Genomic DNA, 56,443 nt, shown 5'->3' with positions numbered 1-56,443 from the left:
ATGCAGCGCGCTCATTGTAGGGAGACCGGCCAGAATTTCTTGTCCCCACCAGTCCAGCTCCGGCTCGGCGGGGAGTGTGTCAACTGCAGCGGGATGCCCCAGCAACAACCAGCGATCTGGCGCCAGCTGAATGGCATACGGCGCACCATCGACGGCGGCTGCATGCAGCCCTTGTGCCTGTATCCAGGCATCGGCGCCCTGACCTGCCACGCCAAACAGCGGAAGTTCATCACTGGCGTCTTCAATCCCAACCTTGGAAAACACTGCGTACTTTTTCAGCTCCGGTAATGCCTTGGCAAACAGCTCGCGCGGCGAAAGCATCAGCAGCGATGTTGGTTCGACCACCAGACGGAACAGATTCCATAGTTTGCCCTTCGGATCACAATGTCCTGCCAGGGTGTGTTGACCGGCCTGTAACGCTTGCACATCACAGGTGACCTGGCTGTGCAGGTACTTGACGCGATCCTCTCCGGTCAGGCGAATGACGCCCATCCGGTTCAGGAGATATCGAGACGGGGCAGTGGGCAGACTCAATGGTATGGCGTTCATGTTTTTCTTCATATCGACCAACAATGTGAGCTGAATGTTAATGATCAACGTGTCGTTTGTCAGCCGCCATCTCCTGCTGATAGCATCGGTGTTAACGATGGGATTCGGTTGGAGAAAGCAATGCGTGAACAGGAGTGGCTGCGTTGGCAGTGCCGGCGGGGCATGCTGGAGCTGGATGTCATCCTGATGCCGTTTTTGGAACAGCAATGGTCGCGATTGCTCCCCGGCCAGCAGGAGGCGTTTGTCCGTCTGCTCGAGCAGTCGGATTTGCAGCTGTTCCGTTGGCTGATGCGCGGCGAGGTACCGGAGCAACCGGAGTTTAGGGCCTTGATTGAGGTGATTCGTGACAGCCATCAGACGCGTACTGCAAGTTAGTCCATCACTGCGGCATCAACAGATTCTGCTGGGGGGCCATCTGTTGTTGTTGCTGTTGCTGTCGCTCTGGTTGCATGGTGGCGTCTGGTATGCATTTTGTGCCGCCTGGGGCCTTAGCCTGTGTTGGGCTGTATGGCAGGCGAGGCAGCGTTATTTCGCGCTGGAGTGGTCGGGAGAGACCCTCTACTGGCAACAACAGCGTTTTTCCCTGGGGAGTGGTTCCCGGATTGCGGCAGGATTCCTCTGGCTGGATTTACAGGGCGAATCGCGTCATACCCTGTGGATTTTTGCCGATAGCCTCAGCGATGAGGCCTATCGTTTTCTCGCGCGTCAGATCCGGTTTCGGGCTGGCAAATAATGGAGTTTTCAGCGCTGCTTCGGGTGTGATGCATTTCATATCCAGGCGTTGTGGCGGCAATGGATTCTCAAGACTTTGTTAAGCTTCCATAGAGTGTTGTTACAAGGAGTGTGAGGACATGTTTCTGGATTACTTTGCTCTGGGCGTCCTGTTGGTCGTCCTGCTAGTCTGTTTTTATGGTGTCATCATCATACATGACATCCCCTACGATATAGCGGTCAAACGCAACCATCCGCATCAGGATGCCATCCATATTGCCGGTTGGATCAGTCTGTTTACGCTCCATGTCATCTGGCCGTTCCTCTGGATTTGGGCCACCCTGTACCGTGAAGATCGTGGTTGGGGAATGGCTAATCAGATCCGCCAGGATCATGGGCGACTCGAGGAGATGGAAAAACGCCTGCTGGAACTGGAGTCGCGTTTGACATCCTTGCCTGCCGAAACCCAGGTTGAGCCCACATCAGGCAAGGGAGAGTAAGCAGATGGATTTGCTGATTATCATGACCTATGCAGCCTTTGCTTATGGCTGTTTTAAGATTTTCAAGATTCCAGTCAACAAGTGGACTGTGCCTACGGCCGTCCTGGGCGGGGTTTTTATTGTCGCCGGCCTGGTGCTGACCATGAATTACAACCACCCCTATACCTATGTGGCCCAGAAGGCCGTCATCGGTGTTCCGATCATCGCGCAGGTATCGGGTGTCGTCAGTGAAGTACCGGTAACGCCAAACCAACCGCTGAAGGCTGGTGAGGTACTGTTTCGCATTGATCCAACCATTTATCAGGCGCGCGTAGATCGACTCCAGGCCGATCTGATCACCGCGACTCAAGCGGTGGCGGCACAACGGGATCAGCTCGATGCCAGTAAGGCGCAGGTGGCCCAGGCCCGAGCCGAGCGTGACCGGGCAATGAAAGATTTAGCGCGTTATCAAAAGGCGTCCAACAAGACGGTGAATCCGTTCACCGAGCAAGAAGCAACGAATGCCAAGCAAGCCTATCTGGCCCAGGAGGCCCGTCTGAGTGCCGCATTGGCGCAGCAACAGCAAATCGAGAGTCAGCTGAATGCCATCGTCAATGGGGAAAATGCCTCGGTCGTCAGCCTCAAAGCGCAGTTGCGCGAGGCACAGTACAACTTGCAGCAAACTGAGGTCAAAGCATTGACCGATGGCTATGTGACCCAGGTTCTGCTGAGCAAGGGCAGTTTTGTCAACAGCATGCCGTTCCGTCCGGCGATGTTTTTCATTCCCAAGCAGGGGCGGAGTGTGATGGCGTCGTTTCGGCAGAATTCGTTACTGCGGGTGAAAGCGGGTGATGAGGCGGAAGTGGTATTTACCGGTATTCCGGGAACCGTGTTCCACGGTAAGGTGAAGCAGGTTTTGCCCGCTATTCCTGAAGGGGTCTATCAGGCGCAAACACAACTGCAAACCATCAGCTTTGATCGGCGTAATGGCATTCTGGCCGAGATAGAGCTGGATCCCGCTATCGATGAGTATGACCTGCCGGATGGGGTCGCAGCACAGGTCGCCATCTATACCGACCATTTCGCTCATGTTGCCGTGATGCGCAAGGTGCTGTTACGCATGACGGGCTGGATGCACTACCTGTATCTCGATCATTGAGTCGACCTGGATTTCAGCGTCAGAAAAAGCCCCGTTCAGGGGCTTTTTCATATCGCAAACCGGTTGGCGGGTCAGAAACGGAATGTCAGGCCAAGGTTGGCCTGCGCCTGCGTCACCATGTCGCCCTGCAGGTAGAGATTACAGAGCTTGGGATCGCAGATGAAGCTGCTGTTGTCACTGATAAAGGTGCCATAGCCCCTGATTTCGGCGCGCAGCGCCAGATGTTCGCCAAGGCGTGGCTGCAGACCGAGAGCCAGCGCCAGTGATGGGCGTGTCGTGCTGTCGTAGGCACTGAAATGGCTCAGGCCTATGCCTGCTCCGACATAGGGGCGCAGGCTGTTTTCGAAAATCAATGCGCCGGCAAAGTGCAGATAACTGATGTTCAGGTCTGTTCCCTGGCTGGGAGACAGCGTGCTCTTCTGGTGACTGAAGAGCACCTCGATCAGGCCCGGATCGGCCGTCTCCTTGCCGATACTCAGCCCAAACAGACTGCCGGCGTCGGCGGAGGCGTTGCCAGAATCGTCCTGACCGTCGAACTGAATTTCGCTGCCATAACCCAGATACGGGGTAATTTGCCAGCGTAGTGGTTGGCGTCCTTCGTTCTCAGCCGCCAGCAGCAGTGACGGATACAAGGCCGCCAGCAATGCCCAGCTCAGGAGCTGCTTCATCGTGTTATTCCCTCCATAGACTTCACACCAAGGTGGCATATGAAACTCTATTTTGTCATCTCAGTATTGAATTGAGTGTGCGGTCGGTTACAAGGCGGCAGTTAAAAAGACACCTCCGAGAGGGAGGTGTCGTCAGGTGAATCATGTTCAGACTTTAGTCGAGACATAGTTGCCCGAGACGGAGCCGAGCCCCGTCATCTCATCCATCTTCTGCTGCAAAGGGCTATTGGCGTTTTTTTGCATATTCTGCACGAGATCGGCGCGCTGTTGCTGCTGATACAGCTCCATCATGCGGCCGGATGAAGGACTCGCCAATTCGACGTTGTTGCCATCAGAGCCATTGCTGCTATTGACGTAAGCCTCGATAGCGTCATTCCGGTTTTCTGTTTCCACAACACCCACAACGGCGGTACGGACGGCAGTCTGTTGAGCGGCCTGCTCGCCTTGTCTGCTCGTCTGGGCATTCTGAGCCGCATCTTGCAGTTGGTTTTGCTGCTCAGGCGTCGGGGCAGGCTTGGCCGGCAGCGTCGTGATGCCAAAGCTGGCGCTGGTCAGCGAAGACGGGCCTCCAATTACCATAATGACCTCCTCCCATCGGATTGGCTGTTTTTTGTGCTGATGAGGTAAGGATAAGCCTTCGTACGGCAGAGTGCCAACTGGCGTGGCGGGGACCGGGCATCGGTTTAGAGCCTGTTCAGGGAAGCGCCGGCGTGACGGGTGAACTCAGCGGATGAATGTAGCTGTCGGCCACCTGCTGCAACCATCCTTCCGCCAGCATGTCGCGCAAGGCCTGATTCAAGCGTGATACCGTACTGGCAGACAGCGTCTGACGCGAATAGCCGACATACAGCGAAACGGGGATGCCGGGATCATAGCGGGTCGGCTGGATCCGCTGTTGCAGCCCCAACTTGGCCAACAGGTAGTCCATCTGGCAATCCTGGGCGATGATGAGCTGATTATATTGTCGTAACAGCTTGCCCGGCAGTTGATGCAGATGGTTGACGGCACTCTTGCGCAAGCTCCTGTCCTGATCGAAGGTGTGAAAATAGTCTGCGCCACGCACATGGCCAATAATCTTGCCGCTCAGGTCTTGGTAACGGTGAATCTTCGGTGCCAGCGCTGCCGTCGCATAGAAGCGAACATGGCATTGATAGTAGGGTTGCTCAAGGTGTCCCAATTGGTACTGGTTGGCCATTTGCAACGTCAGGCCGGTGATGATATCCATCTTTCCGGAGCCAACATCCTTCAGAGCCCGGCCTAGCGGATAGCGTAGCGGGTAGATATCGATGCCGCTGCGCGACGCCAACTCTTGCAATAGCTCCCAGTCGATCCCCTCGGCGTCGGATTCGGAAGTAACAGTGCTGCGCGCCATGATGAAGGGGGGAGCGTCATACATGGCGGCGAACAGCGCCTGTCGGGCCTGCACATCGGATGCACAGAGGAGCCACAGGCCAAGCAGCCATAGATGCCCATTGATGCTTCGCCTGAGCCGGCTCCACATGGTCTCCTCCGCTGCTGCAAGGCCTTTTCTTCAGGGTAGTTCAATCTTGTGCGCAGGTCGTTGACGAAGATCCGGTGACGTCAGCCAATTCTGCAGCGGTCATGGTACGCAGCACCCGGCACGGATTGCCTGCGGCCACCACGCCCGCCGGAATGTCGCGAGTCACCACGCTGCCGGCACCAATGACACTGTGATCGCCAATCGTCACTCCCGGACAGAGGATAGCGCTACCGCCTATCCAGACGTTGTTGCCGATGCGTACCGGTTTGCCAAACTCCTGCCCGGCAATCCGCGGTGCAACGGCAATCGGATGTCCGGCCGTGTAGATCTGGACGTTGGGGCCTAGCAGGACGTTATCGCCAATACGAATTTCACAGACATCAATCAGCGTACAACCGACGTTGGCGTAAAAATTCTCGCCAACATGGATATGGCAACCATAGTCGCAAAAGAACGGGGGATGAATACTGCACTGCTGGCCACGGCTGCCCAGCAACTCGGACAACAAGGCGTCAGCCTCACCATAGCCACTGTTCAGCGTCTGATAGAGCTGGCGACAACGTCGTCGTGCTGCACTCAGGGCGGGATCGGCGGCGTCATACTCTTCTCCGGCCAGCATACGTTGCCATTCACTGCGCTTGGCTGTCATCGGGTCCTCCTGTCTTGATCGTGTCTGGGCTGTCGTTCGTTGTCTCTTGCACAGCGGATTTCAGCCAAGTGGTGAAGGCGCTGAGGCGTGGCCGCTGTTGTTGCTCGCGAGGATAGATCAGGCTGTAGTCACGGCCGGCAGGAATCGCCGGACCATACGGGCAAACCAGCTCTCCGCGCGCGATCATCGCTTCGGCCAGCCGCTGGCGCCCCATTATCACTCCCATGCCATTACAGGCGGCTTGCAGTGCCATCAGGTAGTGATTGAAGCCGTAGTAGCGACCTTCAACAGGCAGCGCATGGCCGGTTTGCTCGCACCACTGGCGCCACTCGGAAAACAGGTGCTGCACATCGGATGACTCCGACGCATGGATAAAACAGGCATCGGCAAGCCGCTCCGGATGATCCGCCAGTTGCAAACGTGCCGCGTATTCCGGGCTGCACAGCGGGAGTAACTGTTCATCCATCAGATGTTCACGGTGCAGATCCGGGGTAGGGGGGGCGCCGTAATAGATCGCCAGATCCACCCGCTCTTCATTGAAATCCACGGTGCCGGCGCGTACCCGCAACATCAGGTTCAGACTGGGCCAACGTTGCTGGAAACGCGGCAAGCGGGGTAATAACCACTGCAGTCCCAGCGTCGGTGCTATGCCCAGCGTCAGGGTGCCACGCAGATCGCCATCGCGAATATCCTCAATCTCGTTGTCGATGTGCCGCAAAGAGCGCGTCAGCGTAATCAGAAGCCGCTCACCCTCTGCGGTGAGCGCCAAGCGACGAGTCAGACGCAGGAACAGACGAAAGCCCAGTTGATTCTCCAACTGGCGAATGCGCTGACTCACGGCGCCCTGGGTCAGGTGCAGCTCCGCGGCCGCCAGGGTGAAGCTCAACAGGCGTGCTGCAACCTCGAAGGTGTGAAGTAGTGTCAGACGGTTATGAGACATGTGTGGCCATGGATTAGTCAGATTAATGCATGCAGTGGTTTTTTTCGTTTGTTGAGCAACGCTGTGCGCTCTTTAATTAGATGAAACCATTACATCATCGAGGTAAACCATGACCGGGCTCAAGATTGCAATCATTGGTGCGGGATCCAGCTACACGCCGGAACTGATCGAGGGGCTGATACAACGTCGTCACGAGTTGCCGTTGCGTGAACTGTGGCTGGTGGATATCGAGGACGGGCGAGAGAAAATGGCGATCATCGCCGACCTGACCCGGCGCATGCTGGCCCGAGCTGGCTTAACGCTGCCGGTATTGGAGACGCTCAATCGTCGCGAAGCGCTGCTCGGTGCCGACTTTGTCTGTTCGCAATTTCGTGCCGGGTGTCTCGAGGCGCGTATTCGTGACGAGCGCATCTCGCTGCGTCACGGTCTGATCGGTCAGGAGACCAACGGCCTCGGCGGTTTTGCCAACGCCTGTCGTACCATCCCCATCGCATTGGCGATCGCTGCCGAAATGGAGGAGCTCTGTCCCGATGCCTGGTTGCTGAATTTCACCAACCCGTCCGGCATGGTGACCGAGGCGGTGTTGCGTCATAGCCGCGTCAAGGCGGTCGGGCTGTGCAACGTGCCGGTGATCATGCAAAAGGGGGTCGCCCAATTGCTGGGTTGCCAACGGGAGTCGGATTTTGTCATGCAGGTGGCAGGGCTGAACCACTTCATCTTTGTACGCCAGATCCTGCAGCAGGGAGAGGATCGTCTGCCGCAGGTGATTGCGCAGATTACTCAGGGGCCGGATCCCTTGGTACCGCGCAATATTCCGCCGTTTCGCTGGCCGCAGCACCTGCTCACGGGGCTGGGCATGATCCCCTGCGCCTACCTGCGTTACTACTATATGAGCGACGATATCCTGCAGCAGGAGCTTGGAGAAGCCAATGGCGAGGGGACCCGCGGTGAAGTGGTCAAGGCGCTGGAGCAGAAGCTGTTCGAGATCTATCGCGACCCGGATCTGGCGGTGAAACCAAAAGCGCTGGAAGGGCGGGGCGGTCAGTACTATTCCGAAGCGGCCTGCGAGCTGATGAGTGCGATTTACAATGACAAGCGCATCATCATGCACGTCAACACCCGCAACCAGGGGACGATCGCCGGTCTGCCAGATGACTGTGCCGTCGAGGTCAGCGCACTGATTACCCGTTCCGGTCCGCTGCCGCTGAACGTGGCACCGTTCCCGGAAGATGTGCTGCGTCTGCTGCAACTGATGAAGAGCTTTGAACAACTGACGATTTCTGCGGCTATCAGTGGCGATCGCCATACCGCCTGGCGGGCTCTGGTGCTCAATCCGCTGGTGCGCAGCGGCACAGTGCTGGAGCGCGCGCTTGACGATGTGATTGAAGAGAACCGGGATTTGCTGCCCGCCTTTCATCGTCAGCACTGAGATGCGCAGCCGGAATATTCACTGCACATTGCGGATCAGAAAGCACTAGACGACCGGTCTAATTTTGGTTTACAGTGCACATCATGAATACAGAACGCATCGATACGCGCCAGCATATCCTCGACTGCGGCCACCGTCTGGTGGCACGCAAGGGCTTTGTTGGCGTCGGGTTGGCCGAATTGCTAACCACCGCCGGCGTGCCCAAGGGCTCGTTTTATCACTATTTCGCTTCGAAAGAGGGGTTTGGCATCGCGCTGCTGGAGGCTTACTTTAGCCACTATCTGCAACGGCTTGACGGGCTGTTTGAGCGTTCCGATCTCAGTGGTGGCGCCTGTTTGCAGACCTACTTTCAGCGCTGGATCGAAACCCAGCAGGGGGAGGATGCAGCCGACTACTGCCTGATCGTCAAGCTGGCGGCTGAGGTGGCGGATCTCTCCGAGGCGATGCGAGCCATCATGCTTTCCGGAACCGAGCAGATCCTCGGTCGCCTGGCCGATGTGGTCGCGCGAGGTCAAGCGGATGGTTCGATTGCCAACCCGGCGCCGGCTGGCGAGTTGGCGCAATGGTTATACGAGGCCTGGCTTGGTGCATCCCTGCTGGCCAAGTTGCGCCGAGATGACAGCGCCTTCCGTGCTGTGTTGCAGCGCAGCCGCGAGTGGTTACAGCTGAACTGAGTTAGCTATCCCGGCGGTCAGTGAACATGGCCGCCCTTTTTTTACACTACAATTAGACGACCGGTCTAATATCCGGTTCGGGAGAAGACAGATGAATGGGATCAATCGTCGTTGGGTATTGGCTTCGCGTCCGGTCGGTGAACCGGTTGCCGAGAATTTTCGTCTCGATAGCCAACCGGTACCAGAACCTCAGGCCGGACAAGTGTTGCTGCAGACGCTCTACCTCTCTATCGACCCCTACATGCGCGGTCGGATGAGCGACGCCAAATCCTATGCGCCGCCAGTGGCGCTGGGTGAGGTGATGGTCGGCGGTGCTGTGAGCCGGGTTATCGCCTCGCAGCATCCTGACTATGCGGTTGGCGAACTGGTGATGGCCTACACCGGCTGGCAGGAGTATGCGCTGAGTGATGGCAACGGTCTGTTCCGCTTGGGCGATCTGGTACAACCGTCGTTGGCGCTGGGCGTATTGGGCATGCCAGGTTTCACCGCATATATGGGGTTACTGGACATCGGTCAGCCGCAAGCCGGGGAGACGGTGGTCGTTGCGGCCGCCAGTGGCGCAGTCGGCGCCGTGGTTGGTCAGATCGCCAAGTTGCAGGGCTGTCGGGTGATCGGCATTGCCGGGGGCGCCGAGAAGTGCCGCTATGTGGTCGACGAGCTAGGCTTTGATGCCTGTATCGATCACAAGGCGCCGGATCTGGCGACCCGCCTGGCGGAGGCCTGTCCGCAGGGTATCGATGTCTATTTCGAAAATGTCGGCGGCAAGGTGTTTGATGCCGTGCTGCCGCTGCTGAACACCAAGGCGCGGGTTCCGGTGTGCGGTCTGATCGCCCACTACAACGCGACGTCGCTTCCGGACGGCCCGGATCGCTTGCCTCTCCTGGCTGCGACGCTGCTCAAACAGCGCATTCGTATGCAGGGTTTTATTATTTTTGATGACTATGGCCACCGCTTTCCGGAGTTCCTGCAGCAGATGGGACCCTGGGTGGCCGCAGGCAAGATCCGCTTCCGTGAACATAGGATCAGCGGCTTTGAGTCGGCACCACAGGCGTTGATTGGCGTACTGCGGGGCGAAAACTTTGGCAAGTGCATCGTGCACCTGGCCGATTAACCACGGAGCGGTAACCCTACCGGTTGCTGCGCTATCTCTGAACGATCTCGCTGTAATGACAAGGAATATCTTATGTCCCGTATCCTGATGGTACTCACCTCCCATGACCAGTTGGGTAACACTGGCCTGAAAACCGGTTTCTGGCTCGAAGAGTTCGCGGCCCCCTATTATGTGTTCCGCGATGCCGGTTGCGACATCACGCTGGCTTCGCCTGCCGGCGGTCAGCCGCCGCTCGATCCCAAGAGCGACGAGCCTGACTTCCAGACCGCGGCGACCCACCGTTTCCGTAGCGATGAGGAGGCCACGGCACTGCTGGCAGCCACTCACAAACTGGCCGACATCCGCATCGATGAGTTCGATGCCGTTTTCTATCCCGGTGGTCATGGTCCACTGTGGGATCTGGCCGAGGATCGTTACTCCATCGCCCTGATTGAACAGGCTATCGCGGCGGGTAAACCGGTGGCGACCGTCTGCCATGCGCCCGGCGTGTTGCGCCATACCCGCGCTGCCGATGGTACTCCGCTGGTACGAGGGCATCAGGTGACCGGCTTCTCCAACAGTGAAGAAGCAGCGGTTCAGCTCACCGATGTGGTGCCGTTCCTGGTCGAGGAGATGCTGCAAGCCAATGGCGGTGATTATCGCAAGGGGCCGGATTGGCAGCCGTTTGTACTGCGTGATGGCCTGCTGATCACCGGGCAGAATCCAGCCTCTTCGGAGCAGACCGCTGAAACCCTGCTGGCCGCACTGGCCGGGTGATGCGCAACACCGTTCATTTGGGGAAACATGCTGGCAGCTTGTCTTCCACCAGCACGCTGTAACCTATTCAGGGGGCACGATGGCGGCATGCCTGCCGTCATCGGTTGGTTCCATGGTCACGGCTCGTGTCTTATTTGACCGGCCGTGTGCGCGGGTTTCCCCAGCCGCGTTGGATCCTGCGGCTTCAAACCGCGGGCAGGGGCGTCGCTCAGTGCTGCTGTTTACGTTCGCGTTTGACGAGGTACATCGACTGATCTGCTTTCTCCAGCAGGATCTCTGGCTCGATGCCATCCAGAGGTGCCATCGCAAAACCGACACTGCCGGCAATGGCAAACGCCAGCTCAGGATAAGGGTGGTTCATTTGCGTCTGTAGCCGCTCGATATGGCGAACCAGCGTCGCTGTATCGACAATCGGTTGCATCAGTACGGCAAACTCATCGCCACCAAGCCGGGCGACAGTATCGGTTCCGCGCAGCATGCTCCTGAGTCGTCCAGCAAAAGCCTGTATCGCCTGATCGCCTGCGTGGTGGCCATAGTGGTCGTTGATCGCCTTGAGGCCATCCATATCGATCATTAATACGCCCAGGGGCGTACCATGGCGCCGGGTATGGGCGACGGCATGATGCAGGCGTTCGAGGAACAGTGCCCGGTTGGCGAGTCCGGTCATCTCGTCATGGGTGGCTCGGTAGAACAGGTCATGGGTGGCGTACTTGGCGGCAAAGAAAATTTCGGCACCGAGCACTTCAGTCAGTAGTTGCAACACGCTGGCGTGATGCTGGTTAAATGCATTCGGCTGCCGCGACATGATCTTCAGTACACCGACGCACAGGCTTACATGCAGCAGGGGTAATATCAGCATGGAACGGACACCCACTCGCTGACAGGAGTCAAGATCGACACGCGCATCACACTCAGTGTCATGACAGATCATCATCTGCCCGGAGCGCACGCTTTGTCCGGACAAGCTGGCCTCCATCGGCAGTCGCAACCCCAATTGCCTGGCTGCAATTCCGGCTGCAGCGCGATAGACCATGTAATTGTTTTCGGCGAGTTCAATCACGGCGCCATCGGCTGCGGTCAATGTCAAGGTGCGGTCGACGACCAGCGCCATGACGCCGCCCAAATCCAGCCCCAGCTGGGCAATATTGGTTTGCAGCCGGATAATTTCCAGCAGCTGTTCGCGGGTGGGCAGTAATTCGGATTCGCTTGTGGACATGATTGTCAACGCCATCGCTCAAGGGGCGAATTAAGGCTCTCAAGAGCCTGCTTCATCCTGCTAACTCCTCTGTTAACCATATATACAAACTGAGCGGCTTGCCTATGGAGTATAAAAAACAGTCAATACAGCAGCGCAGCGTATTAGCCGTGCTGTGGTGTGAGTCTTTATTTCCTGTGACGCGCAGGCAAGAGACATAATAAAGGCGCCATGCGGCGCCATTATTGATACAGCCTCGGCAAAGCGAATGCGTTATTTCGCCTTGCCCTGATTGGCGACGGCGGCAGCCTTGGCTGCAATTTCATCGGCATTGCCCAAATAATAGTGACGAACCGGTTTCATCTGGTCATCAAACTCATATACCAGTGGTACCCCGGTAGGAATATTCAGCTCCAGAATCGCTTCCTCACTGATGTCATCCAGGTACTTTACCAGTGCGCGCAAGGAGTTGCCGTGGGCGGCGATGATCACCTTTTCTCCGGATTCGACGCGTGGGCGTATGGTTTCCAGCCAATAGGGAATGACGCGCTCTATGGTAATCGCCAGGCTTTCAGTGGCGGGTAATTGTGAGGCTGGGACCGTGGCATAACGGCTGTCGTGACCTGGGAACCGGGGATCCTCCGGCGTCAGGGCCGGTGGGGTGATGGCAAAACCGCGGCGCCACAATTTTACCTGCTCATCGCCGAACTTCTCGGCGGTTTCTGCCTTGTTCAGCCCTTGCAAGGCGCCATAGTGACGTTCGTTCAGGCGCCAGTCCTTTTCCACCGGTATCCACTGCAGGTCGGTCTCTTCCAGCACGGCCCACAGCGTGGAAATGGCGCGTTTGAGGACAGAGGTGTAGGCATAATCAAACTGGAAACCTTCGGCTTTCAGTAGTTGGCCGGCGGCATGGGCCTCTTGCACGCCTTTTGCCGACAGTGGCACGTCGGTCCAACCAGTGAAGCGATTTTCCTGATTCCAGATGCTTTCGCCGTGGCGAATCAATACCAGTTTCTTGACAGACATGATGTTACCCTCCATTTGTTGATAATAGTTATCATCTGTCGGTCGGTTTGGCAAGCGTCCATGACGCGGGTGGCCAGGAGGCGCTGGTCTTCGGCGACGGCCTGCTCCTGGTTCCCGGGCTAAAGTCTGAGCCTTGTTGCGGAGGCGGGGGCGGTATTCGGCAGCAAGAAATAAAAAACGATATAAATCGGCAGGTTAGCGGGAGTAAAAATCAATTTTGCAAATAGTGCTTGTGATCGATAAATAATCCACGTATCTTGGCACCACTTCTGATGAAGTTAGTGTAACAAGTAGTAGCCCCTCCCTATCAATTCAGTCACCCTCTGTGACAAATTGTTTCGAGTTCTCCCACCTGTTATTTCAAAATAATCACCTTGTGTGATGTTAATATTTATTTCGTAGGTTTAAACATGTCCAAAACTACTGGCACCGTTAAATGGTTCAACTCTGAAAAAGGCTTCGGTTTCATTTCTCAAGAAAATGGCGGTGCCGATGTATTTGTTCACTTCCGCGCCATCACTGGCGACGGCTATCGCTCATTGAACGAAGGTGACCGTGTCTCCTTCTCCGTCGAGCAGGGCGCCAAGGGCCCGCAGGCGGCCAACGTATCCGTTCTCTAACGGATTGCCGGGATAGGCGACGCCTGTCCCGGCCCTCAATAATAATGCAAGGAATCTCTATGCTTTTAAATTTGACACAGGAACTCTGTGTATCCAGACATATTTCATCCGATAGCGAGCGCTGGATTTGTTATACCCCATGTCCGAGCGCAAATAATAAAAAACGTGTTACTTGGCAAAAGATCAGCGGATTATTATCCACTGAAGGCATGCAAAATTGGTTAAATAGCCGCTACCCCGATGGTTGTCAGGCTCGCCGTTTCTCCGAGATGATCGCTGGTTAATTTCCCCATTCGCTGCTTTTCCTTTCCGTTATTCGCCTGCGCTGTTTTGACAATCTCCTGCCGTGAATTGAACGCTGCCTGATCGGGCGGATAGTGACCCTGTTGCCGCGTTGTCACTCCGTCATCGTGGTCGATGAGCTTGCCACGAATGGCAAGCGTTAAGGCGGAGCAAACTGGCCCTGCGCGCCATGGGGCACCTCCCGACCATGACGTCCATCGTCTGACACGCTCAATCCGTGGCAACCGGCGTTCATCAATACTGGCGGCTCACACTCCAGCTCGGTTCGGGCTGTTCAACGTGAATCTGCCACTGCGTCCCTGACGTCTTGCTGTGACGGCGGCGAGCATTCTCAGGCATCCTGACCGTTGCTGCCGACGCTATCTGTGTCCGGGTTTGGTTAACCGCTGCTGGAAATGGGGGAGTTGCGCCTTGATGAACTGCAGAAACAGCTTGGATTTTTGTGGCAGATAGGCCCGGTCCGGGTAAATCAGGTAGGCCGTCGGATGATGGCGTTGCCACTCATCCAGCAACGTGACCAGCCTGCCGTCCTGTAACGGTCGATACACCAGAGAATAGGGCAGATAGGCGATGCCGACCCCGTCGAGTGCGTACATCAGTGACACTTGCAAGTCATCGGATAGCAGGTCCGGCTCTGACTGGTGCTGATACACCTCACCTTGCTTGTGCAAATGCCACGGCAGAATAAAACCATCGACATGGTTGCGGATGCTTGGGTAGTGCTGCAGATCCCTTGGATGGGCGGGGCCTTGCGGATCTGCGTGATGAGCCAACAGCTGCGGGCTGGCGACCAGCTCATAGTCAACCTGTGTCAGCGGCAGGGCGATCAGTGAAGAGTCCGCGAGTTCACCGATGCGGAATACAAAGTCGAGGCTGCCTTTGGTCAGATCCTGGAACCGGTTGCTGGCATCCAGTTCAATTCGGATACCGGGGTGTTGTTGTCTGAACTGACTGAGCAAAGGTGCGAGAATATTGACACTGAAGGCCCGTGGCGCGGCGATGTGCAACTTGCCTGTCGGTTGGGTCGAGATATGCTCGGCTTCTTCCTGTAGCTCCTTCACGGTTTGCTGGATTAACAATGCCTTTGGTAACACCCGCTCGCCCAATTCGGTCAGAGAGAGGGAGCGAGTCGTGCGATTGAGTAACTTGCCGCCTAGTTCCGATTCCAGTTGCTGAATCTTCCGGCTCAGGGTGGTCGCCGGTAGTTGTAGTTGACGGGCGGCCTCAGCAAAACTGTTCAGCTCGACGATCTTGGCAAACAGCGGCAATCCACTCAATTCATGCATGTGGCGATTGTCTCATATTTGGGATAATGAAATGCATTAATGGCGATTAATTGCCTCAATGGGATGAACTATAGTCAGCACCAGGTATCCAGACAAGGACACAAACAGAGGTGGGGCTATGACAATTCTTGTTCTCGGGGCAACCGGTAATACCGGCGCGGAAGTGGTAAAGCAACTGCAGGCAAAAGGTGCTTCGTTCCTGGCCATGGTGCGCAATCTGCAGTCGGCGAGCCGGCTGGGTCTGGCGCCTGCACAGATCCGTGTGGGTGATTTTTATGATGTTGCCAGCCTGGTGCAGGCCATGCAGGGCGTTTCGTCGGTCTATCTGGCGATGGCGGCGCATCCGGACAACCGGCAATGGGTCAGCAATGTGCTCGAGGCGATGAAGCGCAGCGGCGCATCGCACTTGGTCAAGTTATCCGGCATGGGGGCGGCCGAGACGGCAGGCTCGGAGATCATTCGCACCCATGCCCAAACCGACAGGCTGGTGCTGTCCTCCGGGCTGACCTATACGCTGCTGCAGCCTAACTCCTTCTATCAAAATCTGTTTGCCAGCGTTGAATCGATCAAGGCCACCGGGCAGTTTTTCCTGCCGTTGCGTGAGGCCAGGCAGAGCGTGGTCGACATCCGCGATGTTGCTGCCGTGGCGGTCGCGGCACTCACCGAGCCCGGCCATGACAACAAGACTTACCAGCTGTCAGGTCCGGAAGCTCTGACGTTTAGCGAACAGGCGGCGATCCTCTCCGAATTGGCGGGGAAAAGCATACGCTATGTGGCTGTCTCCAGGTCGGTCGCGGAGCAGGCGATGCTCGCCGCCGGCATGGATACCTGGTTGGCAGAGCGACTGGCCGAGATCCTCGACTGGTTTGCCGAAGGGCACTACGACGAGGTGACTGACGATGTTGAAACGGTCTTGGGCCGCCCGGCCAGAACATTCCGGGCATTTGCCGAGGAAATGGTATCGCTGGTTAAGTAACGACCCTGTGACCATGCATCGCGTCTGTGTGCCCGACCAGATGCTGCCAGATTTCGACCAGACGCGCATAGCCCAAAGGCCCTGCATTGCTGCAGGGCCTTGTGCTGTAGGGGGCGGGACTCGGCATCTGACGCTGGGCCCGCGAGGGCCTACCGGGAGCGACCGGCTAACAGGCCGCAGCCCACTGGCGGATCTGATCGATCGTGGTGGTGGCGCCGCCACAGATGATGATGGCCAGTTTCGAATAGGCATTCAGCACGGGATGCCCATCGTACACCACCGACAGGGCCGCTCCACAGGCGGGCTCAACCAGCACACGATGATCGGCAAGGAACTGTTCACAAGCCCCCAGAGCCGCCGGATCCGACACCCGCAGGGCGTGGATCGGATGGGAATGAGCCCAGGTCAGCGCCTGATCACAGACCCGTCGTGCGCCCAACGAGGTGGCCACACCGTGCACCGCGGCCAGCTCCACCGGATGACCGGCCTGTAGGGCGGCATGCAGCGAGGCGGTGCCCTCGGTCTCGACGGCGAGCACGGGGATATCTTGCCAGCCGTTACGCTGCAAGCCCTCTACCACCCCACAGAGTAAGCCGCCACCGCCTACCGAGAGCACAATCGCATCGGGTTTATGACCGTGACGCGCCATTTCATCGATCATGGAGGCATGCCCCTGCCATAACAGCGGATCATCAAAGGGATGCAGGAACGCGTCGCCCGCAGCCAGTAGCGATTGGGCATAGGCATTGGCTTCCTGCCAGGAGGCGCCGTGCACGATCACTGCGGCCTGCTCCAAGCGCAATAACTCCCTGGCGCGCGCCGGAGTGGTTTCAGGCACCACCACGATCACCGGGACGTCCAGTTGCCGTCCGGCGTACGCCACGGCAAGCCCTGCATTGCCGCCGGAGGACGAAATAAAGCGCTGGGCACCCCGCGCATAATAGGTCTCGCAGGCATGGCCGATACCGCGCAGCTTGAAGGAGCCGGAGGGTTGTGCGGACTCGAATTTCAGCCAGATGGCGCGTCCGCTGCGCTCACTCAAGGCACGAGATTCAACATATGGGGTTTCAATGTGCAGAGGCATCGGCATGGCTCCGGGGTGATGGGGATGATTGATGGGTACAGGCTTGCAGCTCAATCTCGACGTCCAGTCCAAACGCCAGCTGGCAACTGACCACAGAGCGAGCCGGAAATCCTGCCGGGAAATGGCGTTGATATTCCTGATTGAATGCGGCGAAATGGGCCATATCCGAAAGCCAGACCGTGACTTTCACCACCTGTTCCCAGGCTCCGCCGCAGGCGATCAGCGTTCGTTGCAGATTGTTCAGGATCAGGCGGGTCTGGGTGGGGACATCCCCATGCTGCGGGCTGCCACTGTCATCCATCGCAACCTGGCCCGAGAGAAACAAAAAACCATTGGCCGCGACCGCTTTGGCAAACGGGAAGGGCAATTCAGTCGGGTAGCGGACAATCGCGTGGCTTGTGTTGAGTGGACTCGTTATGGGCTGATTCATGCGGCTGTGGCTCATGCTGGGTTACTGGGGCGGTGATCAAGGTGTTCTCTGCCGAGCGCAGTCATTACCGCTCTGCCGTCTGAGTGGGCGGCATGGACTTGATCTCATCCAGATAGTTGTAAATGGTGTAACGGCTGACGCCGAGGGCGGCGGCGGCCTTTTCAATCCCGCCTTTGACGATGAACATGCCACGTTCGTGCATCTGGCGTACGGCTTCGAGCTTTGCTTGCTTCTTCATGGCGCGATTGCTGGAGGCGGTGGTGTTGAGTGCGGACTGGATTATCTCGGTCATCAGTAACTCCATATCCGGCTGCTCGATGCTCTTGACCTCGGTGACGCTGCTGGTGCCGAGCAGCTGATCGAGACAGGCGCGTGCCGCGTGCAGACCACTGAGATCCGCATTGATGCAAAACCCGGCAAAGGGGGTGCCGCTACTGTCCCGATAGATAGCCGTTGCGCTGTGCAGTACCGCCCCCGAGGCAAGTCGGGTCTGATAATGTTCCAGCACCACGGGCTCCGGGCTGGCGGTTTGCTCCGGGGTCTGGACCACAGCATTGAAGCCCAGATCCTGGCCGGGGCCTGCCAGCACCGGGCTGCCGACCACGCGCCCCGTGATATGACCATTGGCGATCGCAACCACCGAGTGAGCCGGGTTGGTCAGATCGTGTAAGACCACTTCGGTATTCTTGCCGACGATGCTGCCGACGGTCTTTACCACGCTGGTCAAGACAGTGAACACCAGCTGCCGCTCGGCATTCAGGGCAAGACGTTCGGTATCGGGCAGGGGAGGGGTGTTGGGCATGTGACAAGACTCGGCTGATGGGTGGACCTCGCTGGCGGAATAAAGGTAAACTATCAACAATAAGTTGAATTATCAACAAAGTGTTTATTTTGTTGTAATTGATCTGGGAAAGAACGGTGAAGGCGAAGCGAGGTCGAGCGGATTTGGCTGATAAGAACCTGCCAGATTTCGACCCGACGCGCATAGCAAAAAGGGAGGCATCATGCCTCCCTCGTAATTAAATCCTTATACCATGCAGGTTTTGGAATTAACTCCTTGTAACTAAAAGGTTTATGATCTAATCCCTGCGTGTGTCGCGTGGTTTATAGCTTGATCCAGGCATCGCTCCAGGCGCTGCCGGTACCAGGGGCATAGAAAGTGCTGGTTCCACCACACCAGGCCGTATACGGCCAAGGCTTGCACTCATAGTTGGTACCGCCGTTGCTGACACGATCACCCGCCTTGTAGGCGGTGCTTGCCGCGTAGGCGGGATAATTACCACTGCCCGAGTCACTACTACTAGCCGTGAGTGTAACTGCCACACTGTGATCAACCTGTGCCTGCCCAGAGGCCAGCCCGGTGATCACCAGCTCGTAATTGCCAGCGCTTACCCCATTGGCGACCAGTTGCAATGGACTGGTTCCATCAACCAGTGCACTAACGCTGCCAAAAACGGAGCTGCCTTGTTGCAAGCGGGCAGTGATTTGTACGGCGTTCATGGTCGTAACCGTTAAATCGATGCTGACCTGTCCGTTTGCCACGACATAGCTGCTGCCAATATCACCGATGGTAAAGTCACTGCCGCCAGTGACCGGTGGTTGTACCGCACCGCCACAGTCGCTGTCTCCCTGCTGACGCCAGACGCCCCATTGTCCTGAGGTGCCAGGCTCTTCACCCTGGGTCCACCAACCGGCTTGCCAGCGTTTGCCGTTGTAGTTCACCACATCACCGCCAACGTAAACCTGCTTGGCTTGCCACACGTTATCGCAAACAGCACCAGCCTCGCGTACCGTCACTTTGCGAGTTTGGGTCACCTGCTGACCGGCACTGTCAATCACCTGGTAACTCAAGGTGTAACTGCCGACAGTCTGGCTATCAACGCTACCGACAACCTGGATCTGGCTGGTCAAATCACCATCTTCATCATCCTTGGCTGTAATGCCGGCTAACGCATCGAAGGTCGTGCCAACAGTGATGGTTGTGTCAGAAATCCCGCTGAACACCGGTGTCATGCTATAGACCTCAGCACTGCGTAACTGCTCGGTCACATGGCCATCGCTATCCACCACGGCATAGGTCAATGGATAGAGACCGATTTGCTGGTTATTCACACTGCCCGAGACAGAGATACTGGCAGTCAGATCGCCATCTTCGTTGTCATAGGCTGTTACTCCTGACAAAGGGTCAAAGGCAGTTCCTTGCTTGATACGCACGTCGGCAAGACCAGCAAACACCGGTTTGCCATCTGTGGTAGGCGGTGTGATTTGCTGTCCATGAATGAAGGGGCCGTAACTCTTGATGAATGACTCCCCATAACTGGTCCCGGCCGCATCGCGCCCCATGTCCCAGTTGATAGACCATGTCATGACTCCCCGCAGCGGCTGACTCTGTGCCTTCAGTCTGTTGAAAGCAGAGAACAGATCCTGCGGATTTTTTACATAACCGGTCGCTGCGGCATCATTGTTGGTCGGAATACCAAATACCAGTTTGTCTGACGGGATCTTGTAGAAACCTCGGGTGCCGTTCACCAGCGAGTCGGCGATGTAGTAGATAAAGTCGCCTTTGAGCGTGTCGTTGTTCTGTGCTATCCAGCCAATGCCATCGACCCAGATACCATCGCCGCCCTGATTGTAAAATTGCGGGTTTATCCAGTCGTAGTACCCTTCCAGTGCGCGCAAGTACGGTGTGTATAAGCCATTGCTGGTCAGATATGGAAATTCGGGGGCCATGGTGATCAGGAAGTTTTTGCCCTGGGCTCGATAGTGGTCCTTGACGAGACGTAAGGCAGCCGGAATCACAGTCTGGTTGTCTGCCGCTGTAATTGCGGTTTGCTCGAGGTCGATATCCAGACCATCAAAGCCGTACAACTCAACCAGTCGGATGATCTCATCGGCAAAGGCCTGCTCCTGACCTTTATGCAGTTCAATATGAGCCTCGGCACCGCCCAGTGCCAAGAGTACCGAGCGTCCTTGACTGTTCAACGTGGCAATCTGAGCGATGAATTGACTCTCGCTCAGACCAATACCCGGATCCAGCTTGAACGTCGGTAATACCTCATTGCCGTACACCTTCATAAAGGAGACGTTAACGACATTGTACTGAGGATTGATCTGTTCGAGATTGACGCAGGGAGCTGTACCGCCTTTGTAACCACCACCGTTGCACCAGTTATGCCAATAACCGACCACGACGCCTGATTGTGGGTTGATCATGCTCTGGGTGGTCGTTGCGGCGTGCAACAGCGGGCTGGTGATGCCAAGCAGACAACCCAGCAGGGACAGTTTGAAGTTGTGCATTGTTTCTCCGTTTCTGATTTATAGGTGACCATCCGTCATGAATGGTCAGAGGTAGCCCCGCTGCCATAGGTCATTCCGCTAGAAATAACCAACAGGCCGGTAGCTTTGCGTCATGGCCTTTCGCACCATGTTGCCTTTCACTCCTGAGCCAGACGAAACCAGCACAGTGGTGAAGCTGTCGACATATGACACATCCTGTGCATAGAAACAGCTGCCGTGTCATGCGGCGCAGAAGATCCCCTGCGCCACATCAATGTCATTTTTGGGGTATTTACTCTCGGTGATTCTCAGTCTGAAAATAACAAATCTGATGCGTCGCTTATGTAACAGTGGTCTCTAATATTCCGTTACAGTTATTAACTTTCAGTATTTAAAATATTGATTCATATCACAATTGTTTGTTATTTGATCTGGGTTGGCAAATGTGATGGAGCCCCGAACATGTGGAGACTCAGTCCAGCGCTCAAAGTCGACCGGAAGCTGCCAGATTTCGACCAGACGCACATAGCAAAAAGGCCCTGCATTGCTGCAAGGCCTTGTGCTGTATGGTGCCCGGACTCGGAATCGAACCAAGGACACGCGGATTTTCAACTCTGGTCTCGCTGGTTGTTTATTGTGCAGAGCAAGGCCGAGGGGCTGAAATCTATATGTCGTTGTCATGACCATTACTGGCCTTGGGATAAAACGGCTCAATGGCAGCGGTCATATCCTGCCATGGCAGAATTATGCCCCATGAGGGAGAGGAAAATCGCTTTTCGGGTCTCAGGGCGCTTACTGCTGAATTCACTGTCGGCGAAGGTGAGCTGATGACTCATGTTGCCACCTGATTCATGGCTCCAGATGACAAATATGATCTCATATCAGAGACTTGTTCGAACCGTCCCTAAGCCACCTCTACCAGAAAAATTCAGACACTGGCCTAAGCCAGTGTCTGAATTGGCATAATTATATGAATTGTATGGAAATGGTGGTCATTTATTCACTGCGTTCACAGCTTGATCCAGGCATCGCTCCAGGCTGTGCCCTTGCCGGGTTCATAAGCCCAGGCTGCACCGGAGCACCAGCCGGTGTAGGGGTGTGGCTTGCACTCGTAGCTATCGCCAGCATTACTTACCCTATCCCCAGCCTTGTAGGCGTTGCCCGCCTTATAGGCTGGATAGTCACCGGCAGGAGGCGTCGTATCGCCGCTACCCTCGCCCTTGACCAGCAGGATGTGGGTGGTGCTATGGGAGAGGCCCCCCTCGTCGGTCACCTGTAGACCGATCTGCAACTCGGTGTCGTTGGTCGGCTTGGCCAGTACCAGCGCGATGGTCGCCTGATCCAGGGTGGAGGCGGAGACACCAGCCGGCAGCGTCCAGGCATAGTGCAGCGCCTTGCCCTCGGGATCGGTCGAGTTCTGGCCTGAGAGGCTCACACTGGCGCCACCAGCCGCTTGGTTAGGACCCGTTATATGGGCGACTGGCGGCTGGTTGAGCTCGCCACTGTTGGTTCCCTCGTCGTCGGTGACCTCCACCTCAGGGTAGAAGTGCTGGACGCAGCGGCTGTAATCCCCTTCCTTAAAGGCGCTGAAGCGGGTTTGGTAGCCTACCAACTTGCACGCATAGCTCTTGCCACCGTTGGGGTTGCCCGCCACATAGCTCCAGTCCTGCTCCCAGTAGACCGGCAAGGCACCGGCACCCGCTTCGTCGAAGTATTTCATCCCTTTACAGCCGAGTACCTCGTCTGCCGGCACCGGCACCTCAAGGTAGTTGGCGAACTCGCGGTAGTAATTGATGCGGTTCTGAGACTGGGCGTGCTCATTGGTGCCGCCACACTCCACCCCACCGTTGATGATCTGGGTGGTCACGCCAAAGCCTGGTAGCAGACCGTTCTGGCGGTCATGCTCATTTGGCTGCCAAGTGCCGTCGATGACGTGCAGCATGGAGGGCTTGGGTGGTTGCGGATAGACGTAGAAGAAGATTGCGCTGGCGAGATTCAGCCAGGTATCGGCCACCAACTCCGGGTGATCAAGCAGGGGGCGCACTGAGCCATACATGGCTTCGGAGAAGGGGCCATAGTTGTAGTTGTACGACAGTTGCTTGGCGCCGCGGCCAAAGTAGCTCTTGAACTCGCCATTGTCGAAGGTGCCGCATGGCCAGGTCTGGCCCTGCCATACGTTCGGGTTGCACTCACCGTTATAGCCGCCGCGCATGGTCTCACTCCAGCCCATCTCGCGCACGTGAACCAGCGCTTGACGCCACTCTGCTTCTGGCCGCCAGCTCTCGTGGCCGCCAGTCTCCTGGGCGAAGTGGGCGAACATGGTGGCCAGGGTCTTACGGCAGATGGACTCGGTGTCGCGACCGTCGCTGTAACTGCCGCAGAGGGCAGGGAACTTGGCCACCGCTTGTAACAGGCCGCGATAGGTATATTCGGGGGCACGCAGGGGGAATAGGTATTCGAACTGGCTCTCGCTGAGTAGTGATTCGACCAGCCGCACGTTCGGCGGATTGTCCTCCCGGCCCGGTGCCACAAGCTCAACCAGCTCGTTGGGGCGGGTTTCGATGGATGCTTTCACTGCCTTCATCGTGGCATCGCTGGTCAGCGCTCGCTCCTTGTCATCGAGCTCAGCCTGGGTCAGATAGACAGTCTCGGTTTGCTCGGTCGCGGGAGGCTGCTCAACAACCGGCGGTTCGGTAGGGAGGGTCTCATTGCCACCGGCTCCATTGTCATCGCCAATCAGGCGCCACGGTGAATCCCACTCGTTGGCGACCTGTATACCGGGACTCTGGCCGGCATTGGCCCACCATTTGGCCTCGTAGATCTTGCCGTTGAAACTGACTTCGCTACCACCGCCGTAACTTTGATTGATGTCGTAAGGGGTGGCTGCCCACAGTTGACTACTCATGCACAAGCCGGTCAACAAACTGGCAAGGTAAGTTTTTTGCATTTTTTCCCTTCTTGTTGGTGAAAAGGCAGATGACCTAGGTTTCATCCACCACGATTTGCCATGACGGACAGTGAGTTATGTCGAAGCCCCATTTGACGTCGAATCTCCCATATCCTGTTACGGTTTACTTGACGGGCCTAATGGCTTCTAGCAAGCCCTATCTTGGCCGCCAGCGCCGTTTTTCTTGTTATAAGGATGGAACCTTTCCTGGCTCATCCGAGACAGCTAGCGGCCTACATCGGTCCAGACTGAAGCCTTGCCGGGCTCCTTTACTTTGGTGAGCTGCTCGTAAGCGGTGGCGGATTGATTGACCTCGACGATGGCAAACAGGGCGTTACCCGAGCCGATAGAGGGTTTTGCAGGAATAGCTGCGAGGGCAGAGGTGGCGCAGGGGCATCCAACTAACAGTGTTAGCAGGGTGGGTTTTGGACTTGGCATTATGAATATTCTTTTTCGTATTTAATGGCTAACAACGAAAAAGGCAACGCAATCAGGTAGCAATGGTTCCTACATACTTTGTGGTATGTCTAAGAACGATACAACTGTGGCAACCCCGCTATCCTAGGCATTCATAACCCTTAGACCGGAGGCTTTGCGTCCTGAACTTTCGCTCAGTTTGCCTTTTCATGAGTGTAATTAAAAACTTACACATCGTGTTTTATGAAAACCCTAAACCGGAATTGCCAGGCAATGCAATCCATGGTTTGCTGATTCCATTTCTCAGCAAGCGGTGTGAATAACTATCAAGTGGTGCAAATAACTAGCAAACGGGCATTTAGAGAGTAAAAATCGGCGAACTTGTCGTTAAAGTTGACATCTCATTCTGCTTGATTAATTGATGGTTTTTGTGATCTTTGTCAATAGTGAAGGGCGAGGCATTCAGCTTGGAGTTTGCTTCCGAGATGAGACCTGAGGTTGAGGCTTGCAATGATGAATCGCAACCCGTGATCTAGACACCTTGAGGTCATTCCGTGGCTGGTGTGCTGCTCAGACTTTGACATGAAGCAGTCGAGGGGATTTTCAACCCTGGTCTCTAACCAGTTATCTATTGTGCAAGTCAAGGCTGAGGGGGGGAAGTCTATTTGCCGTTGCCGTGATTTTATCTGGGGAACGCGGATTTTCAGTCCGGTGCTCTAGCCCGACCGGAAGGTGCCAGATTTCGACCAGACGCGCATAGCAAAAAGGCCCTGCATTGCTGCAGGGCCTTGTGCTGTATGGTGCCCGGACTCGGAATCGAACCAAGGACACGCGGATTTTCAAGCCTTTGAAACGGTTATAAGTCCATGTGAAAGAGCGGTTCAACGACCGTTTGCCTCTCAATCTGTTCTCTTCTCTCTATAAGTGTTCATTATCCTTTTCCGGTCATTGGCTTTGCCTTTGGCGAGTTCTCCCTTCTCGAACAGCGATCCCTGGCTCTATTCGGCACTATCGTCTTTCAACCGGCAACAGCCTGTTTGTCTGTTTTTTGCTCGTTTCAGAGTTACCAGATATCGACCAGACAAGTTTTCCGTGTTGATTGGTTTGCATCTCTGGTAACGGCATTGGATCCGGAGTGTTTACTGCCAAGGGGGGATGGGTTCCTTAGCTAACAAAAGACTGGTTAGGGACGTTTATGGGCATCGACATGAAATTTTTGGAGCAGGCTCTAACATGTTTTTTATATCTTTTTGATATATAGATTATTTTTGATGTGAAAAAATAGAATCAAAACAGGCTATTTTTTGCACTCTTTTTGTGGCTTCGATTGATGTCGTTAAACCATAAAAAAGTCGCATCAAGATCCAAATTTCTAGCGCCTGCTTAGACCGTAAACCCGTTAAGCAATGTTCATTCCGCACCTGCGGTTGCTCAGGTCCCTTTCTTGTTTTTTTTCCTTGCATATCAATCGATAGTCGTTTCCCCCTGGATTGATATTTATCCTTTAAAGCGCAATATTAGCGCCAGACCAGTCAAATGGCTGGTCAGGTGGTAGGAGGTGGTGTGCGATATGATGCATCAACACCAACTGCCGAACTGGAGCCTGTTCCTTGCCGTGTGAAAACACCCAAGCAACGAGAGGAAACCGATCCGCACTGTCGATGGCTTACATGGGTTACGTATCCATCAGGTACCAAGGTTGGCTACTTCCGTTGTCCCCAAAAGGGAGGACACAAAAGGATTAAAATCGGCAGATTTGGTGATGCCACTGTCTCGGTGATTCGAAAGAGAGCCGAGAAATTGATGGCGGAGTTTATCTTAAATCCCGAGTCGTTTTTGCAAAAGTATATGGCCTCGGAGTCATTGGGGTCGTATATCGATGAGCAGTACTTACCTGCTGTACGGGTCAGTCACCGCTCCCCAAAAACGATTGAATCACGGGTAAAGTTAATTAAATCAGCCTTCGGGCATGTGCCACTTAACCGAATCACTCGGGCGGACATAGAGCGTTTTCTCGCTGAGCTTTCTCAAGAGCTCTCAGTCGCCACGGTGAACCGGTACTTGGCTCAGTTCAAGGCCATTATGACCTTTGCGGTTGAGCATGAAGTGATTTCTTCATCGCCAGCTTCAGGGATCCCGGCTAAACATGAAGCTGTTTTGCCGCCAAAGGGATTGCCAGCAGAGAGTATAAATAAACTTATTCGTCGGTTAATGGATGACATCCATGACGACAAGGCGCGACTCCTTCTATTCCTGCTCGCCACAGGATGTCGACTGGGAGAAGCGCGAACACTACAGCTTCCAAATTGTGACATTACTTCGCGGATAGCGTACTTGCCGACCAGCAAATCTGGTCGTGAGAGGCTAATCCCGTTGAATGATCTCTCATCTGAGTTGGTCGAGTACCAACGTCAAAAATACGGAACAACTGGCTTGCTCTTTAGGGGCAAGGACGAGTTGTCAACTATCTCAGAGCCCCGTCGTTACTGGTACCGCATCTGCGAAGACTGCGGGCTTGTTGGGGTCAGAATTCATGATTTACGTCACACAGTAGCCACGTCGCTGCTGAATGCAGGCTGCTCTCTAGACGTCCTGCAGAAGGTGTTGGGTCATAGCTCGCCGAAAATGACAGAGCGCTATGCCCGGTTCCACGACGCCACCCTGCTCAAGGCAGTAAACAAATTGACGACCGTGTGGGAGATACCGTCCCTCACATGTTAACTTTTTAAGGAGGTGGGGGAGGAGGCTCCCCCATAGTTTGACGATGAATACAACCGTTTCTAATTTTTCCTCTGAATCTGTAACTCAATCCCAAAGCCAGATTGACACTCTTGCCCAACACGTCAGCCAAGCTATGGCTGTAGCTCCCGCTCAGACCTATGGCAACCACAGTACAAGGGCTCAAGTGTATCAAGAGCTTGTTGCCATCAAAAATTGGTGTGAAGAGGCCCGATATCTTGCATCCCCTGACGGGCAGTCACTCAACGAGGAGAAATCTCCTGAGGAGTGTCCTGTGTGGCCGGATGGCTCTCCTCTGACTCATACCATTGCCCAGTTAAGCCAGTGGCGTACTTCATCCCTTTTGTCGGAAAGTTACGCGATTACCCCTGATGGCAAAATCATGAATATGGCGGGTAAAGAGCCCTCAGTTTTCTTTGATGGGGTCGGATTACCGATAACCACCTTCCATGACATCGAGGGCCGATTCGAAGCGCAGGAGCTGGCTTGTCTTGACGCCGATGGGCAGTTAGTGACATTGACAATCGACCTTGAGTCCGTTTACCAAGACCTGAAAAAAATCAAGGCAAGGACGAGTTCGCACCGGCTGGCGTACTACTCAGCGACAGAGAGTCAACTGGTCCGCTTTATGCTGAGCTGCGCAAAAATGAAACAGATAGAGTCTGTTTGCTTGGTGGATCAGGCAGGCTTTGTGCCGGGGCAGTTGGCCTATGTTACTCACGATGAAACCTTGATTCGAGAGGACGAGCGCGAAGCCTTGCAACGACATGGTAACCAACTGTGCTACCGACTTCGCAAGGTGATGAAGCAGCTCCAGCCTCAAGGCTCTCATGAGGAGTGGATACAACAGGTGGCGACAGCGGTTCGTCACTCCCCGCTCATGCAGTTCGCAATACTGGTCATGCTAACGAACGTGTTGATCAACCTGCTGCAAAAGGGGACGACCATTGTCCATTTTCATGGCCCCAGCTCTGTGGGGAAGACAACCCTGGCTCAGCTGGCTCAGAGTGTCGTTGGCCGGGCAACTGACCCTAGCACGGATGGCGGCTCAGCGATCCGCAAGTGGCACAATACGCTCAATGCGTTGCTCTCGCTCCTCGAAGGGCACCATGGTATGGGGTTGGTGCTTGATGAGTTGGGTTCGTTCATCGGCAAAAATTTCGGTGCGCTCATGTATGCCATGACCAATGGTCAACGGAAGGGGCGCTGTGACAAGGCGGGTGCCGTGGTTGAAACCCAGAGCACCGCAGCTTTGTGTGTTATTTCAACGGGTGAACTGAGCTCGGATGACTATCTGCGAAAGACTGGCGATAGTGTGAATTCAGGTGCACGCATACGGATGCCCAACATCGAGGTTCGCCCCGAAGATGCGAGCCTGCCGGGTGAAACCCTTGCTCAAACCAAGGCCCGCATTGACCAGATTAAGACAGCCAGTGGGATGTGCTATGGCACTGCACTACCGGCCTTGGCGCAAGGGTTGCTGAATTTGCCGGAGGTGACCTCCTATGTGGCGCTGCAACAGCTGGTGCAAGTCCGGGTTAACGAGTGCGCCGAGCGTCTGGTGCCCTTGGTGGATGGCGCTGCCGAGTCACCGTTGATTCGTCGAGGTTTGGACTTCTTCGCGATGACGCTGGCTACCGGCCTGTACAGTATCGAGCTGGGTGTGCTGCCTTACACCGAGGAAGAGATCATGGCTGCTGTGGTTCTGGCGGCTAATCGTTGGGTCGCCTCGCTGGATGAGCAGCCGGATGATATCGCCCGAGCTATTCGCCATTTGCAGGAGCAAGTGGTCCTGAAGCGTCATGAGTTCCCCGATATGGGTGCGCCGACAACGGGGCGTCATTTGGGCGTTATCCGTAACAAACAGTTGCTGGTGCGCGTCGAGTGGTTCAAGACTCTGGTTCCCCAGTTCGGCAAGCAGGTGCTGGCCCGGTTGGAAGAACAAGGGTGCCTTATTCGCACCGAAAAGGACCGCATGACCACCCGCATCAAGAGCGCCACGGCGGGTATCTACGATGGTCAATACTACGCCTTCGATTATGACAAGATGATGGGCTTGGATGGTGAGGATGACCATGAGCCGGAGGCGGTTCAGCCACCGAAGACGACCAAGTTCACACGCCGTCCGACGTGCTCCCAGGGTCGGGTGACAGCATCTCCCGCATCGGGGATGCAGGGGTTAACGGCAAGCGTCGATAAGTTCTAAAAAATAAAAAGGGGCCAGTGCAGACTGGCCCCTTTGCTTTACGAGCGTCGTGGCAGGTATCGCTCAGGAGTTAGTTCACGATGGACATGACCACGGGGGCAGACAGCGCACTCAGCTCGCCGGTAGAGAAGTCCACCTTGCTATGCACGCTATCGAGTGACCACTTGGCAGCGCTCACCCCATCGCCATCCGTGGCGGTGCAAATGTACTGGTTCACATAGGCCGTATCCCGGCTCATCGGGATAACCGCATAGACGCCATCCACGCCGCTAACGCGCTGCTCTACACCGTTGGATATATTCAACAACCGATTGCCACCGTTCTCGTTCCAGCCGTTGATACGGTCACACGTTGCATCGTCGTCAGAGAAGCTCGTCGATGCTTGTGCGGAGACTTTTGGGATGCCGCTACACATCATGGTGCTACCGGCCATCACTGCGTCATACACAACGCTGTCACGGTCAGCCGGTGCATAGCTGACACCGATAACACCGTCACTCACCGTATAACTCGTGCAGTTGGCAAGATTGATGTTGGTGCCATCAAACGATATGGCGGTGGCCAGCATGCCCAGATTGCCCTTTGGCAATTCGGCTTGCTGGACTACGTTACCCCCTGTGATGTTGAACAACAGGTAGTTGGTCATCGCATAAGCCTGTCCATCCTTTTGGAAGACGGACATCACCATTTCATCACCAGTGTCCAGCAGGTTGCCATTTAAGTACGCCTTCCCGCCATTCACGGTGAACAGGTCGCCGTTGGGCATTAACAAGATGCGACCGATATCGGTTTTGTCTGCATCCGTACTATCTGCATAGGCGATTTCGCTGAATGTCAGGTCATCCCAGTTCGGCGTCAGTCTGTACCACTTGGAATCTTCCTTGCGATAGATAACGTCGTTGGTCGCATTGTGCAGGCTGTTCGGGCCAGACGCGTAACTCACGGCGTTCACGTTCCAGGCGTTATAAAGCGCCGCCAGCGTCTCCACCAGAATCATCTTGCCGGTGGAGTATTCGACCAGATAGTGACGATACTCCTTGGTGTTGGCGGTCTTGTTGGTCGTGACAAACAGCTCGACCATGGCGTGGTCATCATCCAGGCGAATCATGCCGGTGGGCAGAACAGTTTCACTAGATGTGTTGCCATTCTCATCCAAAAAGTTGGTCTTGAACTGGTTACCACCGACATCGGTTGCCACCAACTCTACCGAGGTGGCTACCTCATCGGCATACGCTGCTGTGATAGGACTCCAACTGGTAGCGGCCCGAGTGGTCGTCAGGGTTGCCGATTGTGTGCCGACCAGTGCGGCCACATCCTGAACCGGAGTGAAGGTTAGGCTGGCTTTAGCGCCACCATTATCACTGGATGAGCCACCACCGCCGCAAGCTGACAAGGTAGCCATCAACACGATGGCCAAGGGTGTTTTGTTCATAGTTGTTCCCGTTGTGTTGTTATTACACGATGACACCCGGCCAGAGCCGGGTGCGCATCAGCCAAGTGCTATCAGCACTCTTCATATCCGGCGGGGATACGGTCTTTCGAGTCGATTTCTTCTCGGGATTGACCGATGACCCAGTTCACCCGGTCCCAGAAGGTTTGACCGTCTGATTCGCTCAGGCCGTACTCTTGTTTCACTTCACGCTTGGCGGTGGACTCTTTCATCTGAATCATTTTGCTCATGGGTTTACTCCTTGGATTGCTACTGCTTAGTGGTTGACGACAGTGCTGGACGGCTGCGACAGGTGGTGTCGCAAGACGACAGGCAGCGTCGCCAGATTTAAAAATCGTGAACTGAGTCACGAGTGAGTCAGGGCGGTGCCTGGCTCATCAGGCTCAACAGCTGACGTAAATCGCGAACGATTTGTTCATGGATAAAACCGGGGGAGATAACGGTCAGTCCCGGCATCCAGGACTTGATAACGGGCAAGATTTGATTGGCATCGAACACGCGACTGGTGAGCAGCAAGGAGCCGTCATCCAGCGTTTTGACAATCTCCTGCTCCGGCAATAACGGACGATGCTGAAAGTTAATGGCTATCGAGACATGGGCCTTGAGTAGCACTTCAATCATGCCGGAGCGCCATAGAGTCGGGTCGGTATCGATTTGCCGCTGTATCACCGGGTCAGGGGTGAAGGCTTGCTGGGAGAGTTCAACCAGCTCGATGGTACTCAGCGGATAGGCTTGCAAGCGTCCTTCATTGACGCCGACTAAATGCCAGGTGCCCTTGTAGTTGATGAGCTGATAGGGACTGAACAGCTGCTTGCGTTGGTCTTTGGTTATCAACCAGCATTGCAAGTGCCCGGTTAACGCCTGCTCCAAGACCGGCATATGCCGACTCAACGGCTCAGCCGATGCGGCATTGAATCCTTTGATAGCAAACAAGGCCGGGTTGTTCTTATCCAGCAACTGCCGCAAGCGCTGCTCGCTGGCATAGGGGAACAAGTCAGCGATACCTAACTGTTCGGCCAGTCGCCGCAAGTCTCCATCGTTCTTGTGATGCAAATAATCCGACCGTAACCAGTATTGCCGGTTACGGTTTTCAATCGGCAGATAGCTCAGGCGTTCGTTGAAGTCCCGTTGCAGGGTACGCAGGGTGACGTTGTACTCAGCGGCCAGCTCGTGCAGGTGCAACTTCTCACCGCTATACAAACGGGTGAGGAGCATACCGAGGCGTTGAGCAATCTTGTCGTGTTCGTGCATACCGCTACACAAAGGCTGAAACCGTGTCGCGGATTATCAAGGAGGGCCGCGACAGGGCCTGACGTTTGACAGAGCAGGAAGTTTTTCGCAAAAGCCGTCATCGACGATGGGCTTTTGTCATCAGGGGTGGGGTTTTGTTATCAACCGGCGAGAGGCGATTGAGCAGGCCAGGAAGGCCCGTCAGGACAGGCGGTGGCTGTTTGTGAGGAAGGTGAGCTAAAACCGGTTATCGAGCTGCTGAATGGCGAGGATCGGTATCTCACACTGGGGGAGATACCGATGTCATGGCCGACGGATCACTTTATCCATAGCTCTTTAATCTTGCTTGTGCTGAGCATTGAATATACCCACTCTCTTCCAATCTTTTCCTTCTTGAATAGTTTCAAGTCTACTAACCCATTTAGAGCGGTTGCAGCTGTGTTATATGAACAGCCCAGATTATCTTTCGTGTTTGATATGGTGAAGTGTTTAGCAAGGCCGCTTTTTGCAACTTGAAATACTGTTTGTTGTTTATCAGATAGTTTCTTGTATAGGCCCGAGTTCCATAGCCATCCGTTGAATTCTTCGATATCGTCTAGAGTCTTCTTGTAGGCGTTTTTGAATTCGTTGATTGCTCTTATCGTTATGCTGCTCTGGTAGTCGAGGAAATAGGTCAAGTCCATTTCATCACTTTCCGTGTATAGATAGCTCTTCCCGTATTTAACTGGTGCAGCTTTTAACAGCACGCTGATTGCTATATACCTGAATGCGGCAAAGTCATTTTTGAACATATACCAGTAAAACAATGATCTAGCGACTCTGCCATTGCCGTCGTAAAAAGGATGTTCATACCCAATTGAAAAGTGAAGCGTCATCGCTTTCACCAGTGGATGAACATAGTCTTTGCTATTTATGTCATGATGATTTGTATTAGCCCACTCAGCGATCGATTTTAGCCTTTTTCTTAGTCCATCGGCAGATGGTGGTGTGTGCACCGTATTACCTTCCGCATCGACAACTTCAACATCATCTGTGGTTCTAAATGTTCCTGGTCTATATTTTTCGTCATCAATTCCCTCGACTCCGATTTTATGCAGCTCCGAAATTAGAGAATATGACAGTTCTTTATCTTTGTTCTCCCAGGCATATTTCATCATCTTGAAATTTCCCAAGATCATTTTTTCATCCGGTGTTCTTGGTTTACGCTTTCTTTTTAACAAGTCTTTGGCAACTATGGTCGTTGTGGCTGCGCCTTCAAGCTGGCTACTGCTAATTGCTTCATCCTCAACCAAGTCATGCAAAAGATATTCAAAATGTTTGGATTCCCCGATTTTACTGGTCATCCACTCTAGAGCGGCGCTCGTTGCATTCCTATCCGCTTCCGAGATGGCTTTTTGGATCGTTGATGTGAGGTAAAAGCCACATGGTTTCTGTGGCGATCCAAGTAGTATCAATGTGCTGATATGCTTGAATCTTGCCAACTTTACAACAGCCCAAGCTAGCGCAGGATCGACGCCCTTCGGTAATCTGTACTGCAACTCATCAAAATGAAGGTAACGACCTTTCCCATCCACAGGAGAGAACAGCTCCAGATAGTCCCCGAACTTATCGGGGCATGTCGAACTTATATGATTAAAGATGTTGGGAATTCGGTCTTTTGGGGGCAAGGCAATCTTGTTCATCTCAAATTCTCCATTATTTGAAATAGATGCTATCTCAGTTGTTCATTTCAAGAAACGTATTTTTTGAGATATGAGTGTCGTTCGGGATTGATTTGGAGGATTTTCTGATCTACCAACCCGTACCTCTGTAGGGAGGGGGATGTCTGCGATAGCGGGAAGTTTTTCGCAAAAGCCGTCATTGACGATGGGCTTTTGTTATCAGGGGAGGGGTTTTGTTATCAGCCGGTGAGAAGCGAGTGAGCAGGCCTGTTAGGCTGGTCAGGACAAGCTGTGGCTGTTTGTGAGGAGGACGAGTTAAAACCGGTTGTCGGGCAGCTAAACAGCGAGGATCGGTATCTCACTGTAGGGTGAGATACCGAGAGTGGTAGGGAGGGGTCTTAATTACTCGTGTCGATTCAGTGACATCCGGGGATGCATTTGAATTGGTCATTGATTGTGGATGTAACAAGGCCGCGACGGAGAGCCAAGTATTGTCACGGCCTTGTTATTCTTAGCGCAACACTAGTACCGGTATCGAGCTGTGATTCAATAGTCTAGTTGTATTACTTCCAACAAGAAATTGACGAAGTCTAGAATGCCCATAGGCACCCATGATTAGTAAGTCGATATGGCGCTTTTCGATATGGTTTTTCAATGCAGCTTCAACATCACCAGTCAGAATGTGTATTTCAACATCGATACCGGCAGCTTGCAGCATGGTTTGCGCACCAAATAACTGTTCTCTGGCTCCACCGACCATGACTAAGTCGCAGTCTAAACCGTGCAATAGAGGACTAAGCGTCAATCGAGAGAGAATATTTCGTGACGTTTCACTCCCATCATAAGCGACCATCACTCTGCTTGGCGCTTTAAAGTCAGCTTGAACGACCAGAATGGGGGTGTGCATCACTCGCACAACACTTTCCAACTGACTGCCAACCTGACTATGTGATTTTGTGCTCAGTTGCCCTTGCTTGCCCATAATAATGAGCCGAGTTTCTTGTTCTAAATCGGTTAGCGCATCGAGCAGATCCCCATGACGTTGCGAGATTTTAGGAACTATCGCGGTTGCAACTGGTTGATGAGCCATCACCAGTTGCTTGGCCAGGGAAAGCATATGTTTGCCTTGCTCTTGTGCCAGCTTGCTACGTTGCTGATCTAACTGAACTAATTCAGCAAGCAACTCTTCTCGGCTATCGATGCCAATACTGCCAGACCAGTCATCAGTTGCTATGGCAGAGGCGTTTTTCTCTAATACGTGCAGTAATTTCAATGGCGCATTTAAACGATCCGCAGTCCAAGCAGCCCATTGGCTGACCGCCATCGTGCAGTTAGATCCATCGATACAGGCAATAATCTGTTCTTTCATCATCTTAAATTCCTCTGGCTCAATGGCCGCCCATCAGTTTTTCAACTTCTTCGGGCTTATCGTGGATGCCGAAACGGTCGACAATGGTGGCGCTGGCCTCGTTCATGCCGATGAGCTCAACTTCGGCTCCTTCCCGACGGAACTTGATCACCACCCGATCCAACGCACTGACGGCGGTGATATCCCAAAAATGGGCATGACTCAGATCGATGACCACCTTCTCCAGCACTTCTTTGAAATTGAAGTGCTCGCTAAAGCGTTGGGAGGAGGCAAAGAAGACCTGGCCTTTGACCGTATAGCACCGGGTGGTACCCTCGGCGTCCAGCTCGCTGCTGACCAGCAGGAAATGGGCAATCTTGTTGGCAAAAAACATCGCCGCCAGCAGCACTCCGGCAAAGACGCCGAAGGCCAGATTATGAGTGAAAACCACGACAACGACCGTCGTTACCATCACGCAACTGGTTGATACCGGATGGGTTTTCAGATTGCGCAGCGACTGCCAAGAGAAGGTACCGATCGATACCATGATCATCACGGCCACCAGGGCCGCCATGGGGATCTGCGAGACCCAATCACTGAGGAATACCACCATCAGCAGCAACATGACGCCCGCTACCAGGGTCGACAGGCGGCCCCGGCCACCCGACTTGATGTTGATGACCGACTGGCCAATCATGGCGCAACCGGCCATGCCGCCGAATAACCCCGCAACCAGGTTGGCAATCCCCTGACCCTTGCACTCACGGTTCTTGTCGCTTGGGGTGTCCGTCAAATCATCCACTATGGTGGCAGTCATCATCGACTCCAGCAGACCCACCACGGCCAGACCCGCCGAGTAGGGCAGGATGATCATCAGGGTCTGCCAGGAGAGCGGTACCTCGGGCCACAGGAAGATTGGCAAGGTGTCCGGCAGCTCACCCATATCGCCGACAGTTCGAATATCCAGGCCAAACCCGATTGAGATGGCGGTCAGCAGCAAGATGCAGACTAACGGCGACGGGATGGTTTTATTGATCAAGGGGAAGAGGTAGATGATGGCCAATCCGGCGGCGGTCATGGCATAGACCACCCAGCTGACATTGGTCAGCTCGGGTAACTGCGCCATAAAAATCAGAATGGCGAGCGCGTTGACAAAGCCGGTTACCACGGAGCGGGAGACAAAGCGCATCAGGCTGCCCAGCTTGAGATACCCCGCCAGCAATTGGAATAATCCGGTGAGCAGGGTGGCGGCCAGCAAATATTGCAGGCCATGCTCTTTGACCAGGGTCACCATCAGCAACGCCATGGCGCCGGTTGCCGCCGAGATCATGCCTGGACGCCCACCGACTATGGCGGTCACCACCGCGATACAGAAGGAGGCATAGAGGCCCACTTTCGGATCTACTCCGGCGATGATGGAAAACGCGATGGCTTCGGGGATCAGTGCCAGCGCGACCACCAAGCCCGCGAGAATATCGCCTCGTTTGTTACCCAGCCAATCCTGGCGTGTGGATGCTAGTAGCATGAATTTCATCCTTTTTTAAATAGCGACGTCGACCCACTGACGATAAGAGCATCGTGGGGATAGTGTCAGTTCACAGGGTGTAGACATACAAAAACACAACGCCTGATCGAACAGACATTGATATGGTCGAACCGGGCGCAAGGGACCGATTCCAGGAGGGAGGTGCAGATTAAGGCGGCGTTACAGTCACAGGGGGATCATCATCCATCGGGTTACAAAACAGGGGCATGGTAAAGAAAAATGTGCGCCGCATCAAATAAAACCAAGCAGCTAGCTGCCATCACTACTTACGATCTGAGCTCAACTATCCCTTGGTCAAGCACATGCGATTAAGTGGTCAAACACAATGCAATTACATAGTCAAGAAAGAGCGATTACGCAGTTGGGGGCGGGCGTGCCTCGCAAAGATGATTCTGCGGGCTAGGCAATGATGTCGGTATCTCACCCAGCCGTGAGATACCGACGTTGCTAGCTGGCCTGCTCCCATTCGGCCTCTTCGGGTTGTGGCAGTTGCGGGGGCGGATTGTGGGTCAGTGCATCATGGATGCAGTTGGCTATCCGTTGGCTGGTCTGTTGCATCCGAGTGTCATGCAAGTGGGCATAACGCAGGGAGGTTTGACTGCTCCTATGCCCGAGCTGGGACTGCACATCAAACAAGGTGCCGCCGTTGGAGACAATCAAGGCGGCGACCGAGTGACGGCAGGTGTGCAGGCAGACGCCTTCTTTATCAATACCAGCCCGAGCCAGCATTTTCTGAAAACCCTTGGTGGGGTTTTGCAGGGGTTTACCTTTTCGATGGCCGGGAAACAGGTAGGGGTTTCCGGGGCGAACGGGCAAGTAGTTGAGCAAGTCCACCGCCATATGGTTCAGATGCAATATCCGGCTGTGACCGTTCTTGGTGTGGGGAATGTATAGGGTCTTCTCCTCCTTGTTGTAGTGTTGCCATTTAGCCTCGGCCAGTTCGGCTCGGCGTAAACCGGTGAGCAACAGCATCTTCACGTACTGGCCGGTATAGAAACTTTGATGTTGGTCAGCCGCTCGGAACAAACGACGGATTTCATCCGGGGTGAAGTAGCGCTCCCGTCGATTGTTCTCCCTAAGCAGGGTCACCAAGATGGCTGGATTCTCTTTGATGAGTCCGGCACGAAATGCCCAGGTCATGATGGCCTTGAGCAGTGACAGCACCCTGTTGGCCGTGGCGGTGGTGAGTCGCTTCAATAACATCTGCTGCATGTTCTGGATTCGGGTGACGGTGATTTCCTCTAGCAGTAGGTTGCCGAACAGGGGCCGCAGGTGGATGCGAAAGCGTTGTTCGTCGGTCTTCCAGCTCCGGTTACGCATCTGGAGATAAGGCAGATAGTCCTCTTGAAACAGATGACTCAGGGTCTTCTGATTACGCTTATCTTCCTTGGCTTGTTGTGGGTCTACACCCTCGGCAATCTTACGTTTGTAATCCAGCGCCAGCTTGCGAGCGGTGCTGACATCGATGGCTGGGTAGTGTCCCAGAGCAATCGCCCGTTTACGGCCATGCATCTGATATCGCAGCAGGAACTTGCGACGGCCTTCGCCCTTGCCGACCAGACAGCGCAAACCGGTGACTTCGATATCGGAATACTCCGCCTCGGTGCTTCTGGCATCCTCTGGATTTGGTGGTAACTCGGCTATGCGCCGGTTAGTGAATTTAAAACGAGTCGGTGAATCGTTCATCGTACCCTCCGCATAGGCTTGGTAAGTGTTGGAGATAACAGCCAAACACGGGAACGAGGAGGTCTAATCCTTGTTCCTGGCTTGGCTGTCGAGGTGGTCGTTGCTCATCGCGCCTTGGCCTGCATGGCTTGGCACGACGGCAACGCGCAAACAGTGGCAGGTGACATGGCTGCTCCGGTCGATATCCGGTGCGCTCCCGTAAAAAACCGACCGCGCCCCGTGACTGCCCCGCAAAAATGGGGAGTTACGGGGCAGGTTTTCCCCTTGGAGTGATTGGGCTTTTCCATTTCAACCCCGTGAACCCGCGAAATTTGCGGGAATAGTGGGTGGGATATTGATGTGACCGGGTTGCCCCGCAAATTGAGATTGCGCCCCGTGTCCGCCCCGCACGAACGGGGGGTAACGGGGCCGGTTTTTCCCTTGGAGTGATTGGGCTTTTCCATCTCAACCCCGTGAACCCGTGAAATTTGCGGGAATAACAGGGGGATTATTCACACGAGAGGGTTAGGGTGTAGACGCCCAGTGACAGGTAACTCAGGAAGTTGCTCTCCCACAGCGCATAGAACTCATGCAGCTCAGACAGCGGCACGACATGAACATGCGCAACCAACCCTTCCTGGCTTGAGAAATCAAAGTCCACCTCCTTGGCCAGCTCCGCATAATCCCCCATGCCGACATAGGAGAAGTCCGTCATATAGACCAAGGACCATAGATTTCCTCGGCGTTGCAGACGGATTTCCACCGGATGAAAACCACCACTCTCCGGGCCATAGCTCGGGTCACGAAAGTTCATCGTCACAGCACGAGCTTGCTGCCATGTGGGCTTGTGGGTGTTCAGTAGGTCAGTCAGACATACCGCGAACTTTGATGAAACCGGCAGGGGCAACCCCTGCCAGCTCAGTGCTATGTCACGGTTATTGATTGGGCCTTGGTGATGGATTGGGTCACGGTGATTCATTGGTGAGTCTCCTCACTGGCCGCCGTGTTACCGGTTTCGGTTTCAGAATCGGCCCCGCTCTCATCCATCTTGTCTGACAAACTGGCCTCGTTATTGGTTGTTTCCAAAAACGAGGGCTCATCGCATGGTTCGTTACCTGTGGCACTGTCCGGGGTCTCTTGTCCCTTCTGGCCCTTGGCCTTTCCCTTGCGAGTCGGTTTATCCATAGACACCGGTTCACCCAGCTGAGTTAACCAGTCGCTCAATGACAACCCAATCCGATGGAAGGGGGAGTTAGGCTCGGCAGCAAGCAACAGCTTCTCAGCTCGTAGAACGGCAGCCAGAAAACCGTGGTTGTTGGCACTGCCACGAACAAACAACGCCTTGAGGGCTACCGATTTAAAGGGCGCATCCTTGAGCAAATCCAACAGCGCCAGAATGTCATCCAGAGATAACCAGTGCTTGCTGAACAGGCCGCCCGTGTCGTTGGCAGTAATGCGCAGGGCATAACGCCCCTCGTCGTTCTTACCGACCTCGTAGTGCAAAAGACCATTGGCCCGAGCGCTCATCTTCGGAGCCTTGGCCGATTTAATAACAGTCCAGACCGGAGCAGCCGCCGCTGCCGGTTGAGTGGCTTTAGTCATGATGATTTTCCTTGTGAATGGATTACTTGAAGAAGTCAGCCGCTTTGCTGCGATGACCTTGATGGATGTGACTGCCTAGCGAGGCAATGGCACCGCTGATTACCCCTAAGTCATCGGTGAGACCGACACCGGGCAGAAAGTCCGGTATCGCATCGACCGGGCACAACAGGTAGGCGAGGGCGCTGACCACAATCGTCTTGACCCACATCGGCGTTTGCTCGTCGGTCATCAACAGGTAAAGCAGGACAGCCTGCTCAACCAGTAACTTCATGCCCTTGATATGCTTGAGCTTGGAGAGCAACGAGGAGCGGTTGATATCAGTCATGCGGCCCACTCCCCATCCCATTCAGACTCCAGCGCCAGGCTCACCACACCGTCACTGATATCCACGACCGGACCGGAATCGCGACCGGTAACGTGCAACAGCTTGAACACCGGATGAGCCTTGTCATTCAACACCGACTGCGAGCCGTCCAGAGCAATCCAGCTCTCCGGTAACGGCAACCAGTACACCGCCTGCTCGGCGCTGTCGGTGGTAAAGCTGCTGGCTCCCATGTTCCAGACCTCTTCAAACACCCCGGACTCGACATCATGAGTGGCCTGACCGGAGAACGAGGCAATGGACAACACCAACTGCCCTATCTGAGAGGAGGGGAGTTGGTGCAAGGCATAGACATTGGTGTGGTTAAACACGGCAACCAGTACCGGTAAACCGGGCATGGGCAGTGACTCCGGTACATAACGACCGTAGATGCGAATGGCTTTGACCAGTTGATGATGACGCAGCAAAGCCCGAGACAGAGTATCAAGATAATCCTGCGTCGCCGTTTTGCCTTCACCAATTGCATCAAATAATGATAATTCAGACATATATATATTCTCCTTGGTTTCCCATGCCGAAATGGTCATGGGTTATCAAGTGATTTATATATATTTATCTTGTCTGATATTCCGGTGATTAGTTTAGTGTGAGCGTTTTATTCTGCATTTCTCGTTAATTAAATAAACCAACCTACGCGCGCGAGGGTTATTTAAATCATGGAAATATTTGTTTAAAGGTGTTTACTTTGAATAATTCATTGGCGTATATTTCAATTCAACGGCAACAACAAGAGGAGCTGAGTTGATAGGGATAAAGAATTGATAACTGATTAGGCATAGGAGCACATTTAACCTAACTAATAAGGAGTGCATATGTCGAATTTATTCAGCTTAATCAAAAATTCAATTCATGATTTCTATCAGGCCAACGAACTTGTGAGTCTTAAATATCGTGAACAAATAGATTTGCGTCAGTTTGACGACAAGATAAACGACGCATTGATGTTTGTTTTCGGCGAAGATTTTGAACATGTCCACATCGGCCCAGGATTCTACGCGTACAAACTCAATGGACGATTGGCAACGCGCCAGGAGAAGGCCCGGTTAGGTCGGTTGATTGTACGGCGGATCCCTGAGCTCATCCCGGCCATCAAGAGCTATCCCCTCAGCGAACCGGAACAGCTGCGATCCTGCCGTAAACTGTTCCAGAGCGTGAAGGCCAAGAAGCGATTGACTGAGATTGAGGCGCTGATCGCGGCACTGTATAGATGATGTTAACCCCCTAGCCTTAACGGGCTAGGGATTTATTCTTTGGGTAATCGCTCTTACTTGATCATGTCTCTAGTGCCGACTACAGCAAACAGTTGAACGTTAATTTTTTAGCCGAACTAGGGATGGTCTTAGCACCAAGAGTAGGCATGCTGCGGTTATGGCGCATCCGGTTGAAAAGCTGAACGCGACCGCTGGCGAATAGCTCTGATACAACCAGCCAAAGATTAATGACGCGGGCAATAACATCACCCCACACACCAGATTGAACCAACCAAAAGCCATTCCTCGGGTTTCCTTGGGCGCGATATCCGCAACTAATGCCTTCTCCACCCCTTCAGTGGCAGCCATGAACAGGCCATACAGGGCAAAGAGTACGAATAGTGCAACACCATCGGTCTGAATAAACCCCAAAGACAAATAGACGAAGCCGTATGCTAAGTACCCGCACGTCAACATACCGATACGGCCATATTTATCCGACAAGGCGGACAATGGTGTTGAGAATAGAGTGGCAACGGCAGATACCGCCGCCCAAAGAAGTGGAATATGGGCTTGAGTGACACCAAGCTCCTGAGCTCGCATCAACAAAAACATGTTGGAAGAGTTACCCAGCGTAAATAGTGCGACGATGGCCAGGTAATAACGATACGCCCTCGGCAGAGCCGCAATCCGCCATGACCAGTTAATCTTTGAAGGCGACGGTGCGATGGGCGGCTCTTTGATTTGACTTGCCAGCCACAGACACAGCATCGCAGGAAGAAATGCCAACAGGAAAATGCTCTTGAGCGATAAACCGGCCCCTAGCAGCAATGCCGCTACTAACGGCCCGATAACAGCTCCGGCGTTATCCATCGCCCGGTGTAATCCGAAAGCAAGCCCCCGTTGTTCACTCTTCACGGCATTCGCCAGTAAGGCGTCTCTCGGCGAGGCTCTAAGCCCTTTGCCAACGCGATCGGCAAAGCGGATCACCAACAACCAAGGCCAACTACCAATAAAAGCAATCAGAGGACGCACCAGGCCCGCCATACCATATCCCCACAAGAGCCAGGGTTTGGCCTTCTGCGTCCGGTCGTAGAGCAGACCCGAGCCGAGCTTTAACAAGCTGGCCGTTGCCTCAGCTATCCCTTCAATCAAGCCCAGCGACTTTGGCCCCGCCATCAGAACCGAGGTGAGGTAGAGAGGGATGAGGGGATAAAGCATGTCACTGGCACTGTCGTTGATCAGGCTGATGGCACCAATGAGCCACACTGTCCTTGGTAATTGTTGGAGCATTCCTAAAAAGTTCATCTGTTCATCCTTGATGTCAATTTGGCTGCGTCTTTTATCTGGTGTTACTAGGGGCCTGGAACAGGTTGTGGTCAGTTGGCATCGAAGGAAGCTCAGATCATCCACCACGATGTATTCCCAATCAAAAAGCAAACTCCGCTCACCTGTTTGTCGGCCCCCAATGAAACGGCTAATCTCCCGATATCGATTCCAATAGCTCACAACGATGCAAGACCACGCGAACTTGCTTTAGCTCTTCAGCATGTTGCTGGATAAAATCCCGCAGTTTGTGCTCGATGTCGATGAGCTCAATACAACTTGGATGGTGAGGAGCGCTCACCTCGGGGGTGCGAACACTGAGTTTATTCCCCGGCAAATATCCAGCATGAACGCTGTGATGCAGCACTTGCTGAATACCGGCTCGATGGGCCGACTTGAGCAAAAAGTGTCCCAGAGATGGCGGCAGCAAGCGATGCCAGAACTTGGATCGGCGGGCATGTGCCGCATGTGGGAAATAGAGGCGGACAGCAGCTAACTTATTCATTTGGAGACTCTCTGGGAAATCACAAGATAATGAGCAGAGAAGGCTCGCTCCTTTCGATAGTCAGGGATGTCCGCCAGCTTGATATTCTCAGGCATCGGGACGTGCTTGGGCGAGCCGACTCGCTGTGAACGGTAAATGCTGGCATATCCCGAGAAGAGATAGCTAACGACACAGGCGATCCCGGCATAGACCCCCATCTCTGCACCGAAGAGCTCGACGGCCATGAACGTAGATGCCAGGGGCGTATTGGCCGCGCCTGCAAAAACAGCCACAAAACCGACGCCTGCCAGCAGCGGAAAGGGCATATTCAGGATTGGAGCCAGAGCATTACCCAATGTGGCCCCAATGTAAAAGAGTGGTGTGACTTCTCCACCCTTGAAACCACTAGCTAACGAACTCACCGTAAAACCCAGCTTGGCGATGAAATCATAAGAGGGGAGCGGCTGACGGAACGTATCCACAATGGTAGGAATGCCTAGGCCCAGGTACTTGTCCCCACCGCAAAACCAGACCAGAGATACGATGACCAAGCCGCCTAGCAATGGACGTAATGGCGCGAAGGGCACCACTTGCTTGAATATTTTGCCCAAGCCATGGGTCAAAATAGAGAACAGTTTTCCGGTCAGGCCGAAGATGGCTCCAGCGATTAGCATGGCGCAGATCCCCCAAATCGATACTTCTGGAACAGAAGGGATGAAGTAGTGGGTGTGCTGGATCCCCCACCACAACCCAACCTGATCGGCCACAATCGAGGCGACAAAGCAGGCCAGGATGGCATCATATCGCATCCGTCCTATCGCCAGGACCTCCAGCCCGAAGACGGCCCCGGCCAGCGGGGTACCAAACACCGAAGAAAAACCGGCGCTGATCCCTGCCATCAACAAGACGCGTCGCGCATCGCGGGAGAGCCCGAATACGCGTGTCAGTTGATCGGCCAAAGCGCCGCCCATCTGCACGGCGGTTCCTTCACGCCCCACCGAAGCCCCAAACAGATGAGAGACTACGGTCGCCCCTAGTACCAAAGGAGCCATGCGTAGCGGAATGACTTTCTTGGGATCATGGATTTCGTCGATCAACAGGTTGTTACCGGCTTCGACCTGTTGACCAACCTTCAGGTAGATCCAGCCCACCCCAAAACCAGCCAGGGGTAACAACCAGATCAGCTCGCGATGACCAAGACGGGTCTGGGTTGCCCACTCCAAGGCAAAGAGAAACAGAGCGGATGCCGAACCGGCGAGGATAGCGACTAGCGTCGAGAGAATGAGCCACTTGGCCAAGTAAGGAAGCAGCTCGATACCGGGTAACGCATCAAGCTGTCTATAGCGATGTTTATGCTTCATATCAGTCCATGGAATGAAAAATTCATTGCCCTGAACGAAATAGAAAGCATGCGGATGCAACTACACCTTCCTATCAAGTTCAGGAATTGATGTAGGCATCATCAGCCTTCAATTAAGGCGGTTTCTGAAACGGAGGAATGCCATCTCCGCGGAAGATGTTACCACAATCACATTTTTTGAGAAGCCCACGTCGCCATGACCATATGTAGCGATTAGTCGAGTACTCCAGACGACGCTGGGGAGAGAAGGGCGAAATGAGGAAGGCGGACACCCACCCAGACCAAGGTGGGTGTCCGGTAGCCGTCACTTCAGTGCTTGCTCGACAGCCACGGCCACAGCCACCGAAGCGCCAACCATGGGGTTATTCCCCATTCCGATCAGCCCCATCATCTCCACATGGGCAGGCACCGAGGAGGAACCGGCAAACTGGGCATCGGAGTGCATACGCCCCATGGTGTCGGTCATGCCATAGGAGGCTGGTCCCGCTCCCATGTTGTCAGGGTGTAAGGTTCGTCCTGTTCCGCCACCCGACGCAACCGAGAAAAATTTTTCGCCCGCCAACAATCGCTCTTTCTTATAGACCCCCATGACCGGATGCTGGAAGCGGGTCGGATTGGTTGAGTTGCCGGTGATGGCTACATCAACTCGCTCCTGATGCATGATGGCGACCCCTTCACGCACGTCATCCGCGCCATAGCAGCGCACAGCGGCGCGCTCGCCAGCGGAGTAGGCTTTCTCCCTGACGATGGCTAGCTTACCCGTGGCATAGTCAAACCGGGTCTCGACATAGGTGAAGCCATTGACCCGCGAGATGATCAATGCGGCATCCTTGCCCAGCCCGTTCAGAATAACTCGTAATGGTTGGTTGCGCGCATTGTTGGCCGAGCGGGCCAGCCCTATGGCACCTTCGGCGGCAGCAAAGGACTCGTGTCCGGCACAGAAGGCAAAGCAACCGGTCTCTTCACGCAGCAACATCGAGGCCAAATTCCCATGACCAACCCCGACCTGTCGATCATCAGCCACCGAGCCGGGAATGCAGAACGATTGCAGCCCCTCACCGAGGGTGATAGCCACATCGGCGGCCTTGGTCTGCTCTCGCTTGATAGCCACCGCAGCACCGACCAAATAGGCCCAACCGGCATTTTCAAACGCAATCGGCTGGATGGACTTGACGATCTTTCGCACATCCACCTCACGCGCCAGACACAACTGCTCGGCCTCTTCCAGCGAGGCAATGCCATTGGCCGCAAGAAACGAGGAGATCTGGGCGATCCGTCTTTCATATCCTTCAAACAAAGCCATGGACGACTCCTTATTCCTTGCGTGGGTTGATGACTTTGACCGCTTCGGCAAAGCGGCCATAGGTTCCGGTTGCCTTGGTCAGTGCCTCCTGGGCATCCATCCCCTTGGCGATCTGATCCATCATCACCCCCAACTGGACGAACTGGTATCCGATGATCTCGTTGTCGCTATCCAATGCCAGCTTGGTGACATAACCCTCGGCCATCTCCAGATAGCGAGCGCCTTTGGCGCTGGTACCATACATAGTTCCTGTCACGCTACGCAACCCTTTGCCCAGATCCTCCAGACCCGCGCCGATGGGGAGCCCGCCTTCGGAAAAGGCCGTCTGACTACGGCCATAGACGATTTGCAAAAAGAGCTCACGCATGGCGACATTAATAGCATCACAGACCAGATCGGTATTCAGTGCTTCCAGAATGGTCTTGCCCGGCAGGATTTCCGCCGCCATGGCTGCCGAATGGGTCATCCCAGTACAACCGATGGTTTCAACCAGCGCCTCTTGAATGATCCCCTGCTTCACATTAAGTGTCAGCTTGCAGGCGCCCTGCTGCGGTGCGCACCAGCCCACGCCGTGAGTCAGGCCGGAGACATCGCTGACCTCCTTGACCTTAATCCATTGCCCCTCTTGCGGTATGGGGGCCGGGCCGTGGTTGGGGCCCTTGGCCACCACACACATCTGCTCGATTTCATGTGTCTGAATCATGTGTCCAGCTTCCTTCGTGTTGGTCGAACCCTGAACCTAGCAGAAAAACCACATAAAAAATCTGGATATGCATCACACATTCAAACCGTTCACCACCGCCGGTTGAGATGAAGCCTAGGACTCAGTCTGGATGACAAATCTTCCATTCTTGCGTGAAAATTCGGTTGGTTGGTTAGCGTGAAGAACAGGTTGTCACCATGTACTGCGGGGAATGAAAGAGGATCCGTTTTGGATGAGGAATGCTATTGCAACGAACTTAGATGCGCTCGCTGACCATTCCAAACTCAATAGGTGTCAGCGTATAAAAAACATCAATATTATTATTTTTCAACATGTTGAATATGGATTCTGCTTCGTCTGGTGTGACGGCCAGAGTCACTTCTAATGGTTGGTCACTCAGTTCAAAAAAATGAATCGAATGCAATTTGTGATCGTGACCAAACCCTTCACTGGCGGCAAACATGGTGGCACCTCTAACGCCGAGATTCCTGGCGGCCTCGATAATCCACTGAGCGACAGACTGACCATGCACTCGACGATCTTGTTGGGTAAAAAAAGACAGTTTGTATCCCTGCATGTAGCACCTCCTATCACATTCGATGAAAAAGAGAGACGGTTGCTATACCAAGTAATGTCATGGCGAGAGAGCCTAAAACATGTGCAGATACCGATGCACAGACCCAAAGCCATCGGCCTTGTTGTAATAAGGAACTCACTTCAGCCGAGAAAGTAGAAAACGTCGTCAGTCCTCCCAGAAAACCGGTAATGATCAGCAGTCGCCACACCATATCAGTATTAGGATTAAGAGCGAAAAACGAAAGGGCTATACCGATAAGATAGCACCCCAATAAATTGGCTATCAGGGTGCCGGGCGGTATTGTGGGGAAGAGCGCATTTAGTGCCAGCCCAAGCAGCCATCTTAACACTGCTCCACAAGATGCACCGATGCTGATCATGAGGACAGAATTAGCCATATAGCCGCCATAAACAATGAGCCTCAGTGCATCATATCCTGACTGAAATCACTCAACCAGTGCCACTGATTTGACTTGTAACCATACCTGTTTACCACTGGTGATCTGTAGTTCATGAGCTGCTCGAGTCGTTAGCCTGGCAATCAAAATCGCCGTTCCCACACAGACCCTCACCAAGGTTAACCCCGGATGTTCATCAATCTGGATGCTATCGACTATGCCATGGAAATGATTCTGGATACTGGTATCGTGCTGTTGCTGTAACGAGATACTGACATCTCGGGCTAGAACCCGTATCCGGGCCTTGTGACCCACAGGATGACCAATATCTTTTGCCCACAGCGATCCGCCAGGAAATGCCACTTGCATCAGTGACCACGTCTGATCCCGTTGGCTGATTTCTCCTTCCAGCACAACCCCAGCCTCTTCACCAAGCCGGATGGGTAAATCAATCCGCGACAGGGTCTCAACCAATGGTCCTTGCGCCAAAGCCCGTCCATCTGCCATGACGACGATATGATCCGCTAACCGGGCAACTTCATCGGGTGAGTGGCTGACATACAGGATGGGAATTTTCAATTCACCATGGAGATTTTCCAGATAGGGTAGGATCTCCTGCTTACGCGCCAAGTCCAGCGCTGCCAACGGTTCATCCATTAACAATAACCGGGGATTCACCGCCAAGGCCCGAGCAATACCGACCCGCTGTTTTTCTCCGCCCGAGAGTTCACCGGGTTTACGTTGCAACAAATGTTCAATACCCAGCAAGCCAATCGCTTGCTCCAAACTGGCTATCTTCCCCTGTTGGCTTCTGGCTTGCCCATATTTCAGGTTCTTCAGTACGCTCAAATGCGGAAATAAATTGGCATCCTGAAAGACATACCCTATCGGACGCTTATGCGATGGCAGGTAAGTGTTCTCGTCTTGCCAGACCTCACCCTTGAATTGACACATCCCCAGAGGGAGGGAACCCAATCCAGCCAGACAGCGCAGCAGGGTGGTTTTCCCCGAGCCGGAGTGACCAAATAGGGCTGTCACGCCAACGCCGGGCAATTGCAAATCGACATTCAATGAAAACCCGGACCATGACTTGGCAAACCGGGCATAAATCATTGCGTTTGTACCCATGATTACCTCCGAGGTTTCTCAGAACGTCCCAGGTGCAGACCCAGTAGGACAAGAAAGGAAAACACCAACATGACGGCCGCCAGACGATGGGCATCGGCATATTCCATGGCTTCGACATGGTCATAAATTTGTACTGATGCAACCCGAGTGACGCCCGGCAAGTTGCCGCCGATCATCAGCACTACACCAAATTCACCAATCGTGTGGGCGAAGGTCAGAATGCTGGCGGTGATAAACCCTGGAAATGCCAATGGTATCGCTATGGTAAAGAAGCGATCCAGCGGTGAGGCTCGCAACGTCGCCGCCGCCTCAAGAGGTCCATCACCGATCGCTTCAAATGCGTTCTGTATCGGTTGAACCATGAACGGTAGTGAATAGAACACGGAGGCAAACACCAATCCGGCAAAAGTAAACGGCAGAGGACCAATTCCGAACTCCGCCAGCAGTTGTCCGACAATGCCCTGCGGCCCCATCGCCAATAGCAAATAAAAACCCAAGACTGACGGTGGCAGCACCAGAGGTAAGGACACCACGGCTCCGATAGGCCTCTTGAGCCAACAAGCCGTTCTGGCTAACCACCACGCCAGTGGCGTTGCCAGTATCAGCAAAATCAGGGTGACAAGAGCAGCCAGCTTTAACGTCAGCAAGATGGCTTGCCAGTCGTTCTCTGTTAATGACATAAGGATCCCTCGCGTGAACTAATGGGCATGGCTGAAAACTTTGTACGCCGAGAGCAGCAGGATGCCGCCTAGGCCAATCATCAGTGCATGGGCTGGAACTATCCCCAATATCTGCGACCCCAATGCACTACCTGCTATCGAACCCACTACCATGGCCCACAACAAGCCACGCTCTTGACTCAGAACGGTAAAGGCGCTGGCTTGGCGATAACGCAAGAAGCCAACGATCATGGTCGGCAGACTGACCGCCAGCGAAACACTACCCGCCAGCTTGATATCCAGCCCGAATAAGAGAACTCCGGTCGGGATCAGCAACTCGCCTCCCGCCACCCCCAAAACGGCGGCAACAGCACCAATCCCCAACCCCGCAACCACACCTGCTAACCGGAGTAGCCAAGGGTTATCCAGCAGGGGTTGCCCCACGGTCCTAAGGGGGAAAAAGGCTTCACTCAACATCAACACCGCCAAAGTCAGGAGTAGCAGCAAGATGATCCGGTTCAGCCATCGAGCCGAGAGGCGCTGCATATAACCTGCTGCCCACCAAGCACCGATCAGGCTGCCAGCAAGCAAGTTGAAGACCACAGCAGACGCTGACCACAGTGTGGAAAACTGGATAGCATGACTACGAAACAGCATGGCACTGCTGACCACCACCAGACTGATGGCCTTATTCAGGATCACCGCTTCCAGCGTCGGGACACCAAACGCCCCAACCAGCACCGGCAAACGAAATTCTGCACCACCAAGGCCAATCAGGCCGCCTAGAGAACCGATCAAAGAACTACTGAAGAAGGCACCGCTGTTGCGGTGCCGGATCATACGCCATGCCATAGCGTCTCCTTATTTAGCCAACTGCTCGCCGGGTAGTACAAAGCCATATCGCACCATGGTGGTCCGACTGGCGGGGCTCTGCATATAATCCGCGAAGGTTTTGGCAAGGGGATTGTCTTTGCCATGGTTGGTAATCACAAACGCTTGATTCAATGGTTCATGCAGCGAATCAGGAAGCAACTGGTAAAAACCCAACTGGCTCATCTTCGGGCTCATGGCCAGAGAAAGCGCCAGTAGCCCCACTTGGGCATTGCCGGTCTGCACGAACTGAGCGGTTTGGACTATGTCTTCACCCAGTACCAGTTTGCTCTCCATCTTGTCCCAGACGCCCGATGCCTTCAGCGCCTCTTCTGCACGTTTGCCATAGGGCGCATGCTTCGGATTGGCAATGGCAATTTTTTTGATGTCAGACGCCAGCAGATCCTGCATGGTCATCGTCTTGACCTTGGGATCGGTACTCCATAACACCAAACGACCTACTGCGTATGGTATGGGCTCTGGTTGAGCAAACCCCTTGGCAATCAGCTCCTTGGGGAACTTAATATCGGCAGAGAAAAACATATCGTAGGGAGCGCCCTGTTGGATCTGGGTAAAGGACTTACCTGACGAACCAAAAACGACTTCAACCTTGTCGCCGGGATGACACTGATTAAAAGCGGCAGCAATCTCTGCCATGGCAAACTTCATATCAGCCGCAGCGGCGACCGTAAGTGTTCCAGCGCTTGCAGAAGATATAGACACAACAGCAAAGCACAAGAGTAAAGCAAGACGACGAGCAATAGACATGGGAACTCTCCTTGTACCAAATAGAACAAAATTGTTGGGGTCATGACCTGGATCTGTCTACAAGTAGCGATTGTTGCAACAAGTGGCGTTATATAGATCCGGCTACAAGGCGCATTTCAAGATTTGGGCCAGAAACAGATGATAGCCAACTGGATAGGTAGGCTAATAGTGAGTGCTTGAGCGAAGGGAGAATCGTAGGCGGATAGGCGTCGTGGTAACGCAATATGTTTAAGTGCATAACGGAGAGGCCGATGAAGAGATCCCATTCCCGATCTATTCTGTTGGCGGCCATTGCCCATATTCAAAAATCACGGAGTTTGGCTGGAAGGGCGCAGAAGTGCTGAAATTCATTTTCTTTTATCATGATCTGAATTGATGAATACGGATTTTCAGTCCGGTGCTCTAGGCCGACCGGAAGGTGCCAGATTTCGACCAGACGCGCATAGCAAAAAGGCCCTGCATTGCTGCAAGGCCTTGTGCTGTATGGTGCCCGGACTCGGAATCGAACCAAGGACACGCGGATTTTCAATCCGCTGCTCTACCGACTGAGCTATCCGGGCAAGGACGCGCATTAGACCTGTCGGCGCGTCACTTGTCAACGTCAATCTGCATCAATGTGTTGCGCCAGGGGATGTTGCCGGCTGGCCACGCCTGTGGTCGGGGAGCTGGCTGACGAGGCGGTTGGCTACTTCATCGGCACCATTGACCACCGATGTCGCGCCTTGCTTGAGGAGCCATTCCACCTCGTCACCAAAGTAGGCACAGGCGAGGATGGTACGCTCAGGCGCCAGCATGCGCTGGTGGGCAATGATCTCGCCGGCCTCGAAGCTGTTCGGAATGGCGACGATCAGCACACAGGCCTCCTCGATGCCGGCTGCACTCAGGGTGTCTGGCAACACAGCGTTGCCATGCATCACCTCGAATCCCTGTTCGCGCAGACGCTCGGTCTGTCCCGGATCGCTTTCGACAATCACCAGCGGTACGCGAGCCGAACGCAGTTGTTCGGCGATGCGGCTGCCGATGCGGCCGCCCCCTACCAATACCACTTTATCGGCGGGCACACTCTGACGTGGTGGTGTGTCGCCCTCTTCGCTGATGCGCTTGGCCGCCTCGAGGCGGTCGATCAGATTGAACAGGAACGGGTTAACCAGAATTGACAGGATCGCCCCCGCCAACACTATGTCCCGGGCTTCGTTGGGCAGCAGGCCGAGGGTGATGCCGAGCCCCAGCAGAATGAACGAGAATTCGCCGATCTGTGCCAGGCTGGCCGAGATGGTCAATGCAGTATGGCGATCATGCCCGAACAACCGCACAATGCCGTAGGCTGCCAGCGACTTGCCAAACAGTATGATGATGACGCTGGCCAGCACCGCCAGTGGTGCCGTCAGCAGGATCGCCGGGTTGAACAGCATGCCGACCGAGACAAAAAACAGCACCGCGAACGCGTCCCGCAGCGGCAGCGAGTCATTGGCGGCCTTGTGACTGAGTTCGGAGCCGTTGAGCACTATGCCTGCAAAGAAGGCGCCCAGTGCAAACGAGACATCAAACAGTTCGACGGCACCGAAGGCGATACCGAGGGCGATCGCCAGTACGGCCAGGGTGAACAATTCGCGCGAGCCGGTGGCGGCACTGCGTGCCAGCAGCCATGGAATGAAGCGGCGGCCGAAGACCACCATCAGGGTGATAAAGGTGGCGACCTTGCCGAGGGTCCAAGCCACTTCGCTGAGCAAGTGCCCCCAACTGGCGCCTTGACCATCCTCACTGGACAAATTAGCCAGCAGTGGCAGCAATACCAGTGCCAGAACCATCACCAGATCTTCGACGATCAACCAGCCAACGGCGATCTTGCCCTCCGGACTGTCAACCATGTTACGGGCCTCGAGTGCCCGCAGCAGCACGACGGTGCTGGCGACAGAGAGTGAGAGACCGAACAGGGTTGCCGCCAGGGGAGACCAGCCCAGGAGTGTCGCCAGCAGGGCGCCGAGCAGGGTCGCGATGGCGATCTGGACTATGGCGCCGGGTACGGCGATGCGTTTGACGGCCATCAGGTCGCGCAGCGAGAAGTGCAGGCCAACACCAAACATCAGCAGTATGACGCCCAGTTCAGCCAGCTCCGGCGCGATATCGGCATCGGCAACATAGCCAGGCGTAAAGGGGCCGACCAGGACACCGGCCAGCAGGTAGCCGACCATGGGAGAGAGTTTCAAGCGGTGAGCGAGCATGCCGAAGACAAACGCCATCAGCAGTGAACCCACCAGGGTGGTAATCAAGGGGAGAGAGTGTTCCATGCGTCACCTCGTCAGGTAGCCGATTCGCATCGGTTCGGTGGCGAAAGCACAGGCGACGGCCTGTAGAGCAAACCGGGGTTTGCGATCCCTTCTGCACTGAAATGGCAGCAGAACCGCTCCGATCCTGGCTCCGAGTATAACGGTCTGAACCTAACTGTCAGTTAAATAATCGGCCAAATATCGTTTTTTCCGAAACCGTGTCGGGCAGGCCGGGGCTGGCTTGCATCAAGGCTGCAGGCGGGAGGGCTGTTCACTCACCTCGGTGGCTGAATAGCGCCAGGCCTGCAGCTTTTCAGGCCAGGTGCCTGCTGGCCAGCCGCCTTTGCGCAACAGCTGGTTGATGAACTCCGGGCGGCCGGGAAGCTCATGCCAGACCGCCGGCAAGAAGGTGGCCTTATGGCCGGGGCTTATCAACCACAGACCGTCCACCCCAGGCGTCAAGGCCGCGGTCAATTCCTGGCGCGAGCCGGCCGGCAGCGGGGCGAGCGGGCCGAGTAACGACAGGCTCAACGTGCACTGTGGTAATTCGCTTTGTCTCAGGGGTGGGAAGCGCGGATCCTCGAATGCGGCAGCACGGGCGTAGCGGATCAGACTGCTGGCCAACGGGCCAGTCGGCTCAAGGCAGCCGATACAACCGCGCAGTTCGCCATGCAGGTGCAGGGTGACAAAGCAGGCGAGCGGTTGCTCGCCTCCGGGGATGTCGTGGACCAGCGCGTCGAGCTGTGCCTGCAACTGGGGTTGCCAATGGCTGGCAATCGCCTGGCGGGCCAGCCGCAGCAGTGTTTGCCGGACGTCGTCACTCAGGGCCTGGATATCAAGCGTAGAAGGCGAGGCTGGCATAACCGACTACCCGAATTTTGTCGCCATTCATATCCCCCGAATTGTACTGCCCTAACAGCCGTGGCCGCCAACCCTGTCGCGCCGCCAGCAGCAGCGCGGCATTCAAGGCGGTGCTGCCACAGGCCTGTTCTGGTTGCAGTGTTGCCTCCAGTGCCATGATTTGTGACAGGGTCACCGTGTCCTGCGCCTTGGCTTCCTGATAACTGAGGTAATGACTGAGATCGCTGCTGACGATCAACAGGGTCGAGCGCTGTTGTAGCAGAGGGTTCAACAACATCTTCAGTCGCTTGGGGGCTATGTTGCCGACGACGATTGGCAGCAGCGTGAAGTGCTGCAACCGGTGCTGCAGCATGGGTAACAGGACTTCGATGGCATGTTCTTGCTGATGGGGATGATCGTGGCGATGGACCTCGGGTTTCCCGGCGAGGGCCGACAGCAGAAGCGGATCCAGCGGTATGTCGCCAAGAGGCGTTGCAAAGCCCTGGCATGCCTCTGATGGCAGGGCGATCCCCGCAAACGACATCCGGTGTGCCGGACAAAGCACTATGATGCGTTTGTGCAGGCTGGCATCAAGCTGGCAGACCCCCAACGCGGCGAGATCGCCGGAATAGATATAACCCGCATGCGGCAGGATCAGCATGCGTGGCGGGGTAAACTCCAGTGCCGGATGCTGCATGTGTTGCTGTAGCCAATGACTCAAGGTCTCGGCATCGCCTGGATAGAATTGCCCCGCCACTGCAGGGGCGCGAGTCTGCGTCATGCGGGCTCCCGTGGTGAGTCGGTCATCGCCGCTCATAGGCTCATGGTCTGCGTGCTCTAGAATTATAGAGTGTTCAGGAGGTTGGCGATGACAACAGCTGCAATCTGTGAGAGTCGTTATGCTCGGCAACTGGCGGACGGGCGAGTGGAGTGTACCCTGTGCCCCCGCTATTGCCACCTGCGTGACGGGAAACGCGGCGTCTGCTATGTACGCCAGGCGTTGGGTGGCCGGATGGTGTTGGCTGCGTATGGGCGCACCAGTGGTCTGTGTATCGATCCGATCGAGAAAAAACCGCTGTTTCACTTTTATCCGGGCTCGTCGGTACTCTCATTCGGCACGGCGGGCTGCAATTTAACCTGTAAATTTTGCCAAAATTGGCAGATCAGCAAGTCTCGCCAGGCGCATACCCTGTCCGTGGCGGTGACGCCGGACGAGCTGGCACAGCTGGCGCTGCGTTATGGTTGCCGGAGTGTGGCCTTCACCTATAACGACCCGGTGATTTATCTTGAATATGCCAGCGCGGTAGCGCAGGCCTGCCACGCCAGGGCGATTGCGACTGTGGCGGTGACTGCCGGCTATATCAATCCCGAACCTGCGACTGAGTTGTTTGCCGACATGGATGCGGCCAATGTTGATCTCAAGGGCTTCACTGACGCGTTCTATCATCAACTCTGTGGTGGCCAGTTGGCGCCGGTGCTGGAGACGTTGCGTTACCTGTATCATGAAACCGACACCTGGTTGGAGATCACGACCCTGCTGATCCCGGGGCTGAATGATGATGAGCAGCAGCTCAGGGCTATGTGTGAATGGATCGGGAGCGAGCTGGGGTCCGAGGTGCCGTTGCACTTCACCGCATTCCACCCGGACTATCATTTGCTGGATCGGCCGGCGACCCCGTTGGCCACGCTGGTTAACGCTCGGCAGTTAGCCCGGCAGTGTGGATTGCAACACGTCTATATTGGCAACCGATCGGATCTGGAAGGCGAAGGCACCTGCTGCGCGGCCTGCGGACACCGGCTGATCTCGCGCGATGGCTATCGATTGACGGGGTGGCAGTTGCAGGCGGGTGCCTGTCCTGTCTGTCATCAGCCGCTGGCCGGTCGTTTCGCCGCAGAGCCTGGTGACTGGGGGGCGCGGCGTCTGCTGATTCGCCGCTGAACGATGGACGCTGGTTATGCAAGCGGGAGGGGGCTGTCTCGCCACGCGCAGAAAGGGGCATGGCGAGACTGGGGCGTTATTCTGCACTGGCGTTCAGGACTTCCCCCGGTTGCCAGATGCGGTACTGGATGGTGACATCCTTGGGAGCGTAGAGCACAACGGGCAGGCGACTGTTGTAGCGTAGCAGGAAGCCTTCGCCATAGACGGGTACTTGCGCCTGGTGTTTGTCGTTGTTCGGGCAGGCCATCATGGTGCTCACCGGGCCTTTAACTTCACTCAACGTATAGTAGCTGTAGCCCCATCCCTTGACGGTGTCTTCAACCAGATCGCCCGTCAGACGCTGGCGATTGCAATCTACTTCCAGCGGCTTGCTAATCAGAATTTCGACCTTGCGTTCCTGCTCATTATCCAGGGCCGGCAGTCGAATGACGTTGCGTTGTTGTTGTTCCGTCGCGGGGGGGAACATCTTCACGTCCTTGTTACTGGCTGCGGACAGGGGGGGGGCCGCCAGGCTCGCCAACAGGGTGCAAAACAGTACAGATGATTTCATGTTCGACTCCAGACAGAGGAATAGATATAGCAAGATCACATAACAGGGTTAAACCGAACCTTAACTG

General features: G+C 54.8%; 56 protein-coding genes, 1 tRNA gene, 1 pseudogene and 3 riboswitches (2 of these 61 only partly in view). Of the genes and pseudogenes, 14 read left to right on the top strand and 44 right to left on the bottom strand.

Features of this window, described 5'->3' with window-relative positions; all coding sequences use genetic code 11:
- Positions 1-549 carry the 5' portion of a tRNA-modifying protein YgfZ gene (gene ygfZ, locus ACFOSS_RS07275; RefSeq protein WP_377151531.1) on the bottom strand. 369 nt of this gene lie to the left of the window's left edge, so only the first 549 of its 918 coding nucleotides appear in the window; it begins with the start codon at positions 547-549; its stop codon lies off the left edge, out of view.
- 120 nt (positions 550-669) lie between these two features.
- Between ygfZ and ACFOSS_RS07270 the strand changes: the two genes are divergently transcribed.
- The 4 genes from ACFOSS_RS07270 (at position 670) to ACFOSS_RS07255 (ending at position 2,898) form a co-directional block, all read left to right on the top strand.
- Positions 670-924, top strand: a complete 255-nt coding sequence (locus ACFOSS_RS07270) for an FAD assembly factor SdhE (RefSeq protein ID WP_377151530.1) — start codon at positions 670-672, stop codon at positions 922-924.
- Positions 893-1,282, top strand: coding sequence for a protein YgfX (locus ACFOSS_RS07265; protein WP_377151527.1), 390 nt, complete (start codon positions 893-895; stop codon positions 1,280-1,282). The genes ACFOSS_RS07270 and ACFOSS_RS07265 overlap by 32 nt, the downstream gene beginning before the upstream one ends.
- Before the next feature lie 118 nt (positions 1,283-1,400).
- Complete coding sequence (locus ACFOSS_RS07260) at positions 1,401-1,760, top strand: DUF3302 domain-containing protein (RefSeq protein ID WP_377151525.1); 360 nt, start codon at positions 1,401-1,403, stop codon at positions 1,758-1,760.
- A gap of 4 nt (positions 1,761-1,764) precedes the next feature.
- Positions 1,765-2,898 carry an HlyD family secretion protein gene (locus ACFOSS_RS07255; RefSeq protein WP_377151524.1) on the top strand — a complete coding sequence of 378 codons (1,134 nt, stop codon included), beginning with the start codon at positions 1,765-1,767 and terminating at the stop codon, positions 2,896-2,898.
- Positions 2,899-2,969: 71 nt separating this feature from the next.
- On the opposite strand, the gene ACFOSS_RS07250 is transcribed toward ACFOSS_RS07255, so the two are convergent.
- The 5 genes from ACFOSS_RS07250 to ACFOSS_RS07230 all read right to left on the bottom strand — a co-directional run bounded on the left by ACFOSS_RS07250 (position 2,970) and on the right by ACFOSS_RS07230 (position 6,656).
- Positions 2,970-3,566, bottom strand: a complete 597-nt coding sequence (locus ACFOSS_RS07250; RefSeq protein WP_377151523.1) for an outer membrane beta-barrel protein — start codon at positions 3,564-3,566, stop codon at positions 2,970-2,972.
- Between the two features lie 147 nt (positions 3,567-3,713).
- Positions 3,714-4,145, bottom strand: a complete 432-nt coding sequence (locus ACFOSS_RS07245) for a hypothetical protein (RefSeq protein WP_377151522.1) — start codon at positions 4,143-4,145, stop codon at positions 3,714-3,716.
- Between the two features lie 115 nt (positions 4,146-4,260).
- Positions 4,261-5,067 carry a substrate-binding periplasmic protein gene (locus ACFOSS_RS07240; RefSeq protein WP_377151521.1) on the bottom strand — a complete coding sequence of 269 codons (807 nt, stop codon included), beginning with the start codon at positions 5,065-5,067 and terminating at the stop codon, positions 4,261-4,263.
- A gap of 40 nt (positions 5,068-5,107) precedes the next feature.
- Entirely contained in the window at positions 5,108-5,716 is a 609-nt protein-coding gene (locus ACFOSS_RS07235) for a sugar O-acetyltransferase (RefSeq protein WP_377151520.1), read from the bottom strand.
- Positions 5,697-6,656, bottom strand: a complete 960-nt coding sequence (locus tag ACFOSS_RS07230) for a LysR substrate-binding domain-containing protein (RefSeq protein WP_377151518.1) — start codon at positions 6,654-6,656, stop codon at positions 5,697-5,699. The genes ACFOSS_RS07235 and ACFOSS_RS07230 overlap by 20 nt, the downstream gene beginning before the upstream one ends.
- A gap of 109 nt (positions 6,657-6,765) precedes the next feature.
- Here ACFOSS_RS07230 and ACFOSS_RS07225 point away from each other — a divergent pair, with 109 nt between their 5' ends.
- From ACFOSS_RS07225 to ACFOSS_RS07210, 4 genes are all read left to right on the top strand, one after another.
- Positions 6,766-8,085 carry a 6-phospho-beta-glucosidase gene (locus ACFOSS_RS07225; RefSeq protein ID WP_377151516.1) on the top strand — a complete coding sequence of 440 codons (1,320 nt, stop codon included), beginning with the start codon at positions 6,766-6,768 and terminating at the stop codon, positions 8,083-8,085.
- An 83-nt stretch (positions 8,086-8,168) separates the two neighbouring features.
- Entirely contained in the window at positions 8,169-8,759 is a 591-nt protein-coding gene (locus ACFOSS_RS07220; protein WP_377151515.1) for a TetR/AcrR family transcriptional regulator, read from the top strand.
- 91 nt (positions 8,760-8,850) lie between these two features.
- A complete protein-coding gene (locus ACFOSS_RS07215) occupies positions 8,851-9,870 on the top strand; it encodes an NADP-dependent oxidoreductase (RefSeq protein ID WP_377151514.1) in 1,020 nt (339 codons plus the stop codon).
- A 72-nt stretch (positions 9,871-9,942) separates the two neighbouring features.
- Positions 9,943-10,626 (top strand): type 1 glutamine amidotransferase domain-containing protein, encoded by a 684-nt coding sequence (locus ACFOSS_RS07210; protein WP_377151513.1) that lies wholly within the window; start codon positions 9,943-9,945, stop codon positions 10,624-10,626.
- Between the two features lie 208 nt (positions 10,627-10,834).
- On the opposite strand, the gene ACFOSS_RS07205 is transcribed toward ACFOSS_RS07210, so the two are convergent.
- A complete protein-coding gene (locus ACFOSS_RS07205) occupies positions 10,835-11,842 on the bottom strand; it encodes a diguanylate cyclase domain-containing protein (RefSeq protein WP_377151512.1) in 1,008 nt (335 codons plus the stop codon).
- 252 nt (positions 11,843-12,094) lie between these two features.
- Positions 12,095-12,847 carry a 2,3-diphosphoglycerate-dependent phosphoglycerate mutase gene (gene gpmA, locus ACFOSS_RS07200; RefSeq protein WP_377151511.1) on the bottom strand — a complete coding sequence of 251 codons (753 nt, stop codon included), beginning with the start codon at positions 12,845-12,847 and terminating at the stop codon, positions 12,095-12,097.
- A 410-nt stretch (positions 12,848-13,257) separates the two neighbouring features.
- Between gpmA and cspE the strand changes: the two genes are divergently transcribed.
- Positions 13,258-13,467 (top strand): transcription antiterminator/RNA stability regulator CspE, encoded by a 210-nt coding sequence (cspE, locus tag ACFOSS_RS07195; RefSeq protein ID WP_377151510.1) that lies wholly within the window; start codon positions 13,258-13,260, stop codon positions 13,465-13,467.
- A 662-nt stretch (positions 13,468-14,129) separates the two neighbouring features.
- On the opposite strand, the gene ACFOSS_RS07190 is transcribed toward cspE, so the two are convergent.
- Positions 14,130-15,056, bottom strand: coding sequence for a LysR family transcriptional regulator (locus ACFOSS_RS07190; RefSeq protein ID WP_377151509.1), 927 nt, complete (start codon positions 15,054-15,056; stop codon positions 14,130-14,132).
- Positions 15,057-15,174: 118 nt separating this feature from the next.
- Between ACFOSS_RS07190 and ACFOSS_RS07185 the strand changes: the two genes are divergently transcribed.
- On the top strand, positions 15,175-16,032 hold the full coding sequence (locus ACFOSS_RS07185) for an SDR family oxidoreductase (protein ID WP_377151508.1): 858 nt from the start codon (positions 15,175-15,177) through the stop codon (positions 16,030-16,032).
- 166 nt (positions 16,033-16,198) lie between these two features.
- Here the strand turns inward: ACFOSS_RS07185 and ACFOSS_RS07180 are convergent, their stop codons facing one another.
- The 7 genes and pseudogenes from ACFOSS_RS07180 to ACFOSS_RS07150 all read right to left on the bottom strand — a co-directional run bounded on the left by ACFOSS_RS07180 (position 16,199) and on the right by ACFOSS_RS07150 (position 24,207).
- Positions 16,199-17,116, bottom strand: coding sequence for a pyridoxal-phosphate dependent enzyme (locus ACFOSS_RS07180; RefSeq protein ID WP_377151506.1), 918 nt, complete (start codon positions 17,114-17,116; stop codon positions 16,199-16,201).
- A complete protein-coding gene (locus tag ACFOSS_RS07175; RefSeq protein ID WP_377151505.1) occupies positions 17,100-17,546 on the bottom strand; it encodes a RidA family protein in 447 nt (148 codons plus the stop codon). The genes ACFOSS_RS07180 and ACFOSS_RS07175 overlap by 17 nt, the downstream gene beginning before the upstream one ends.
- Before the next feature lie 64 nt (positions 17,547-17,610).
- Positions 17,611-18,348, bottom strand: coding sequence for a helix-turn-helix transcriptional regulator (locus tag ACFOSS_RS07170; protein ID WP_377151504.1), 738 nt, complete (start codon positions 18,346-18,348; stop codon positions 17,611-17,613).
- Positions 18,349-18,650: 302 nt separating this feature from the next.
- On the bottom strand, positions 18,651-20,843 hold the full coding sequence (locus ACFOSS_RS07165) for an immunoglobulin-like domain-containing protein (protein ID WP_377151503.1): 2,193 nt from the start codon (positions 20,841-20,843) through the stop codon (positions 18,651-18,653).
- Between the two features lie 47 nt (positions 20,844-20,890).
- A riboswitch (cyclic di-GMP riboswitch) is annotated at positions 20,891-20,988 on the bottom strand.
- Positions 20,989-21,504: 516 nt separating this feature from the next.
- Positions 21,505-21,658 (bottom strand): annotated as a pseudogene (locus ACFOSS_RS07160) (IS5/IS1182 family transposase); the annotation flags it as partial.
- A 173-nt stretch (positions 21,659-21,831) separates the two neighbouring features.
- On the bottom strand, positions 21,832-23,769 hold the full coding sequence (locus tag ACFOSS_RS07155; RefSeq protein ID WP_377151502.1) for a glycoside hydrolase family 19 protein: 1,938 nt from the start codon (positions 23,767-23,769) through the stop codon (positions 21,832-21,834).
- 225 nt (positions 23,770-23,994) lie between these two features.
- Positions 23,995-24,207, bottom strand: coding sequence for a chitinase N-terminal domain-containing protein (locus tag ACFOSS_RS07150; RefSeq protein WP_377151501.1), 213 nt, complete (start codon positions 24,205-24,207; stop codon positions 23,995-23,997).
- A gap of 105 nt (positions 24,208-24,312) precedes the next feature.
- A riboswitch (cyclic di-GMP riboswitch) is annotated at positions 24,313-24,400 on the bottom strand.
- A 1,349-nt stretch (positions 24,401-25,749) separates the two neighbouring features.
- On the opposite strand from ACFOSS_RS07150, the gene ACFOSS_RS07145 reads away from it, so the two are divergent.
- Together ACFOSS_RS07145 and ACFOSS_RS07140 are read left to right on the top strand one after the other, a co-directional pair.
- Positions 25,750-26,907, top strand: a complete 1,158-nt coding sequence (locus ACFOSS_RS07145) for a tyrosine-type recombinase/integrase (RefSeq protein WP_377151500.1) — start codon at positions 25,750-25,752, stop codon at positions 26,905-26,907.
- A 292-nt stretch (positions 26,908-27,199) separates the two neighbouring features.
- Complete coding sequence (locus tag ACFOSS_RS07140; RefSeq protein WP_377151499.1) at positions 27,200-29,131, top strand: DUF927 domain-containing protein; 1,932 nt, start codon at positions 27,200-27,202, stop codon at positions 29,129-29,131.
- Positions 29,132-29,201: 70 nt separating this feature from the next.
- On the opposite strand, the gene ACFOSS_RS07135 is transcribed toward ACFOSS_RS07140, so the two are convergent.
- From ACFOSS_RS07135 to ACFOSS_RS07085, 11 genes are all read right to left on the bottom strand, one after another.
- The gene (locus ACFOSS_RS07135; RefSeq protein WP_377151498.1) at positions 29,202-30,563 is read right to left on the bottom strand and encodes a hypothetical protein; all 1,362 of its coding nucleotides are present in this window, start codon (positions 30,561-30,563) and stop codon (positions 29,202-29,204) included.
- Between the two features lie 71 nt (positions 30,564-30,634).
- Entirely contained in the window at positions 30,635-30,811 is a 177-nt protein-coding gene (locus tag ACFOSS_RS07130; protein WP_377151497.1) for a hypothetical protein, read from the bottom strand.
- A 127-nt stretch (positions 30,812-30,938) separates the two neighbouring features.
- Positions 30,939-31,832 carry a helix-turn-helix transcriptional regulator gene (locus ACFOSS_RS07125; RefSeq protein ID WP_377151496.1) on the bottom strand — a complete coding sequence of 298 codons (894 nt, stop codon included), beginning with the start codon at positions 31,830-31,832 and terminating at the stop codon, positions 30,939-30,941.
- 296 nt (positions 31,833-32,128) lie between these two features.
- The gene (locus ACFOSS_RS07120; RefSeq protein ID WP_377151495.1) at positions 32,129-33,493 is read right to left on the bottom strand and encodes a Fic family protein; all 1,365 of its coding nucleotides are present in this window, start codon (positions 33,491-33,493) and stop codon (positions 32,129-32,131) included.
- 490 nt (positions 33,494-33,983) lie between these two features.
- Complete coding sequence (locus tag ACFOSS_RS07115; protein WP_377151494.1) at positions 33,984-34,844, bottom strand: universal stress protein; 861 nt, start codon at positions 34,842-34,844, stop codon at positions 33,984-33,986.
- Positions 34,845-34,860: 16 nt separating this feature from the next.
- The gene (locus ACFOSS_RS07110; protein ID WP_377151493.1) at positions 34,861-36,345 is read right to left on the bottom strand and encodes a SulP family inorganic anion transporter; all 1,485 of its coding nucleotides are present in this window, start codon (positions 36,343-36,345) and stop codon (positions 34,861-34,863) included.
- A 468-nt stretch (positions 36,346-36,813) separates the two neighbouring features.
- Complete coding sequence (locus ACFOSS_RS07105) at positions 36,814-38,052, bottom strand: tyrosine-type recombinase/integrase (protein WP_377151492.1); 1,239 nt, start codon at positions 38,050-38,052, stop codon at positions 36,814-36,816.
- A gap of 487 nt (positions 38,053-38,539) precedes the next feature.
- Positions 38,540-39,010 carry a DUF2787 family protein gene (locus ACFOSS_RS07100; protein WP_377151491.1) on the bottom strand — a complete coding sequence of 157 codons (471 nt, stop codon included), beginning with the start codon at positions 39,008-39,010 and terminating at the stop codon, positions 38,540-38,542.
- Positions 39,007-39,633: a hypothetical protein gene (locus tag ACFOSS_RS07095; protein ID WP_377151490.1), complete on the bottom strand. Its 627-nt coding sequence runs from the start codon at positions 39,631-39,633 to the stop codon at positions 39,007-39,009. Before ACFOSS_RS07095 ends, ACFOSS_RS07100 begins: the two co-directional genes overlap by 4 nt.
- Positions 39,634-39,655: 22 nt before the next feature.
- Complete coding sequence (locus ACFOSS_RS07090; RefSeq protein ID WP_377151489.1) at positions 39,656-39,958, bottom strand: YkvA family protein; 303 nt, start codon at positions 39,956-39,958, stop codon at positions 39,656-39,658.
- Complete coding sequence (locus ACFOSS_RS07085; RefSeq protein WP_377151488.1) at positions 39,955-40,503, bottom strand: hypothetical protein; 549 nt, start codon at positions 40,501-40,503, stop codon at positions 39,955-39,957. The genes ACFOSS_RS07090 and ACFOSS_RS07085 overlap by 4 nt, the downstream gene beginning before the upstream one ends.
- Positions 40,504-40,827: 324 nt before the next feature.
- Here ACFOSS_RS07085 and ACFOSS_RS07080 point away from each other — a divergent pair, with 324 nt between their 5' ends.
- On the top strand, positions 40,828-41,226 hold the full coding sequence (locus ACFOSS_RS07080; RefSeq protein WP_377151487.1) for a hypothetical protein: 399 nt from the start codon (positions 40,828-40,830) through the stop codon (positions 41,224-41,226).
- A gap of 99 nt (positions 41,227-41,325) precedes the next feature.
- Here ACFOSS_RS07080 and ACFOSS_RS07075 read toward each other — a convergent pair whose 3' ends face one another.
- The 15 genes from ACFOSS_RS07075 to amrB form a co-directional block, all read right to left on the bottom strand.
- A complete protein-coding gene (locus ACFOSS_RS07075) occupies positions 41,326-42,621 on the bottom strand; it encodes an MFS transporter (protein WP_377151486.1) in 1,296 nt (431 codons plus the stop codon).
- A 61-nt stretch (positions 42,622-42,682) separates the two neighbouring features.
- Positions 42,683-43,036, bottom strand: a complete 354-nt coding sequence (locus ACFOSS_RS07070) for a hypothetical protein (protein WP_377151485.1) — start codon at positions 43,034-43,036, stop codon at positions 42,683-42,685.
- A complete protein-coding gene (locus tag ACFOSS_RS07065) occupies positions 43,033-44,376 on the bottom strand; it encodes a voltage-gated chloride channel family protein (RefSeq protein ID WP_377151483.1) in 1,344 nt (447 codons plus the stop codon). Before ACFOSS_RS07065 ends, ACFOSS_RS07070 begins: the two co-directional genes overlap by 4 nt.
- Positions 44,377-44,461: 85 nt before the next feature.
- Positions 44,462-44,533: riboswitch (Fluoride riboswitch) on the bottom strand.
- A gap of 146 nt (positions 44,534-44,679) precedes the next feature.
- The gene (locus tag ACFOSS_RS07060; RefSeq protein ID WP_377151482.1) at positions 44,680-45,678 is read right to left on the bottom strand and encodes a GGGtGRT protein; all 999 of its coding nucleotides are present in this window, start codon (positions 45,676-45,678) and stop codon (positions 44,680-44,682) included.
- A gap of 10 nt (positions 45,679-45,688) precedes the next feature.
- The gene (locus ACFOSS_RS07055; protein ID WP_377151481.1) at positions 45,689-46,381 is read right to left on the bottom strand and encodes an iron-sulfur cluster assembly scaffold protein; all 693 of its coding nucleotides are present in this window, start codon (positions 46,379-46,381) and stop codon (positions 45,689-45,691) included.
- Positions 46,382-46,637: 256 nt separating this feature from the next.
- Entirely contained in the window at positions 46,638-46,958 is a 321-nt protein-coding gene (locus tag ACFOSS_RS07050) for a DUF190 domain-containing protein (RefSeq protein ID WP_377151480.1), read from the bottom strand.
- Between the two features lie 13 nt (positions 46,959-46,971).
- Positions 46,972-47,355 carry a fluoride efflux transporter CrcB gene (gene crcB, locus ACFOSS_RS07045; protein ID WP_377151479.1) on the bottom strand — a complete coding sequence of 128 codons (384 nt, stop codon included), beginning with the start codon at positions 47,353-47,355 and terminating at the stop codon, positions 46,972-46,974.
- A 48-nt stretch (positions 47,356-47,403) separates the two neighbouring features.
- Positions 47,404-48,483 carry a molybdenum ABC transporter ATP-binding protein gene (gene modC / locus ACFOSS_RS07040; protein WP_377151477.1) on the bottom strand — a complete coding sequence of 360 codons (1,080 nt, stop codon included), beginning with the start codon at positions 48,481-48,483 and terminating at the stop codon, positions 47,404-47,406.
- Between the two features lie 2 nt (positions 48,484-48,485).
- On the bottom strand, positions 48,486-49,163 hold the full coding sequence (modB, locus tag ACFOSS_RS07035) for a molybdate ABC transporter permease subunit (protein ID WP_377151476.1): 678 nt from the start codon (positions 49,161-49,163) through the stop codon (positions 48,486-48,488).
- 18 nt (positions 49,164-49,181) lie between these two features.
- The gene (locus tag ACFOSS_RS07030) at positions 49,182-49,994 is read right to left on the bottom strand and encodes a sulfite exporter TauE/SafE family protein (protein ID WP_377151474.1); all 813 of its coding nucleotides are present in this window, start codon (positions 49,992-49,994) and stop codon (positions 49,182-49,184) included.
- Positions 49,995-50,003: 9 nt separating this feature from the next.
- The gene (modA, locus tag ACFOSS_RS07025) at positions 50,004-50,780 is read right to left on the bottom strand and encodes a molybdate ABC transporter substrate-binding protein (RefSeq protein WP_377151473.1); all 777 of its coding nucleotides are present in this window, start codon (positions 50,778-50,780) and stop codon (positions 50,004-50,006) included.
- 484 nt (positions 50,781-51,264) lie between these two features.
- Positions 51,265-51,340: transfer RNA gene (locus ACFOSS_RS07020), tRNA-Phe, on the bottom strand.
- Positions 51,341-51,391: 51 nt separating this feature from the next.
- Positions 51,392-53,068, bottom strand: a complete 1,677-nt coding sequence (gene ybaL, locus ACFOSS_RS07015; RefSeq protein ID WP_377151471.1) for a YbaL family putative K(+) efflux transporter — start codon at positions 53,066-53,068, stop codon at positions 51,392-51,394.
- Between the two features lie 225 nt (positions 53,069-53,293).
- Entirely contained in the window at positions 53,294-53,908 is a 615-nt protein-coding gene (gene amrA / locus ACFOSS_RS07010; protein ID WP_377151470.1) for an AmmeMemoRadiSam system protein A, read from the bottom strand.
- Positions 53,883-54,668, bottom strand: coding sequence for an AmmeMemoRadiSam system protein B (gene amrB / locus ACFOSS_RS07005; RefSeq protein WP_377151469.1), 786 nt, complete (start codon positions 54,666-54,668; stop codon positions 53,883-53,885). The genes amrA and amrB overlap by 26 nt, the downstream gene beginning before the upstream one ends.
- 87 nt (positions 54,669-54,755) lie before the next feature.
- On the opposite strand from amrB, the gene amrS reads away from it, so the two are divergent.
- Positions 54,756-55,826 carry an AmmeMemoRadiSam system radical SAM enzyme gene (gene amrS / locus ACFOSS_RS07000; protein ID WP_377151468.1) on the top strand — a complete coding sequence of 357 codons (1,071 nt, stop codon included), beginning with the start codon at positions 54,756-54,758 and terminating at the stop codon, positions 55,824-55,826.
- A gap of 76 nt (positions 55,827-55,902) precedes the next feature.
- Here amrS and eco read toward each other — a convergent pair whose 3' ends face one another.
- Positions 55,903-56,376, bottom strand: a complete 474-nt coding sequence (gene eco, locus ACFOSS_RS06995; RefSeq protein ID WP_377151467.1) for a serine protease inhibitor ecotin — start codon at positions 56,374-56,376, stop codon at positions 55,903-55,905.
- A gap of 60 nt (positions 56,377-56,436) precedes the next feature.
- Positions 56,437-56,443 carry the final stretch of a hypothetical protein gene (locus ACFOSS_RS06990; RefSeq protein WP_377151466.1) on the bottom strand. The gene runs 536 nt beyond the window's last position, so the window shows 7 of its 543 coding nt (coding positions 537-543); its start codon lies beyond the right edge, outside the window — the gene reads right to left on this strand; the stop codon is at positions 56,437-56,439.

The sequence above is a fragment of the Pseudaeromonas sharmana genome (assembly GCF_042649925.1).
GTDB lineage: Bacteria > Pseudomonadota > Gammaproteobacteria > Enterobacterales > Aeromonadaceae > Pseudaeromonas > Pseudaeromonas sharmana.
This window is presented reverse-complemented; position numbering and strand designations above follow the sequence as displayed.

Bases quoted from the DNA above. Each gene is read 5' to 3' on its own strand.
- amrA (WP_377151470.1), bottom strand. From the start codon at position 53,908: ATGCCAGCCTCGCCTTCTACGCTTGATATCCAGGCCCTGAGTGACGAC.
- ACFOSS_RS07270 (WP_377151530.1), top strand. From the start codon at position 670: ATGCGTGAACAGGAGTGGCTGCGTTGGCAGTGCCGGCGGGGCATGCTG.
- cspE (WP_377151510.1), top strand. From the start codon at position 13,258: ATGTCCAAAACTACTGGCACCGTTAAATGGTTCAACTCTGAAAAAGGC.
- ACFOSS_RS07245 (WP_377151522.1), bottom strand. From the start codon at position 4,145: ATGGTAATTGGAGGCCCGTCTTCGCTGACCAGCGCCAGCTTTGGCATC.
- ACFOSS_RS07100 (WP_377151491.1), bottom strand. From the start codon at position 39,010: ATGAATCACCGTGACCCAATCCATCACCAAGGCCCAATCAATAACCGT.
- ACFOSS_RS07255 (WP_377151524.1), top strand. From the start codon at position 1,765: ATGGATTTGCTGATTATCATGACCTATGCAGCCTTTGCTTATGGCTGT.
- ACFOSS_RS07150 (WP_377151501.1), bottom strand. From the start codon at position 24,207: ATGCCAAGTCCAAAACCCACCCTGCTAACACTGTTAGTTGGATGCCCC.
- crcB (WP_377151479.1), bottom strand. From the start codon at position 47,355: ATGGCTAATTCTGTCCTCATGATCAGCATCGGTGCATCTTGTGGAGCA.
- ACFOSS_RS07050 (WP_377151480.1), bottom strand. From the start codon at position 46,958: ATGCAGGGATACAAACTGTCTTTTTTTACCCAACAAGATCGTCGAGTG.
- ACFOSS_RS07060 (WP_377151482.1), bottom strand. From the start codon at position 45,678: ATGGCTTTGTTTGAAGGATATGAAAGACGGATCGCCCAGATCTCCTCG.
- ACFOSS_RS07055 (WP_377151481.1), bottom strand. From the start codon at position 46,381: ATGATTCAGACACATGAAATCGAGCAGATGTGTGTGGTGGCCAAGGGC.
- ACFOSS_RS07105 (WP_377151492.1), bottom strand. From the start codon at position 38,052: ATGAACGATTCACCGACTCGTTTTAAATTCACTAACCGGCGCATAGCC.
- ACFOSS_RS07205 (WP_377151512.1), bottom strand. From the start codon at position 11,842: ATGTCCACAAGCGAATCCGAATTACTGCCCACCCGCGAACAGCTGCTG.
- amrB (WP_377151469.1), bottom strand. From the start codon at position 54,668: ATGACGCAGACTCGCGCCCCTGCAGTGGCGGGGCAATTCTATCCAGGC.
- ACFOSS_RS07155 (WP_377151502.1), bottom strand. From the start codon at position 23,769: ATGCAAAAAACTTACCTTGCCAGTTTGTTGACCGGCTTGTGCATGAGT.
- amrS (WP_377151468.1), top strand. From the start codon at position 54,756: ATGACAACAGCTGCAATCTGTGAGAGTCGTTATGCTCGGCAACTGGCG.
- ACFOSS_RS07070 (WP_377151485.1), bottom strand. From the start codon at position 43,036: ATGAATAAGTTAGCTGCTGTCCGCCTCTATTTCCCACATGCGGCACAT.
- ACFOSS_RS07095 (WP_377151490.1), bottom strand. From the start codon at position 39,633: ATGACTAAAGCCACTCAACCGGCAGCGGCGGCTGCTCCGGTCTGGACT.
- ACFOSS_RS07125 (WP_377151496.1), bottom strand. From the start codon at position 31,832: ATGCACGAACACGACAAGATTGCTCAACGCCTCGGTATGCTCCTCACC.
- ACFOSS_RS07235 (WP_377151520.1), bottom strand. From the start codon at position 5,716: ATGACAGCCAAGCGCAGTGAATGGCAACGTATGCTGGCCGGAGAAGAG.
- ACFOSS_RS07220 (WP_377151515.1), top strand. From the start codon at position 8,169: ATGAATACAGAACGCATCGATACGCGCCAGCATATCCTCGACTGCGGC.
- ACFOSS_RS07135 (WP_377151498.1), bottom strand. From the start codon at position 30,563: ATGAACAAAACACCCTTGGCCATCGTGTTGATGGCTACCTTGTCAGCT.
- ACFOSS_RS07165 (WP_377151503.1), bottom strand. From the start codon at position 20,843: ATGCACAACTTCAAACTGTCCCTGCTGGGTTGTCTGCTTGGCATCACC.
- ACFOSS_RS07180 (WP_377151506.1), bottom strand. From the start codon at position 17,116: ATGCCTCTGCACATTGAAACCCCATATGTTGAATCTCGTGCCTTGAGT.
- modC (WP_377151477.1), bottom strand. From the start codon at position 48,483: ATGGGTACAAACGCAATGATTTATGCCCGGTTTGCCAAGTCATGGTCC.
- ACFOSS_RS07130 (WP_377151497.1), bottom strand. From the start codon at position 30,811: ATGAGCAAAATGATTCAGATGAAAGAGTCCACCGCCAAGCGTGAAGTG.
- gpmA (WP_377151511.1), bottom strand. From the start codon at position 12,847: ATGTCTGTCAAGAAACTGGTATTGATTCGCCACGGCGAAAGCATCTGG.
- ACFOSS_RS07185 (WP_377151508.1), top strand. From the start codon at position 15,175: ATGACAATTCTTGTTCTCGGGGCAACCGGTAATACCGGCGCGGAAGTG.
- eco (WP_377151467.1), bottom strand. From the start codon at position 56,376: ATGAAATCATCTGTACTGTTTTGCACCCTGTTGGCGAGCCTGGCGGCC.
- ACFOSS_RS07260 (WP_377151525.1), top strand. From the start codon at position 1,401: ATGTTTCTGGATTACTTTGCTCTGGGCGTCCTGTTGGTCGTCCTGCTA.
- ACFOSS_RS07230 (WP_377151518.1), bottom strand. From the start codon at position 6,656: ATGTCTCATAACCGTCTGACACTACTTCACACCTTCGAGGTTGCAGCA.
- ACFOSS_RS07080 (WP_377151487.1), top strand. From the start codon at position 40,828: ATGTCGAATTTATTCAGCTTAATCAAAAATTCAATTCATGATTTCTAT.
- ACFOSS_RS07110 (WP_377151493.1), bottom strand. From the start codon at position 36,345: ATGCTACTAGCATCCACACGCCAGGATTGGCTGGGTAACAAACGAGGC.
- ACFOSS_RS07170 (WP_377151504.1), bottom strand. From the start codon at position 18,348: ATGCCCAACACCCCTCCCCTGCCCGATACCGAACGTCTTGCCCTGAAT.
- ACFOSS_RS07120 (WP_377151495.1), bottom strand. From the start codon at position 33,493: ATGAACAAGATTGCCTTGCCCCCAAAAGACCGAATTCCCAACATCTTT.
- ACFOSS_RS07240 (WP_377151521.1), bottom strand. From the start codon at position 5,067: ATGTGGAGCCGGCTCAGGCGAAGCATCAATGGGCATCTATGGCTGCTT.
- ACFOSS_RS07085 (WP_377151488.1), bottom strand. From the start codon at position 40,503: ATGTCTGAATTATCATTATTTGATGCAATTGGTGAAGGCAAAACGGCG.
- ACFOSS_RS07210 (WP_377151513.1), top strand. From the start codon at position 9,943: ATGTCCCGTATCCTGATGGTACTCACCTCCCATGACCAGTTGGGTAAC.
- modA (WP_377151473.1), bottom strand. From the start codon at position 50,780: ATGTCTATTGCTCGTCGTCTTGCTTTACTCTTGTGCTTTGCTGTTGTG.
- ACFOSS_RS07190 (WP_377151509.1), bottom strand. From the start codon at position 15,056: ATGCATGAATTGAGTGGATTGCCGCTGTTTGCCAAGATCGTCGAGCTG.
- ACFOSS_RS07090 (WP_377151489.1), bottom strand. From the start codon at position 39,958: ATGACTGATATCAACCGCTCCTCGTTGCTCTCCAAGCTCAAGCATATC.
- ACFOSS_RS07065 (WP_377151483.1), bottom strand. From the start codon at position 44,376: ATGAAGCATAAACATCGCTATAGACAGCTTGATGCGTTACCCGGTATC.
- ACFOSS_RS07215 (WP_377151514.1), top strand. From the start codon at position 8,851: ATGAATGGGATCAATCGTCGTTGGGTATTGGCTTCGCGTCCGGTCGGT.
- ybaL (WP_377151471.1), bottom strand. From the start codon at position 53,068: ATGGAACACTCTCTCCCCTTGATTACCACCCTGGTGGGTTCACTGCTG.
- ACFOSS_RS07175 (WP_377151505.1), bottom strand. From the start codon at position 17,546: ATGAATCAGCCCATAACGAGTCCACTCAACACAAGCCACGCGATTGTC.
- ACFOSS_RS07250 (WP_377151523.1), bottom strand. From the start codon at position 3,566: ATGAAGCAGCTCCTGAGCTGGGCATTGCTGGCGGCCTTGTATCCGTCA.
- ACFOSS_RS07115 (WP_377151494.1), bottom strand. From the start codon at position 34,844: ATGATGAAAGAACAGATTATTGCCTGTATCGATGGATCTAACTGCACG.
- modB (WP_377151476.1), bottom strand. From the start codon at position 49,163: ATGTCATTAACAGAGAACGACTGGCAAGCCATCTTGCTGACGTTAAAG.
- ACFOSS_RS07030 (WP_377151474.1), bottom strand. From the start codon at position 49,994: ATGGCATGGCGTATGATCCGGCACCGCAACAGCGGTGCCTTCTTCAGT.
- ACFOSS_RS07225 (WP_377151516.1), top strand. From the start codon at position 6,766: ATGACCGGGCTCAAGATTGCAATCATTGGTGCGGGATCCAGCTACACG.